Source organism: Algoriphagus marinus (assembly GCF_001936475.1).
GTDB classification, from domain to species: Bacteria; Bacteroidota; Bacteroidia; order Cytophagales; family Cyclobacteriaceae; genus Algoriphagus; species Algoriphagus marinus.
The window spans coordinates 57672-115342 of sequence record NZ_MSPQ01000014.1 but is presented as its reverse complement, the minus strand read 5'-3'; the positions used below and the strand labels follow the sequence as shown (position 1 = coordinate 115342).

Below are 57671 nucleotides of genomic sequence, written 5' to 3'. Positions count from 1 at the left end.
ATAGCCCATTTCAAAGAAGCAGGCTGGACAATTGGGTTAATTGCGCCCTATGGAGCCCAGGTTCGGTTGATTCGGAGTTTGATTTTTGAGTCTTTTGACTTTCCAAATTTGAAGACGCTACGGGATCAGATTACCATTGATACAGTGGATGGGTTTCAGGGGCAGGAGCGGGATTTGATGTTGATTTCGCTAACTCGCTCCAATGATAGGGGTGAAATAGGATTCCTATCCGAGGCTAGAAGAATGAATGTCGCCTTGACACGAGCCAAGCGAAAGCTAGTGTTAATCGGTGATAGCAGCACTTTGGCGGTGCATCCTTTCTTTGATTCTTTGCTTGGCTATGTGGAGGAAAAAGGAGGTTATCGAAGCGTATGGGAATTCCTGCACTAAGGATATTTATTTTCTAAAATCCCTTTTTAAAAACAAGACTTAAAAAACTTAAAACTTCTCCAAATGCTTCAGCAGATTTAAGCTGATCATCACTAACTTTTTTACCTAATAGGCGACACAGCAATAGTCCATACACGCCATTCAAGCAGATCTGGATTTCATTCCCAAGATCTTTTCCCTCGGCTTGTACGATTGCCTCGATGATAAGTGGCTTTGCTTTGGAGTACGTTTCAAAATAAGTCGCGTCTGTTTTCAGAAGTTTCCAGTGAAGTTGTGCCAGTTCATCGACATGCTTATTCAACTCACTCAAATGCCCTTTTTCCAGGATTCCTTCAGATTTCATTTGTGTAATCAATTCTCCAAACCAAACTGAAATATCTATTTTCTCTTCATCCGAAACCGGATACTTGGAAACGACAAACTGATCCATTTCCTTGATGTCACCCTGATAAGAGCGAATCAAATCTTCCATCTGATACATGTAAATGAGGTATTCAGCGATATTTTGGGATTTCTTACGTTCGGCTACGGATTTCATTTCTTCGATTTTGAGAGTCAAAGGTAAAAGGATCTTTGATTTTCAGGAATGATGTCAGAAACCTTATTTCTTGGCTTTTCCTGTTCGAAGTCTGAAGATTGAATTTTCTTCATGGTCTATTTCGCCGAAGGCGTATTTCAGCGTTGCTGTATTTCGCGAAGCGTATCTTGCCAAGCCTATCTTTCCAAATGCCTATTTCAGCGAAGCTTTATTTCGTAAAACCTATTTCCCTTGCCCCTTTCTAACCAAGGTTATCCCTTTTTTTACTATTTTTGCGCCCGAAATGAATATGAAAAACATCAGAAATTTCTGTATCATCGCCCACATTGATCATGGGAAGAGTACATTGGCGGATAGATTATTGCAGGAAACCGATACCGTAGCGGATCGGGATATGCAGAATCAGTTGTTGGATAATATGGATCTGGAGCGCGAGCGTGGCATAACGATCAAATCGCACGCGATTCAGATGAAGTACACGCACGAAGGGGAGGTTTATACGTTGAACCTCATTGATACCCCAGGTCACGTGGATTTTTCATATGAGGTTTCCCGCTCAATAGCCGCTTGCGAAGGCGCTTTATTGATTGTAGATGCATCTCAAGGCGTGGAAGCACAGACGATTTCAAATCTCTATTTAGCTTTAGGTCACGATCTGGAGATTATTCCTGTATTAAATAAAATTGACCTTCCGGGCGCTGATCCTGAGGCGGTTGCTGATGAGGTGATCGACTTGATCGGTTGCGATCGAGAGGATATAATTTTAGCTTCTGGTAAAGCAGGTATCGGTATCGACGATATTTTGAAAGCTGTGGTAACCCGAATCCCAGCCCCAAAAGGTGATCCAGATGCACCGCTACAGGCGATGATTTTTGATTCGGTTTACAATTCGTTCCGTGGGGTAGAAGTGATCTTCCGGATTTTCAACGGTACCTTCAGCAAAGGCGATAAAATCAAATTTGTCAATACCGGTAAAGAATATGAGGCGGACGAAATCGGGATCTTGGGACTCAATCAAATCCCGCAACAAACGATGTCTGCAGGAAATGTGGGTTACCTGATTTCCGGCGTAAAAGTGGCCAAAGAAATCAAAGTTGGGGATACGATTACTCACGTCAAGCGTCCATGCGATGCGGCGATTCAGGGTTTTGAAAACGTGAAACCAATGGTGTTTGCCGGAATCTACCCAGTAGAGACTACCGATTACGAGGAACTTCGATATTCCATGGAGAAGCTTCAGTTAAATGATGCTTCATTGGTATGGGAGCCGGAAACTTCCATGGCATTAGGTTTCGGATTTCGCTGCGGATTCTTGGGAATGTTGCACATGGAGATCATTCAGGAGCGATTGGAGCGAGAGTTTGACATGACCGTGATTACGACGGTGCCATCCGTACAGTTCAAAGCCATGATGACCAATGATACGGTGCAGCTGATCAATGCCCCATCGGATATGCCTGATCCTACGCGGATGAAGCATATCGAAGAGCCTTATGTGAAAGCATCCATCATCACCGCTGCAGAGTATGTCGGCGCAGTGATTACCCTTTGTATGGAAAAAAGAGGCCAGATCAAAAATCAGGTTTACCTGACTTCTGAACGTGTAGAATTGACCTTCGATATGCCTTTAGCAGAGATCGTATTCGATTTCTTCGATAAGTTGAAAACCATTTCCAGAGGTTATGCCTCCTTGGATTATGAATTGATTGGCTACCAAGTTTCGCATATGGTGCGTCTCGACGTGATGTTGAATGGAGAGCCAGTTGATGCACTTTCGGCAATAGTTCATCGGGATAAAGCGTATGATTGGGGCCGAAGACTTTGCGAAAAGTTGAAGGAATTGGTGCCTCGCCAGATGTTTGAAATTGCCATTCAGGCAGCAATCGGCCAGAAGATTATTGCCAGAGAAACTGTAAAGGCCATGCGTAAAAACATATTGGCAAAATGTTATGGTGGTGATATTTCCCGAAAGCGAAAACTTCTAGAAAAGCAGAAAAAAGGTAAAAAGCGAATGAGACAAGTCGGCAACGTCGAGGTGCCTCAGGAGGCGTTTATGGCGGTATTGAAGCTGGACTAAGCTGATTAAATACGATTTGAGAAATACGAAATACGAAGTACGAGACTGTCTTCAATCTCAGACTATAGATTGATCACCGATTTTTTGATTTTTCAGAAAAGCTTGAAAATCAAAGAAATAGTGAGGTTAAATTTTCAATAGTATTCTGGTTTATATGGTTATTCTATGAGTCAAGCATTAAAAGATCGAACTAAGAAGTTTGCAGTAGATGTTTGGTTCCTGTGTTAAAAACTTCCTCAAACAAGAGAGTTCAATAATTATGTAAATCAGCTACTTCGTTGTTCTAGTTCGGTAGCTGCCAATTATCGATCTGCTATGAGAGCAAAATCGAATGCAGATTTTATTTATAAGCTTAAAATTGTAGAAGAGGAGGCTGATGAGAGTCAGTTCTTTCTAGAAATTTTAGAAAAAATATCTCCGATTGAGGATTTAAAAAAAGAAATCGGAGTTTTAATTAAAGAATCAAATGAGCTAGTAGCTATAATTGTAGCAAGCCTGAAAACGGCTCGTTTAAACAAATAAAAATATACGCTTTCTTGAATCCCGTATTTCGTACTTCATATTTCGTATTCCTCAAGATCTCGTAATTCCCAAATCCTAATTCATAAATAAAAAGATCAAATGGCTATCCTAATCGACGGAAAACTCACCTCTTCACAAATCAAAACAGAAATCGCTGCTCGTGTGGCTGAAATCAAAGCTGAAGGAGGTAAAATCCCGCATCTAGCTGCTATTCTTGTAGGAAGCGACGGCGCAAGCCAGACTTATGTAAATGCAAAAGTGAAGGCTTGTGGTGAATGTGGTTTTGAGTCAACGCTGGTTAGACTGGAAGAGACCGTTTCTGAAGCGGAACTTTTGAAAGTGGTGGAAGAGATCAATGAGAATCCTGAAATAGATGGATTGATCGTTCAGCTCCCTTTGCCAAAGCATATCTCTGTGGAGAAAGTGACCAATAAGATCAAGCCGGAGAAGGATGTAGACGGTTTTACTCCAGCCAACGTAGGGAGAATGGCTTTGAACTGGCCGGCCTATGTGGCGGCGACTCCTTATGGAATCATCGAATTGCTAAAAAGATATGATATTGAGACCTCAGGAAAGCATTGCGTAGTGATCGGAAGAAGTCATATCGTGGGCAGCCCGATGAGTATTCTGATGGCTAGAAATGGCTATCCTGGAAATGCAACCGTGACTTTGACGCATAGCCGAACCAAAAACCTGGAGGAAATAGCGCGTACTGCAGATATTTTGATCGTAGCCTTAGGGAAGCCTGAGTTTGTTACCGCGGATATGGTGAAGCCTGGTGCAGTGGTAATTGATGTGGGAATTCACCGAATCGAAGATGCCTCCAAGAAATCAGGCTTTAGATTGATAGGCGATGTGAAGTTTGACGAGGTGGCTGCCAAAGCTTCTGCAATCACACCTGTTCCGGGTGGAGTAGGACCGATGACCATTGCTTCTTTGCTTTACAATACTTTGCTTTCTGCAGAAAAGAAAGTTTATTCTTAAAAAATCAAAGAAAGGTTTGATTCAGGTTTGCATCAGTTAAACTCGAATGATACTTTTGCAAACCAATTAACTGCGCACGTGGTGAAACTGGTAGACACGCCAGCTTGAGGGGCTGGTGCTTTAAGTAGTGTGGAAGTTCGAATCTTCTCGTGCGCACAGAAAGCTCTGAATTTATTCAGGGCTTTTTTTATTAGTGGCTATTTCTATCGAAAGATTTTTCCTACTTTTTCATCCTAATATATTCCTCTATGAAACTTACCAGAACACTAGGCCTTTTTCTTATTTTATTGTTTTCAGCCCATTTCAGCATTGCTCAAACAGCCCAATTCCCAATCGTGAAAGACTTCGGAGGAATCTATGAAATCAAAGATGCTGTGGAGCGGCCAGATCCTTCACTGGAATACAAGATTATCATCGATATGACTACTGGTGCAGATAATCCAGCAGAAATTAGCCGATGGGTGGATAATATTGCCAGACTTATGAATCTGCATGGTTTAGCTGGAGTACCACAGGATCGAATTCATGTGAAGGTGGTTATTCATGGTGGTGCAATTTTCACGCTGCTTACAGATAAAAATTATCAAGAGCGAAATAAAATAGATAATCCTAATTTGAAAGTTTATGAAGCTCTTAAGGCGGCTGGAGCAGAGTTTTATGTCTGTGGACAGTCTATGGTTGCTCGAAAACTTGATAAAAGTGACCTCTGGCCAGGAGTGAAAATTGCACATTCAGCACTGACTACGATATCTACTTACGTCCCTCAAGGTTATACTTTGCTCAAGTTCTAAACTTCTGGAATAATTATTGGGCGTAAATTACTTCACAGATGAAGAAGCTAACCCCAAAAGTCAATACCGCCAGTAAAGTCATTCTAGGATTTTTCTTTGCAGCTATCTTCTTAATCGGTATCGCAGGACTGACTTATTATACCCTCAATCGTATGCTTGAGACAATGGATGAATTGTCTCAGCCTAATCAGAAACTCAATGTCCTCAATGAGCTGCAAACTGAAATAATTCAAATCACGAGGGTCAGTCAAGGAGATTCAGCTGTTGATATTCGAGTCAAAGACTCTACAGTCCTCTCATTGAACTCCAAACTTGATCAGTTGGAAGCTTTGGCTCTTGATACCCTCGAGTCTGGCTATATTAAACGGATTAGAGCTAGTATTCCTTCACTTGTTAGTGGATATCTTGACCTTTACGAGGTAAAGAACAATCTAGCTAACCGTAATTTTACTCAGGAAGCCCTCCGGAAAGTGGAATTGGGAATCAGAAGAAGAGCCTCCTTGGTAGAGATTCAGCCATTGAAAAGAATTAATCCTCAGGAGTATTTGCTGGATGCGACCCGTAAGCCAATTTCAACCAATCAGGAACTGCAGATCACGGAGTCCTCTCAGGTTGAAAATAAATTGATCAAATACCTTCAGGATCTCCAAAATCAAAACTATAAGGAACTTGGTCAGAAAAAACCACAAGCATTGGATAGCGTCCTGTATGGAATCAGAAATGTAATCAAAAGAATATATTGGGAGGAATCTTCTCAGCGCCAAAAGTTGGCCAGCATGGAATCTGAGCTTTCGCTCAAACAAAGTGAAATTGTAGGGACCATCCAAAATCTGGTTGCGACACTCCAAAAACGAGCTTTGGAAGAGTCAAATCAAAAGAATGAGTCAGCTTATGGGTTGAGTTATGACGTCACCATGTTTTTGATAGTTATAGTATTCATTGCGATTTTTGGAATTTCTTTGATGATCTATTCTATTCTGAAGGAGATTAAGCTCACCAAGAAGTATCAGGAAAACTTATTTGAATCTCAGCAAAAGGCGGAGGATTTGGCTCGATCCAAACAGGAGTTTCTAGCCAATATGAGTCATGAAATCCGTAATCCGCTACATGTGATTCAGGGTTATCGCTCCGTTTTAGAAAAAAGCGAACTGGATCTCAACCAACAATCACAACTTCGTATGATTGGTTTTGCTTCAGACACACTTATGGAAATTGTGGATGAAGTCCTCGATTTTTCCAAGTTAGAAGCAGGTAAGCTGAAACTGGAGACAAAAGAATTTGATCCGGAAATACTTTTTGAATCCATTCAAAATTTCTTTGAATTGAAAGCTGTCGAAAAACAGCTTGAATTTAAATGGGAAATGGATCTCCCTGAAGGAAAATCACTAATTGGTGATCAGCTCAGACTCAAGCAAATCTTAAATAATCTCCTCAGCAACGCTTTCAAATTCACCAGTGAAGGTACTATTGAAGTCAAAATCAAGTGGGGAAATGATACGCTAACTGTAGAGATAAAGGACACAGGCATAGGAATGAGCAAAGAGGTTCTTAAAAGAGTGTTTTTAGAATTTGACCAAGCCGATACCTCGATTTCAAGAAAATATGGTGGGACCGGACTTGGCCTTGCTATAGTTCAGCGACTGATTACACTTATTGGCGGAACGATCACAGCCGAAAGTGCTGAGGATGTCGGTACAAAAATGACTTTGAGCTTGCCTTTGCTTGCCGGGGATGCGATTCAGGAGCGAACCGATTCGCAAGCACAATCTCTTGATCTCACGGGAATAAAAATCTTATTGGCAGATGATGATCCAGTGGGAATAAAATACCTTGAGACGATTTTAAATTATTTTGGAGCTTCCTGTATTTGCTATAATGGTGGAGTGTCATTCAGAGATGACTTTAAGCATGCGCATTTTGATCTTGCTATTCTAGATATTCAGATGCCTGAATATTCCGGATTCGATGTAGTGAAAAAACTTCGCTCATTTGATCAATATGAGCAATTACCCATATTGGCAATGACCGCGAACGTTTTTGTGGAAGAGCGGGAGAGTCTGTTAAATGCTGGTTTTGATGATCTTTTAATCAAACCTTTTCAAGAAAATGCCTTGATCGATACCATCGGTAAATATTTTCCTGATAGGGTCCTCAATAAAAATGATCAAAAAAATAGCATTTCTGAATTTGCGGAAAGCTATCAACTTACTGATCTGAGGAGGTTCTGTATGGACGACGAGCAGCTCCTAAATGATATAATCAGTGAGTTGGTTCTTCAAACCCGAAAGGAGTTACAAGAATTGAAAAAAGCCTGGCTGAACAACCGATTTGAAAATATCCTGGAAATCTCCCATCAGATGGCAAGTAGGCTAGGGCAAATAAAAAGTCCTGCCTCCAGAATCGCTAGAAAAATAGAGACAAATCTCAAAATGAGTAATAAAAATGGATTAGCTGAATTGCTAAGTCAATTAGATAAAGAGGTCGGTTCCTTGCTGGATGAACTTTCTAGAAGACCAAGCTTGGTGAAAGAGGAGTCAGATTAGAGCCCTTTTTCCGATGAAAGAGTTGGATCTTAATTCATTTTTTTGATTCTCAATCTCAAATATTAGCTCCATTGGAACATTCCAAACAATCGCATTCAATCGGGTAGTTGTAAAGATTTTTTTTACTCGTTCATGCCATATTTATCCATTTTACTATAAAGTGTTTTTCGGTCCATTTTTAGGATTCTGGCAGTTTTCGATTTATTGAATTTTGTATCCATCAACACTTTTTGAATCAGGTTTTTTTCTTGCTCTTCCCATTGACTCTTATAGTCGGTCGTTGAAGAAATAGAAATATTGCTGGCTTTGGCGGGATCAGCAGTGTCATTGAACAAGTTTGTTGATGTATTAATTTCTTGGATATCAATAGGTAAGGCTTCTTTTTCAACAAGGGGTCCTGTGGTCAATAAAACTGCTCTTTTGATGATATTTCGAAGTTCTCTAAGGTTTCCTGGCCAATCGTATCCCAAGAAAAATTCCCAAACATCATTTGAAAAACCTTTTACATTTTTTCCTAGACGACTATTACTTTCAATCAGAAATTCATTCGCAAATTCCTCCAAATCGTTCTTCCGGTCTCGTAGTGGAATAGCTTTAAGAGTAAATTCATTGAGGCGGTGGTAAAGATCTTCCCTGAAATTTCCTGTTCCCGTCTGCTGAAAAAGGTTTTCATTGGTTGCAGCAATGATTCTCAAGTCAACTTCAATTTCTTTATTCCCTCCGATCTTCCGGATTTTTCGTTCCTGAATCGCACGAAGGAGTTGAACTTGAACTTCATAGTTTAGATTTCCTACTTCATCCAGAAAAATCGTTCCGCCATTAGCACGTTCGAAGTGGCCTGTTTTATTATCCAATGCGCCAGTGAATGCTCCTTTGACATGTCCGAATAGTTCGCTTCCAGCAAGCTCTTTTGGAAGTGCACCACAGTCAATTGCAATGAATGGACCATTTTTTCTGGCTGAAAAATCATGAATTCGCTTAGAAATAAGCTCTTTACCTGTTCCTGTTTCTCCCAAAACCAATACGCTCAGATCGGTAGGGGCCACTAGTTGAATATGTTTTTCTAATTTCTCTGCTTCCATCGAAGTGCCTACCACATAATCGCTTTTGACATTAACTGGAGTTGTAGCTAGGCTTTTTTGAGTTTCACTTTTTTCAACACTTGAGGATGAAGTCAGCTTTTCAGAGAGTGACTCTTTAACCGTTGCAAGAAGTTCGTCAGGATTGATAGGTTTGGTAATGTATTCAAAAGCCCCAAGTTTCATCGCCTTGATCGCTATTCTTATATCAGAATAGTGCGTAATAAGTATGACGTGAGTCTGAGGGAAATTACTTTTAGACCATTGTAAAAGCTCCATTCCTGTTCCATCAGGCAATCTGAAATCAGCAATGATCAAATCAAACTTTGCATTTGACAAAAGCAGCTGCGCTTCTTTGACTTTCGTCGTAGAATCCACAGAAAATCCGTTTTTCTCTAAAAAGTTTTTAACAATTCGGGCGTATGTCAAATCATCCTCAACCAGTAAGATCCTTTTCATAAAATTTTGATTTGGGTAAACATAACAAAAAAAGCACCAGACAAAGTCTGGCGCCTTCTTATTTTAAGAAATGGTGATCTTACTCTACGATCTCATTTCCAGCCTCATCATACTTTTTGCTCAGTTTTTCTTCGGTACCGTTGTCAAAGGTTATCACAAAATGAGCTTTATCCTCTGGTAAAGAGATTTTCCAAGCTTCTGCTATTGGGAAAGAAGCAATAGTTTCATCTCCAGCGATGGAGGCTTTGACCGCATCCGGCAAAGTTTCAGGATCGATTTTTACTTTTTCTTGCTCTTGTTGAACCTCAATTCCAACAGGGGAGATTTGAGAAATTAATTCAATCGGATTTGCCATTGCCGCACCGGCAAATAGCATTGTGGCAATAATGAGTGTCTTTTTCATGACTCTAGTTGGTTTAAGTTAAATTTACTTCTTTAAATAGTTGGATCCGGATCCTATTGTCATTGGATTTGTTCCGCCGACATGTACTACCTATGCGATACCTGTGCCAAGTGCCCTGTTTTGGATTTAGAGGCTTTTTGTTCAAAAATCATGTGGTTAGGTTGTAGAATTTATCAGCATATCGTTCTTAATTTTATTTAAAACCGTGTAAAAAATTGATTTAAAAGACTCTTTTATGGGATTGATAAACCGGAAAGAATAGTAGAACTTTTTTTGACCAAATTTTCTTTTAAAATCAATTAACTTTGAATGACCAAACATAACTTTCTCCTGACTCCATGAGTGACGCCATCAAACACGAGTGCGGCATAGCAATGATAAGGCTGCGAAAACCCGTTCAATATTACATTGACAAATATGGGACAGCAGCTTTTGCCTCAAACAGGCTCTATGTGCTAATGCAAAAACAAATCAATCGTGGACAGGATGGGGCCGGTGTTGCCAATATCAAAATCGACACGAAACCGGGTACTCGATACATTAGTCGATATCGTTCTATAGAGCCTTCGGCTGTCAATTTTATCTTTGACAAAATCAATAAGAAGATCAAAAAGGCTAAAAAAATTGGAGGTCATGATGCCCTTACGGATGGTGAGTGGCTTAAAGAAAATATAGCATTTACCGGAGAAGTCTGGTTGGGGCACCTGAGATATGGCACACATGGGGAAAACTCTATTGAAACCTGTCATCCATTCCTAAAACAAAATAACTGGAGAAGTCGAAACCTGGTCATGGCGGGAAACTTCAACATGACCAATGTGGAGGAGCTATTTGGGAAGTTGGTGGAACTTGGGCAGCACCCTAAGGAAAAAACTGATACGGTTACGGTAATGGAGAAAATCGGACACTTTTTGGATGAAGAGAATCAACGAATCTTCGATAAATACAAGCATAAATTTTCGAACGAACAGGTCACTCAAGTTATTGAGGATGAGTTGGATGTGGCTCGAATTCTAAGAAGATCCTGTCGGGATTTTGACGGCGGGTATGCTATGGCGGGAGTGATTGGAAATGGTTCTGCATTCGTGGTGAGAGATCCTTCGGGGATTCGACCGGCTTATTATTATGCGGATGATGAGGTGATTGTTGTGGCTTCAGAGAAGCCCGCTATCAAATCTGCATTCAATATCAATTTCAAAGAAATCAAAGAAATCAAGCCAGGTCATGCGCTTGTGATCAATAAAGATGGGTCTTATTCCGAAGATGAAATCATGCCAGCTCGGGAAAAGAAATCTTGCAGTTTTGAGCGAATTTATTTTTCCAGAGGAACTGATCCGGACATTTATCAAGAGCGAAAAAATCTAGGCAAAGCATTAATTCCTCAGATTCTCAAAGCGATCGATTTTGATCTGAAAAACACCGTTTTCTCCTATATTCCAAATACTGCTGAGACAGCCTTCCTAGGCATGATCGAAGGATTGGAGGATTATCTGTCAGCAAAACGAAGAGAGATTTTTATTGATGGAAAACCGCATGTTGGTGATCTTGATGAGCTTTTGAATTTCCGACCTAGAGTAGAAAAATTGGTAAGTAAAGATGTGAAGCTTCGAACTTTCATCACTAACGATGATGATAGGGATACTATGGTCGCCAACGTCTACGATACTACTTACGAAGTCATCAAGCCCGGTGTAGATACAGTAGTTGTGATCGATGATAGTATCGTAAGAGGGACTACGTTAGAGAAAAGCATTCTGACGACTTTGGATAAATTAAATCCAAAGCGAATTATCATTGTTTCCTCTGCTCCTCAAATTCGATATCCGGACTGCTATGGTATTGATATGTCTAAAATGAAGGAATTCATAGCCTTCCGTGCTGCTTTAGCTTTGTTGAAAGAGAATAAAATGGAGCACATCTTAGAGGAGGTTTATGATTCCTGTATCAATTCCAATTTAGAAATGGAGAATTTTGTAAAAGGAGTTTACAGCAAATTCACCTATGAAGAAGTTTCTGATAAAGTCGCTCAAATTGTAACCTCTGAGGATATTAAAGCAGAAGTTCAAGTGATTTTTCAAACTGTTGAAAATCTTCATAAATGTATCCCAGATCATACAGGTGATTGGTATTTCACTGGTAACTACCCTACAGAAGGAGGAACCGTGGTGGTGAATAAATCCTTTGTTAACTTCATGGAAGGGAAGACAATTAGAGCCTACTGATACTAAATATATTTTCAGAGGAAATGAACTCAGCTATTCTAGCTTTAAAATTATGTCCTCAAAAATCTCTTTTAGGAGATTTCTAAAAATCATATATCTCATATTTTAAATCCAAAATCAACCATGTCTATCAACGTTTCGCTTCTTAAACAAATTTGTGAAATCGCCGGAGCACCCGGTTTTGAAAAACGTGTTCGGGATTTTGTGATTGAGCAAGTGACTCCACTTGCAGATGAGGTGAAAGTGGATAATCTAGGCAACGTAATCGCTATCAAAAAAGGAAAGCGAAATCCAGATGGCAAGCGTGTGATGGTTGCTGCTCACATGGATGAGATTGGCTTTATTGTGACGCATATTGATGACAAGGGATTTCTGAGATTTCATACACTTGGTGGTTTTGATCCTAAAACACTTACCGCGCAACGAGTAATCGTGCATGGCAAAACAGATTTGATAGGAGTGATGGGAAGTAAGCCGATCCACGTGATGACTACAGAGGAGCGCGCTGTTTTGCCGAAAACTACAGACTTTTTTATCGATTTGGGGATGCCCAAAGAAGAGGTGGAGAAATACATTACGATAGGAGATCCGGTCACTCGAGATCGTCAATTGATCGAAATGGGTGATTGTGTCAATTGTAAATCCATTGACAACCGAGTAGCAGTGTTTATTCTGATCGAGACGCTCAAGCAATTGGATAATCCAGCTTACGATGTCTATGCTACTTTTACCGTGCAAGAGGAAGTGGGACTTCGTGGAGCAAATGTGGCTGCACATGGAATAAACCCTGATTTTGGGATTGCCTTGGATACTACCATTGCTTTTGATGTACCAGGAGCGCAGCCACATGAGAAAGTGACCGAACTGGGAAAAGGAACTGCGATCAAGATCATGGATGCGATGACGATTTGTGATTACCGCATGGTTGATTTTATGAAACAAACTGCAACCAAATCTAAAATCAACTGGCAGCCTGAAATCTTAACTGCAGGAGGTACAGATACCGCCGGAGTGCAGCGAATGGGAAAACAAGGAGCTATCGCCGGAGCAATTTCAATTCCTACAAGACATCTTCACCAAGTGATTGAAATGGCACATAAGCAGGATATTGCTGATTCAATCGCCTTGCTGAAAGCTTGCTTAGAGCAAGTTGATGGCTACGATTGGAAGCATTGATTTCTTCTTTTTATTGTATTCTAACTTTATAAGCTTTTGATTTTTAATTTATTTCAAAATAACTAAAATTTAGTTATCTCATTTTCAATTACTTATAAAGTAAGTTAATCTTATCTCTTTATTGGTAACTATATTTTATTTTCTTTTAAATAGAATATGATACGAAGAATTGCCATACTGCTTTTTTGCCTAGTCGGTTGTGCTGAGTCTGTAAATGATGAAGTAGAACTCGGTAATATTAAAATCCAAGATAAACTATTGATTTCTGAGATCTCAGAAGGTGTTGAGTATTTGGTTTTAGACAAAGAGTCTGATGCTGTTATCTATGGAGTTGATAAATTGATCTATGAAAATGATCGTTTTTTCATTTTGGATAATTCCTACACCGAAACTTTAGCTGTTTTTACGGACACAGGCACCCATTTATTTTCTTTAGAGATTGGACTGGGTGGTCCCGATGAGTTTGTAGAAATATCCGATTTTGACTATGATCCGGCCTCCCGGGAGATTTTTGTCTTTTCTGGAGCTCAAAGAAAGATTTTTGTTTATGATGAAAATGGAAACCCATCGAGACAATATCGAATCCCCAGCTCTTTGATTGTCCATTCCATTGGATATTTAGGACAGAATAGATTTGCATTTTTCAGAGATATGGTGGAAGAGTCTAAACTAGATTTACCTAGCCAGCTCTTTACCTATGATTTTGAAACTGAGCAAGTAATAGATCAAGCCATTCCATTATCTAAAAATGAGCTGATTTTGTCTCAAGATTTTGCACTGGTTCGATCAGGAGGTGAGTTGTTTGCTTCAAAGGTTTATGATTCAAGTATCTTCGCTATCTCTGGGACAGGGCAAATCAAAGAAGTTTTGAAGTTTAGTGATGTTAGCAATCTTAGTAATCGGGAAGATATCATTGATGATGAGAGTTATAGGAAAGTAATAACTGAGGAAAATGGAATTCTTTATATGGGCTATTGGAGAGGGAATTTGGACAATCATCTATTTTTAATCAAAAATGATCAACGGCCGATATTTCGATGGAAAAGTAAAACTCAGGATGTGCTAACAAAAAGCATCCAAAATGATTTTGATGTACCTATTTTTTCGGGATACAACTATTTGAATAATGAGGTCTTAATAGCGGTATTGGATGAGGAGGCCATTGGTTTACTTCAAGGAATTCCAGAAGGAAGAGCATTCTTAAAAAAACACAAACCTGAAGGTGAATACTTAAGTCCGATAATTGCTAAAATTAAATTGAAATAGCAATGAACTATTTAATCTCAATCTTTTTCCTCCTGAATTTAACTCAATTAAATTCTGACAAAATGGTTTTGGTCAAGAATGCAGACTTGGGGTATAACTTTATGATCGACACCCATGAGGTGACAATGGACGAATTTGAAAAATTCGTTTTGGCTACAGCATATAAAACTACTTGTGAAGTCCGGGGGACTGGACCAAAACCAACAAGAGATAATCCCTCCGAGCTATTCGAAGGGTTGAATTGGCGGCATGACCAAGATGGCAACTTGATAGATAAAAAGTGGTACGCTAAACTTCCTGTCACCAGAGTGACGATTACTGATGTAAAGGCCTATGCCAAATGGGTTGGTAAAAGGCTTCCAACTGTAAGGGAGTGGAAAATCGCAGCTGCCGGAGGTGTTTGGCCACCGGTTTATAAATATTCAGGATCAAATAAAGCGAATAGCATAGGCTGGTACGACATTAATTCCAAAATGGAAATTCAGCCAATCGGCACACTAGAACCAAACCAATTGGGGATATATGATATGTCTGGAAACGTGGAGGAATTTGCGCTTTTGGAAAAAAATGGGACTGAGTACAATAGAATCGGCGGGCGATTTTTCAGTGATAAAGATATGATGGCAATAGAGGATAATTACAGTTTAGATTTGAGAAACACTGCTTATTCCAGCTCATTTTTAGGATTCAGGTTAGTGAAAGATCTGAATAGGTAGCGAAACAAAAGGCATACAGTTTCTAGCACCTTCGCTCAACTTTTTTCATCTTGTTGTTAAATCCTCAACACTATGAAAAAGATATTTAGTCCCGCAATTCTTTATTTAGCGTTATTCATTTTTACCGCTTCTTGCCAAAAGCCGACTACTCCTGAAAAACTGATTACCGAAGAATCAAATTGGCAAGTGCTCTTCAACGGGAAAGATCTAAGCGGCTGGATTCCAAAAATCCATCATCATGAAACCGGAGACAACTATGCAAATACCTTTCGGGTAGTCGATGGGATATTAGCAGTTGATTATTCAGATTACGACAGCTTCAATGATCGCTATGGACATTTATTTTATGAAAAGCCATTTTCTTCTTTCCATCTAAGCTGGGAATACCGATTCACGGATCAGTGGCTAGAGGATGCCCAAAGCTATACGTACCGAAACAGCGGGGTGATGTTCCACTCCCAAGCTCCTGAAAGTATCTTAGTGGAGCAGGATTGGCCTATATCTGTGGAGTACCAGATGCTGGCAGAGGAGGAAGAAGGAAAGCCTAGACCAACAGGAAATATGTGCTCGCCGGGAACGGATGTGGTTTTCGAAGGGAAAATTGACGAGAGGCATTGCATTTATTCCAGCTCACCTACTTTCAAATGGGACGAATGGGTCAAAGCTGAGCTGATCGTTTATGGAGACTCTATTGTGCATCATTTAGTAAATGGCGACACTGTTTTGACTTATTCCTTTCCTCAGATCGGTGGAGGAGTCGCCAATCGATTTGATCCTGCTATTAAAGTGGATGGTAAGCCCTTGACTTCCGGATATATCGGATTGCAAAGTGAAGGTCAGGGGGTACTTTTTAAGGAAATAAAAATCAGAGAAATGTGATTTCAAGAGTGATAATAGTCTTGGATTATTCCCTTTCTTCCTATTTTAATGCGCTCCAACAGAGGAATAGTATATAATATCGAGTTACTTATTAAGTTTATCAAAAAAACATTTTCTAATGAAGAAACTTATTCTTGCCACTCTGTTTTGCGTTAGTACATTTTCAGCTGCATTCGCTCAAGATGAAGCCGCTGAATTGGCAAAAAAATTGGCAAATCCGATCGCTTCATTGGTCTCAGTCCCCTTTCAAAATAATACAGATTACGGAATCGGGAAGTGGCAGGGTACCCGAAGCACCATGAATTTTCAGCCAGTGCTACCCATTAAAATCAACGATAAAATCAATATGATTACCCGGGTAGTATTACCTATTGTAACGCAATACAATATTACAGCTCCTGGAGAGAAGCAGTCTGGTTTGGGAGACGCGGTCATGTCAGCTTTTTTCTCGCCTAGTAATTCCGAGAAGTTAACTTGGGGAGTAGGTCCAGCTTTTTTAATCCCAACAGGTACCAATGATTTTCTTACGGCAAAGAAATTTGGAATGGGCCCTACTGCCGTTGCATTGAAGCAGACGAATGGGTGGACTATCGGTGGTTTGGTGAATCAAATTTGGTCTGTGGCTGGAGATGTTGATCGACAAGACCTGAGTCAAATGTTTGTGCAACCATTTGTAAACTATAACTGGAAATCTGGTGCAGGGATAGGTGCAAATATAGAGTGGACCCAAAACTGGAAAGCTTCCACTACTACGATTTGGTTAAATCCTACGATTAGCGCCGTGACGAGTCTTGGCAAGCAAAAGACTCAGTTTGCAATTGGGCCACGATTGAATCTCGCCGCTCCAAATGGAAGCAAAGCTGATTGGGGATGGAGAGCGGTGGTAGTGTTTCTTTTTCCTAAATAGCGAAGGTCAGCACGCGGTAAAAATCTTTTCTACTACTCAAAAAAATAGACCTGCTTCTGTAGAGGCAGGTCTATTTTTTTAGAGATTATTTATTCAAAATCTGATCAGGATGATTCAAAACTGTCAATTTGAGACTTCTAATTTAGCTTCCCAATTTGGCCAGACTTTCTTCCAAGGTCTTGATTTTTGCCTCTGCATCAGCTTGTTTTTTACGCTCCATTTCGATGACTTGTGCTGGAGCTCCTGCAACAAATCGCTCGTTGCTGAGCTTTTTCATCACTGCATTTAGGAAGCCTTTCGTGTATTCGAGTTCTTTGCTGATGTTCTCTCGCTCTTCTTCCACATTGATCGAATCGCCTGCAGGAATAAAGCACTCATCAGCTTTTACCACAAAACTCATGGAATTTTCCACGGCTGTTCCAAAGTTAAAGGAAGAAAGATTGGCTAGTTTGATCAATACCGATTCAAATCGAGTGTAAAGCGCCTCATTCTTGGCATTGATCGTCAAGTCCAAGCTTTCTTTTGGAGACATTCCTTTGGATGCACGAAGATTCCGTACTTGAGATACGACTTCGAAGACTTGAGCCGCTTCGGCAATGAGTTGCGCATCAAAAGCTTTTTCCGTTGGCCACGAAGCCAAAATCAATGATTCCTCTACAGATCTTTCTTTGATCAAATGCCAGATTTCTTCTGAGATAAATGGCATAAATGGATGAAGAATCCGCAAAATATCCTCAAATAATCCAATGGTGCGATCGTAGGTCGCCTGATCGATGGGATGCTGATATTCTGGCTTGATCATCTCCAAATACCAGGAACAGAAATCTCCCCAAACTAATTTGTAAGTAGTCATGAGTGCATCAGAAATTCGGAATTTCTCGAAGTGCTCGTTGATTTCTACCAAAGCTTGATTGAATCGACTTTCAAACCAAGCGATACTGGATTCATTCTGCAAACCGTCCAGTTTTGGATCGATTTCCCAGCCTTGTACCAGTCTGAATGCATTCCAGATTTTATTCGCAAAGTTCCGGCCTTGCTCGACTAGCTTATCATCATAAGGCAAATCATTTCCAGCAGGGGAGGAGAAAAGCATTCCTGTTCGGACTCCATCTGCTCCATATTGTGAGATAAGTTCTAGCGGATCGGGAGAATTGCCAAGTGATTTGGACATCTTTCTACCCAATTTATCTCGAACGATTCCCGTGAGGTAAACATTCTTGAAAGGCTTTTCACCCGTGTATTCATAGCCTGCTATGATCATACGAGCTACCCAGAAGAATAAGATCTCCGGAGCAGTAACCAAGTCATTGGTAGGATAGTAGTACTGCAATTCTTCATTTTGCTTTCCTGTGGAAAAAACCTCCGTATCAAATACCGAAATCGGCCATAGCCAAGAGCTAAACCAAGTATCCAATACATCCTCATCCTGAATCAAGTCTGATTCGGAATACCTCGTTCCAAACTTCTCATTGGCAAGCGATAATGCATCTTCCTTCGATTTGGCAACTACATATTCGCCATTTGGAAGGTAATAGGCCGGAATCTGATGTCCCCACCAGAGTTGGCGAGAGATGCACCAATCCCTTACATTTTCCATCCAAGCCCGATACATGTTCTTGAATTTTGGTGGATAGAGTTGAATCACATCTTCCATCACTGAAGTCAAAGCAGGTTTGGTGATGTCTTCCATTTTTAGGAACCACTGTAGGGAAAGCTTCGGCTCAATCACTGCATCGGTCCGCTCTGAGTGGCCTACATTGGATTTGTATTCCTCGATTTTTTCAAGTTGCTCAGCTTCTTTCAATCGCTTCGCAATCATTTTTCGAGCTACAAATCGATCTTCACCAACAAGGATTTGCGCTTTTTCATTTAGTGTACCGTCATCATTCAGGATGTCGATTACTTCTAATTTATGCTTGATTCCAAGTTCGTAGTCATTGATGTCATGAGCTGGAGTTACTTTCAAACAGCCCGTTCCAAACTCCATATCCACGTAGTCATCTTCGATGATCGGAACAGATCGATTGATTAAAGGAATAATTGCTCGCTTTCCTTTCAGATGCGTAAATCTTGGATCGTTCGGATTGATACAAATGGCCGAATCGGCCATAATCGTCTCCGGTCGCGTTGTAGCAATCGTGAGAAACTGATCTTCCGAACCTTCAATTTTATAATTGATGTAATAAAGCTTCGAGGCGATCTCTTTGGTGATTACCTCATCGTCCGAGAGTGCAGTTTTTCCCTGTGGATCCCAGTTAACCATTCGAATCCCACGGTAGATTTTACCTTTCTGATGCAGGTCCACAAAAACGTCAATCACGGCCTTGCTCAGTCCTGGATCCATGGTGAATGCTGTCCGATCCCAATCACAGGAAGCTCCGAGTTTTTTCAATTGCTCTAGGATGATTCCCCCGTATTTCTCCTTCCATTCCCAGGCATAAGCGAGGAATTCTTCACGGCTCAGGGATTTCTTGTCGATTCCCTGATCCTTCAGCATATTCACGACTTTTGTCTCCGTAGCAATGGAAGCGTGATCCGTTCCCGGTACCCAGCAGGCATTTTTTCCTTGCATCCGAGCGCGTCGGATCAGTACATCCTGAATGGTATTGTTCAGCATGTGGCCCATATGCAGGACTCCGGTGACATTTGGTGGAGGAATTACGATGGTGTAAGGTTCCTTGCTGTGATCTACTTTGGAGGAGAAAAGCTTATGCTCCATCCAGTAGTCGTACCATTTGGCTTCGGTTGCAATTGGATCGTATTTGCTGGCAATAGACATTCGGGAGTAATTTTATTGAAGGGGCAAAAATAGGGGAAAATACTGATTTTGGACTCTTTTGAAGCTCCAAAATGAGGGGTGAATTCATAAAAAAAGAGACCCATCGGATCTCTTTTAAATTCGGATTCACTTGATTACTTTATCATTGGAAGTAAGATTCTAATCAGATGTTTGCCTACTTGATGAATTGAATTCGTAGCAATTTTACTCCTACTGTTTTATCAGATTTATTCCCGATAGTATTTTCATTCGGGTTTTAGTTTGGTGAAAATTATTTCTATTTCAGTTTATCAAAAAAAGCTACCTGAAATCTCAGGTAGCTTTTAGTTTGTGAATTAAGAGTTTTGATTAATTATTTCCTACATAATCATCCCAGCTAAGTTCTGCTTGTGGATGAGGGAACTGAGTGAAAATTGCACCTCCATCATAGCTTGTAGGGATTTCATTCAGTTTTCCATAACGACGAGCATCGATCCATCGGTGACCCCAAGGCTCTGCCCATAGTGAATATCTTCTTTGGTACAAGATCTCGTCTATTAGTGCTGCGGTGGTCGTAGCGCCAGTGTACGGACCTATTCCTGCTGCAGTTCTAATTATATTAATTGCCGCTACAGCTTCCGAAGCTTGGCTCAGATTGGCATGTGCTTCAGCTTTAAGCAAGATCAATTCCTCATTTCGGATAAAAGGAATAGGCGTCGTATTAGTTGCCCATCTGGCATCTTGGTGTGTTCCTACCAATGCTCCTGCATCTGTTGTCACAGTGACAGGGTTTGTCCTTTGAAGGAATTTATTCTGTACACGAAGGTCACCAGCAGTTGCATCATCCAATACAGAAGGATGTACTACTATGATCGTGTTTACAGCCGCATTTGGCACATAATATAATGGATTGAAAATATCAGGAGCCGCACCATAAGGATGTGCTGGACCTCTTGTAAGGTCTCCATTCAAATTCATAAATGAAGCATCCAATGCCGTCAGTACTCCTTGCCAATCCTGCCGGTAAGCATTTAGCCTTGCAGTAATTGCTCGATTGACTTGCTGTAGGCCGGCAATGGTATTGAAATCACTAAAACCACTCGTCAATCTAAATGGGAAATTCCCTGAGCCAGCACTTCCTAAAGCTTGAAAGCCTTCGTCCAGAATAGTCTTGATTTGATCTAAAGCTTGATCATATTGGACAAATGGTCCTGGATTCAATGGGTCGGAAACATCCATTCTGATTCCATTTTGATAGACAAAATTTGCCGGAATCATAAATTGAAATCCTTGGATAGTCTTGGCAAAACCTATCACTGCGCTCTTTTGTGCAACTGAAATATTAGAAGTGTTTTCTGCTGCCAATTGAAGTACATCTGCTTGCTTGATTGCTTGATAAGGTGCAGCCCATGAGCCTCCACCTGTATTACCAAATCCAAAATAAGATCGGTCAGGAACTCTCCCGTTTTGCCCAAGCCAGTCAGTCTGGAATCTAGGGTCAGAGGCATTGAGATACCATATCTCTCTCCCAAAGGTGTTCCATGCTTGGGAGATATTGGTAACATATCCTCGGTGTCTTGATTCAAGACCTGTAATCAAAAATTGGATTTGTTGAGACGTTGCATTGTTTGCAATACTTCCTACAGAAGGGTTATTCGGATCCTGAATATCATCTAATTGAAGCGGATTACAACCGAAAGTCAAACCGGCGGTAATCAGCATAAATCCTAAGTTTTTAGCTATATTTTTCATAATTATGCCGATTAAAAGTCAATAGTTAAGTGAAAGAAAATCCTTCTCGGAGTCGGGTAAGGTGCAATATCCACGTTGTTTGCAACTGCTTGAGCACCGAAAGTGGAAGTCTCTGGATCGTAGCCTTGATAGTTTGTAAACAAGAAGGCATTGTTGACAGAAGAGCCAACCCTCATATTTTGAACAGTATTTCCAAACCAATTTGAAATAGTTGTTCTAGGGAAGGTGTAGTATAAACCTATTTCACGGATTTTGACAAAGGTTGCATCCTGAACCCATCTGCCAGCATTGTTATAAGGCTCTGGCTCACGTTGGCGGCCATTTGGAATACCATCTTCATTGTCATCGTCAAACCAACCATTCGTAGTACCTCCGCCATCGGTAAGGAAGGAAGTCAAATTGATGTTGTCACCTCCCTGTCTCCAATCTACTAGGAATGAAAACTCAAGTCCTTTATAAATATTGAAGGTGTTATAAAATGATAGATTAAAGTCTGGTTGCGCATTTCCCCAGATTGTGAATCCGCCTGGAATAGTTGGGTCAGCAGGTGAGCCTACAATAGTTGTAGGGGAATAACCTTCAGCATATAGAAAAGTACCTAGTCCCGATCCAAAACCCCCAGCGATATAGGTTGGGATACCTAACCTAGTCATTTCGATATCGTTCTGCCAGTATAAGATTCTAGAGAACCATCGGAAATTTGATTTCTCCACTACAGTTCCTGATAAGCCCAATTCCAAACCCTTATTCTGAAGTTCCGCTTCATTACTTGGAGTGGTGTTTACCCCAGTAGATGGCGCTAGATTCAAGTTTTGGAGGTTGTTCTGAGTATTTTTAATGTAATATGTAGCCTCAAGACTTACTCGGTTATTAAAGAATCCTGCATCTACTCCAAACTCTAACTCAGTAGCAGTCTCTGGCTGTATCTGTGTATTTCCGATTGAAGTTGAAACTGTAGACCCGAGAAGTCCTCCAATATTTGTTCCTCCAAGTGGAGTAAATGTTGCTCCAAAAGCAACCGGGCCAGCAGTTTCACCATAGGCAATCCTAGGTTTCAATTGACTTATTACACTACTGTTCCAAAATTCAAAGTTAGTAAGGTTTACGGCCATACTAGCTCGCGGGAAAGCATAATATTGATTAGGATCTCCGTTGAGTGTAGACTTATCCCATCTGATACCCAGTGTTCCAATGATTTTGTCTTCCCAGTTGGCTTCCTGCTGCAAGAAGATACCGGCTTCCTGGATTTTACTGGTGAACTGTTCATTGATTTGCTGAATGTTTGCTTGAAGTAGGTTTGTTTGTCCCGGTACCAAGCCTCTACCTCTGTTAAAGAGAGAGCTATTTTCAAAATCCAATCTTACCAATCCTGCCTGAGAGTTCATATTCACACTTCCCAGATTCCAGTTGTAAACTAATGCAGCTTGAAAGTTGGTGTTAAAGCTTTCTTGCTTTCCTATTAAGATATCGCCTGGATTTGCTTGAGCACTTTGGAACTGTAAAAACTCAGGAAGATATACTTCTGTGGAATTTTGAAGGAAGTCCAAGCCTCCTGATACTGTTGCTTTCAAGAAACTGTTTTGGGTCTTGAGAATATCAAAATCCAAAGTAAATGCTTGAATAAATCTATTTACCAAAGAATTGTTTACACCGTTGTCAGTAACGGAAACAGGGTTTTCAGAGAAATATGGATTGATTGGATAAGTGCCGTCTGGATTTCTTCTAAGGTCATAATAGTTGGGTACATAAGCGATGCTGTATCCAATACTAGCTCCTGAGTTATTCTGGTTACCAGTAAATCCACGATCAGTATTTGATCTGATGTAATTTGATGAGACTCCCAATTTGATTTTATTGGTAATCTTATGGTCGATATTTGCACGAATAGAATATCGCTCAAAGCCGGTATTTCTTACCGTCCCATCTTCTGCGGTGATATTTCCAGATATAAAGAATTTCGTTTTTTCATCCCCGCCTGAAACGTTGATTCTTGTATTTAGAAGCAGTGCATTATTGTTGTAGAAATAGTCTTCGTAATCTACAAAATTACCGCTCGCTTGTGCTGATCGGAATCTTTCCAATTCAATTGGCCTTCTGGATTCAGGGAAAAAGAAATTGATTTTTTCCTCACTCCAATCATCTACTCCCAATAGCCTTAGGGGTTTTGCAAAACCTACATCTTGGGAAAGAGAAACAGTGGTTCTACCCTCAGCTCCTCGCTTAGTGGTAATAATAATTACACCTGCATTTGCTCGAGTTCCATAGATTGCTGCAGCAGAAGGACCTTTTAATATTTCAATATTTTCAATATCAGCTGGATTGATGTCAGCAAGTCGGTTTGCACCATCATCCTGATTGGATCCACCTGCTCCTGATACTGCAGCTCGACCGGTTCGTTGAGACGCATTATTAATGTAAACCCCATCAATAATAATCAACGGTTGAGAGGCCCCCTGTAAACTCGAAATACCTCTTAATTGGATTGAAATACCTCCTCCTGGCGCGCCACCATTTGATCGAATAGTTGCCCCTGCTACTTTTCCGTATAGCGCACCATCCGTGGTTTGAATTGTAGTGGTTCCAGTTAGATCTCTTGCCGAAACAGAAGAGACTGCATTAGCTAGATTACTTCGTTTAACTGATGAAGCAAGTCCTGTTACCACTACTTCTTCTAGGTTTGTGGCGTCTTGTTTCATTTTAATGCTCAATGGCGACATTCCTGATCGTACAGCTATCGTTTGTGAGAGATAGCCGATAGAGGACACGATCACCTCTGTTTCATTTGTGGTGGAAAGGCTAAGCGTAAAATTACCTTCCAGGTCGGTAATTGTTCCACTTGTAGTTCCTTTCAAAATTATACTTGCTCCAATAAGGGGATCACCTGTCCGCTCATCGGTCACATTTCCTGTCACTGTGTATTGTGCCCAGGCCCAACCCACAGACAGCCACATAAAGGCTGCTGTAGTCAGAAATTTGTAGATTTTTGACATAGAAATTATTGGTTTGTTTCAATTATAATTTGTCATTTATTTTTTTATAGAAAAAGGAAAAATAGTTAAGACTAAAAATAATTTACATGAAAGGATGAATTGCCTGATATGTTGATACTTGATCTGAATAATATCATCCTTGAAATAAAAAAATATTATTTAAAGCATAAAAAAAGGTGATATTCCATCACCTTTTTAATTTTTTAAGATTTATTGGTTAGCTACTTAATCATCGGAAGTACAATTCTACTGAGATGTTTGCCTCCGTGATGAATTGAATTCGTGGCAATTACTCCTTCGGTTTCATCGTAGGTATTACCTCCGGTATTCATATTTCGATCAAATCTTGGGAAGTTCGAACTGCTGACTTCGATTCTGATTTGGTGTCCTTTCGCAAAGTAATTTGAAGTGCTCATAGGTGTCATTTTTACTTCGTAAACCATTCCGTCTTCCATCCAAACTTCTTTATCATAACCTTCTCGGTAGCGAACTCGCTGGATTGTTTCGTCTAGATTATAAGCTTTGCCATCTGGATGCACATCGATCAGTTTGATGGTTACGTCAGTATCTTTCGCATCTGATGAGAGATACAAGTAAGACTCAATAAAGCCCGAAATTTCCACTCCCTCTTCCAGAACATCCGAGGTATAGACAAGGATATCATTCCTCATTTCCATTTCACTTTGGTCAAATGATCCTCCTGTTACAGCATTTCCTGTACAGCAGACATTTCCTCCATAAGATTCCACTGGAGTCATTGGGTCATATTTAAAAGTGTCAGGATTATCTTTTTTAGGCTTTTTAGAAGTGAGTTTTCCTGTTCCAAGCCTGGTATTAGCATTTCCATCCGAGTCCAAATACATGGTGGTCATCACTGCCTCAGCCGGTGGCCAGACATCGGAGCTTTGCCACTCATTTGAGCCCATAGTATAATACTGGACTTTTGGCATTTCAGAAACTAATTCAGGAGATTCGCCTTTAAGCCACTTGTCAAACCAGGCTGTGATCATTTCATCGTAGTTTAATCTGGCATCTCCCACACTCAAATCACCAACCTTGGTGTCTTCTGTAGCACGTGTATAAGAACAATGAAGCACTGGAGCTATTACTAAATACTGATTGTTTCTAGCCATTTCGGAAACGGCATTTTCTCTCACATGATTGTATAATGCAATATTTGGACCTGCCGAAACATCAAACCATGACACAAACCAGAAGCTTGGCTTATCAAAGGGTTGCTCGTCATGGTATAATCCTCCATTAAACCATTTTGGATCATTTGGCTTTCTGGTAATCATTTCTTCATAGATTCCTTTCGGTCCGTTTGCGGCTTTGATGATGTCCTGAATAGGTAAATGACTTAATGCGGCTTTAGAGTCTATTCTTGGATACTCCGGTGACATATCATAGAACCGCTGAAGTCTTAGTAAATCTTCCTGTCCGATTCCCTTTGCAAGTTTAGGAGCCATCGGATCATGCTGTACGCTGTATAGCCAGTTGGTGAAAAGCATTTGACCTGCACCACCTCGGTACCAGTTTCCCTGCTCCCAGAAATCACCAATTTTACCAACACCAGCTCCATACCCTTGCGGTACTAATGCTGCCAAAGCAGGATGATCCAAAGAAGCTACTGCCATTTGCCATTCTGCAGTGGAGGAGCAACCTAAGGTCCCAACTTTTCCATTGGACCAGGCCTGCTTTGCCATCCAATCAATTGCGTCGTAGCCATCTGTCAATGGAACCCCCAGAATATCCCATTCGCCTTCGGAAAAGTATCTTCCTCTTTCATTTTGAACTACATAAGCGTAGCCTTTTTCCACCCAAGATAGTGCAGTCTGCATGGTTCGGGTGTTCATCTCGCCATTTCCCCAAGTATTGAAATTGTAGGGAGTTCGACTAAATACGATCGGGTATTTCCCGTCTCCTTTTGGCCGATAAATATCTGTGGCCAATCGGACTCCATCTCGCATCGGCATCATGACTTTCTGGTCAATGATTGCTACCTCATCGAGTTTTTCAAGAATAGATTTTTCCTGAGCCCAAGCGGAAAAGCAAAATAAACTCAGGAGTAAAAAGACTGAGATTTTCAAATTATTTTTCATAGAAGAGAAATTGGATTTTAGTTTAAGTTAATCATCAAGGTTTACTTTATCTACTTTTTTTTAGGAACGGAAAAAGAAGACGTTAAATGGCTTTGGGTAATATGTGCTAGTGTTTTCCTGATCCCATGGAAAAATATTAAGCTTATTTTGGAATTGAATTCAAGCTCTTTTCAGTTAATCCTTTTGTTTTCCTTTTGAAGTCCTAAATTTGCGACTTCAAAGATTAGCTACACATGAGCGATAGTCCCACCAACACCCTTAGCACTTGGGTGGAAGTTCCCAAGAATTCAGATTTCACCATCTACAACCTTCCGTTTGGAGTTTTTAAAAATAAAAAACTTAGTCCAAGAGTGGGGATTGCGATAGGTGACAAGATTGTTGATTTAAGCGTTTTAGATCAAGAAGGCTTTTTTGGGAATCTATTTTTGACAGAAGGAATTTTTTTAAATGAATTCCTCAATGATTTGATTGCATTGGGTAAAGTTCAAACCAGAAAAATCCGGGAACGGGTACAGCAATTGCTTTTGGCGGATAATGAAGAACTTCGTGATCATTCGATTCGTGGAAAAGTGATGGTCAATAGAAGAGAGGCTGAGATGCTTTTACCTGTCAAAATTGGAGATTATACTGACTTTTACAGCAGCATTGAGCATGCCACTAATGTGGGGAAAATGTTTCGGGATCCGGAGAATGCCTTGTTGCCAAACTGGAAGCATCTGCCGGTAGGATACCATGGAAGAGCTTCTTCAATCATCCCATCCGGAGTGCCCATCACTAGACCAAAAGGACAGTTTAAAGATCCTGATATGGAAGTTCCTGCATTTGGCCCGAGCAGAAGATTGGATTTTGAGTTAGAGTTGGCATTTATTACCGGCAAGCAAACCAAACTTGGAGATTCGATCTCAACCGACGAAGCAGAGGAATACATTTTTGGATTCGTATTATTCAATGACTGGTCGGCTCGCGATATTCAAGCTTGGGAATACGTGCCTTTAGGTCCTTTTTTGGGCAAAAGTTTTGCCTCCTCCATTTCCCCATGGGTAGTGACTATTGAAGCTTTAGAGCAGTTCCGAACCCAAGGGCCAGTTCAAGAACCCGAAGTATTAGACTATCTGAAATGTGAAAAACCAGGAAATTTTGATTTAAAGCTCGAAGTATATATTCAGCCGGAAGGTCAAAAAGCATCTAAAGTGGCTACTTCAAATTTCAAATACATGTATTGGAATGTTGCTCAACAATTGGCACACCATACTGTGAATGGCTGTAATATCAATGTTGGCGATATGATGGCTTCTGGGACCATTTCCGGAAAAGATGAGAATTCCTATGGATCTATGCTGGAACTTTCCTGGAAAGGCACCAAGCCCGTGAAATTAGATTCAGGAGAGGAGCGAAAGTTTATTGAAGATGGAGATACGGTAATTATGAAAGGCTTTGGTGAAAAGGATGGAATCCGAGTTGGCTTTGGCGAAGTAAGTGCTAAAGTTTTACCTGCTAAATAAATCGAATACAATAAAAAAATAGCCTTGGGATTCTTTCTTAAGGCTATTTTTTTATCCCCATTTTTATAACACTTGTTGGAAATATCCTAAAAAAAGTGACGTAAAATCTAAAGTTGTTCTGCATCAGTCATACTTGCCTTCACTCAATTGGATTCCTGGAACAGCAAATAAAATCAGTTCATCACGTAGTAGTCTGTTATCATAAATACCTTTAAATCGAACTTAATTTTCCAAAAATTCCCACTTTTCTTAAAAAAGTAACCGGAAAAGTGATTTTTTAACTGTGAATCATTATATTTAAGTAATTGATTTTCAAACATATATACTTAGTTAAACTAAGTAGTTTCGGTTCCCTCTCACGGGATTAGGTTTCTGTCTCCATTTTTTCAGGAGATTTCTGTTTATAGTTTTCTTTTTATTTCAACCCAATAAATCATGGCTAAGCTTAAAAATTTAACCATCACAACACCACTTCTTTTCGCATTTCCGCTTAAAAGTGAGTGGGCTGTCAATCCGATAAATCTTAATACTCCGATAAATAGCGGAGATTGGGAAAACGCTGGATCATTGAAGTTTTCACGAGGTTTTGTTCTTGCAAAGAATGATGCCAGATTTTTGTACTTGGCTCTGGACGTCGTGGACGATACTGGAAATGACCCAAGTACCAACGATTATTTTTGGCTAAGTTTCGATACCAATAGGGATCGGGCTATCACCGCTAATCAGGATATCAATTATGGTTTGTATCCTGGGAAACCCAATGAGCTTGGGATTCAAAAATATCTGGGTCCAGGTAAATGGACTGGTTTATTGTCCGACCCTTCCGATTCAGAGGTCGTTCAGGAGTTTGGCCCCAGCCCAAATTCCAGTACCTCACACCGAATCTGGAAGTTTCGGATTGATTTGAAAGAAATTAATGTAGCGCTCTCCTGGCCTTTGAGTACTCCATATACTTATTTTGGATTTCGCGTTAGATCCAGCAGACCGGCGTTTACCACTGATTTCCCTGGTAATTTTTATAGAGATTTTACTAAGCTTAGACAGCTTATTCTTTCTAGAAAACCGGTGATTTCACCTTCCTTAATGGGTCCATTGATTGGAAGTGTAGGATTTATTCCTACGACTAAAATAGATGCAACAGGAAGAGCCACTACAGATCCAGGATATTTTCTCAAGGTGGACAATGCCGCATTTGGAGGGACCTTAAATCTTATTGGAAATAGAAATAAACTACAAAACCTTTATAGTGCTAACGTCAGGAAATATCGGGTAGAGATAGCTGGTCCAGGCGCCTCGTTTTCAAGGCTGATTTCCAATTGGTCCAACTATAGGTGGAATGGTTCCACTTATCTGCTAGAATCTTTTTCTGCATCTTCCTTGGGATTTTATGAGCTACCAAATCCAGCTTCGGATTATTCGATAGATGACCTTTTGATTCAGTTTCCAACCACTGCCTTACTGCCCGGTTTGTATCAGATCAAGGTTACTTTCTACAAACGAATTGGGTTTATAGATCAACCACAGGATTCGCAGACAATTCGTCTCTTGATCGATAATCATCTTCCTTCAACGATAATAGAAAGTATTCGACATGGATCCAATGAAGTATCAGCCTGTGCAATCGAGAATATTGGAGCAGCGCCTGACGGATTGAATTTCCGATTAACTGCAAATGATGCTGAGGGGAATTTGAGGGCGGTTTCATTTTATGCGACCTATGGGGATAACCAAAGTGCAACGATCTTCAATGAGACTTATACCCCTTCAATGGGTAATTGGCAGGGATTTGTCAACCGATCTATTCCTCCTAGGGGCAATTGGAGACCTCCTCAATCCTGTGCTTATAGTTTTGTCTTAATTGCTTGGGCTCGTACGACTAATGGCTATAACTGGGTCGGTAAAAATCCGACGCATCGAAATTTGACTCTTTTGCTTTAGAGAATGATTTCTAAAACTTTTGAAAACCACTTCTGATAATTTGGAAGTGGTTTTTTTATTTTTCACCTGATAAGTGATTATTTACCCTTGCCTTTCCCAAAGATCTTGTAAAGCAAATAGCCGATTCCAATCAAAAAGTGAAGGATTAGAACTGCCAGGATTATCACGATGGAGCTGTTACTCATAGCAGGCAATTTCGGTTTCTACAAAATCAATTACTAGGACTTTTGTCTCAAAGGAAATAAAAAAGCCAACCGTAGAGCGATTGGCTTTCTTGTCACAAGTAGATCTGGTTTAATTAAAACCTATTTCTTCTAATCCTTTATGGCTGGTTTTGACCGCTTCCATTGGGTCAAGACCAAAAGTCTGATCTTGCTCTACCAAGTAATATTCCATTCCGGACTTTACTTTCTCAGCCAAAATTCTTTTGAAATCAATCGAGCCAGTTCCAACCGGAGCAAAATTTCCTTCCGCATTCATGTCTTTTACATGCCATGCTTTGAATCTTCCCGGATATTTCTCGAAGTATGTCAAGGGATCAACTCCTGCTTTGGTCACCCAAAATAGATCCATCTGAAAGTTTACGTTGTCTGAATTGCAATTTTCTAACAGATAATCAATCATTGCGCTTCCATCAGCCATTGGCTTGAATTCGAAATCATGGTTGTGATACAATAACTTCAATCCAGCTGCAGAACATTTTTCACCAAGGGTGTTCAAGATAGTTGCCAATTCAGCAGCTGTACCTTTCATGCCCATTCCATCAGGACCAAAGGTGAACATGCCCATTGGAGGAACCGGAATGACGAAATAGCTAATTCCTGCAGCTTTTGCATCTGCAATTAATTGATCCGCATTTTCTAGATTGACCATGCCCATATGAGCGCTCTTTGCAGTTAGTCCAATGGATTCTAGGTAAGCTTTGAAATCGGCAGGTGCCATTCCATAAAATTTACCGTCTTCGTAATTGGCTGTTTCCACGTAAGCATATCCAGCATCCGCTACGGCCTGGAGTGTGGCTTTTGGGTTACTTGCCATAGAATCACGAAGGGTGTAAAGGGCCAGGCCTCCGAAAGAAGTCGTCTGTGTTTCGACTACTTCGGTACTTTCTTCCGTCCCGGTTTTAGAGTTGCATGCTGTAAATCCTACAGCTGCTATCAAAGCCAGTGATAGTGTTAAATTGAAATAATTTTTCATAAGGTTTATAATTTGATTTTTATAGGTCATATGGAATCTCGCATTTAGGTTAATCATCCAAGTGTGTGACTTTTGAGTCATGCTCGATTTCATAAGGTTTGTTTTAAGAGGCCACAAGATAGCCAAATCACAGAAGAATTAGGGGCTTAAAAAAGAATAGTGTGATTAAGGGATTTGAATAAATCAACGTTTACTTAAACAATTATGCTGTAGTACGTTTGATATAATAGAACCAACTTTAAAAATAGCATGCCGAATACTTTAAAAATACTCGATATACAGACCTTGACTCATGACGTAAAACAATATAAAGTTGAGAAGCCAGATGGTTATTCATTCGTTCCTGGTCAAGCAACAGAACTGGCAATCAATAAAGAAGAATGGAAATCTGAATTACGACCATTCACATTTACCTCTTTACCTGAAGACGATCATCTGGAATTTGTGATCAAATCCTATGCAGATCATGATGGGGTTACCAATCAGCTGGATCGGTTAGTAGTAGGGGATGAGCTTATCGTGAATGACTCATGGGGTGCAATTCAATACAATGGAAAGGGCGTTTTTATCGCCGGTGGAGCTGGTGTCACACCTTTTATTGCCATATTAAAATCATTGAAAGAAAAAGGAGAACTATCCGGAAACAGACTGTTTTTTGCAAATAAGACGAAGGATGATGTGATCCTGGAAGGATATTTCAAAGAGATCCTTGGAGGAGATTTTATCTCTATTTTAGAAAAGGAGAAGGTTTCAGGCCATGAAAATGGAAGAATAGACAAGGACTTTCTAGAAAAGCATGTGCAAGATTTTTCACAGCATTTTTACGTTTGTGGGCCTGATCCGATGGTAAAGGCTATCAGTGAAATCCTAGAGAAGTTGGGAGCAAATCCAGAGGCGATTACTTTTGAAAAGTAGTGCTTGCCTTTAGTTTGTGACTAATTCTTTTCTTTTGTTGTGGATTTTATACTGTCTGATTCAGGCAATCTTCTAGAAGCACTTCCTACCTTATTTCTCTACAAATACAAAATCCAGTTGTTGGACTTTTGGATCTTTTTCGGGGGTAAGTGTGAAGAAAATTGCGACATCTCCATTTTCTCCTTTCAATCTAAAACCTCCTCTTAATTGATTCTGAGGCACTAAATCAGTCACTGAAGTTATCCGACCTGCTTTGGATAATGCTTTTGAAATCCCTTGAATTCTATGATCTCTGCTTTCATCTAAGAAGAAGTTTTCGGCAAATATTTCGGCCATTAAGGCATTTTCTCCTTGTTGGAAAGTTTCGGCAATCTGATTTTTCCTTTTTTCTAAAATGGATGAAATGGGCAGTTCTCTTGGTTGTAAATCTAGTTGATCAAAGATCAATTTTTCGATTTCCTTCAGTTGCCAAGGAGTAGTGTAGGTAAGGTTACAAAATGCCATGATTCCTATGCCATACTCTGGATAAAACACGTAATTACTACCAAAACCGGGCAGTGCTCCTCCATGTGAAACCCATTTTAATCCATCGCAGTTTTGATAGATTCCTAAGCCATATCCATATCCAGCGACAACAGGACATGGATTTTCAAGGAAATTGGTTGAATTAGTATTAAGCCTAGGGAATTGGGGAGTATGCATTTCTCTTAGGGAACTCCTCTTTAAAGGTCCGGCTTCCTCATTATTCCTTGGAGGCCAAGCAGAAAGGTGAAAGCTAACATACTTACTAAAATCCTCTATGGAGGTGATTAAACCTCCCATTGATCCAAAGGAGCCATCATGAAGCATGGGTTCTAATTTCCATTCCTCATCTTCCCATCGGTAACCAATTGCTAATTGTTCGGAAGGTACTTCATCCACTTCCCAATAGGTATGAGTCATGCCCAAAGGATTGAGAATTTCTTCCTTGATATATTCCTGATATGGTTTTCCCGAAACTTGAGATACTATATATCCCAGCATCGCATAGCCTGTGTTGCTGTATTCATAGGTATATGAAGGGACATTGGAAGAAGTTAAGCCTTCGCTGATCAAGTCCAATAGCATTTGATTCGTCTCATCAAGTTGGCGGTCACCCCATGGATTATCTTCCGGGAAACCAGCGGTCATGGTCAGCAAATTCTCAATGTCAATTATTGGGGAATCTTTGGTCAAATACCTGTGGTTTTCCATTTCCGGAATGTACTTGGATACAGGATCATTGAGGGAAAGCTTGCCTTCATCTCTAAGCTTGAGAATTGCCATAGCCGTAAAGCTTTTGGTCATGGAGGCAATTCGGAATTCTGAAGAGGTTGTAACTGGGCTTTCTTTTTCAATATCCAAAACTCCTACAGCAGATGAGATCACCAATTCACCATCTACAACAATACCATAAGCTATTCCCGGGATATTATTTGCTTTCGAATAAGACGACATCAATTCCTGAAGGTCACTTGAAATCGTTTTTATTTTTTCTGCGCGCTGATCATTTTTGAAAGCTGGAGCTTTATAATCCAATGAAAAAACTTGAACGGGAGTAAGCTCTAGTTTAGTTTCTTTTTCAGAAGTAGAACAAGAAAAAAGAAATAAGCTTAGATAAATAGTTCGAACTAGTATGTGATTTGTTTTCATATGATTTTAATTTCTTCTTAATGGCCATATGGAATCTCGCAGCATTTAATCATCCCAGTGTGTGACTTTTTAGTCATGCTAGATTTCATATGTTTATAATTTGATTTTTAATTACCACACGGAATGCCCTAGGTAATCATTCCCCTGTGTGAGAACTTTCCTCATGGGCATTTCATATGATTTTAATTTCTCCTTAACGGCCATATGGAATCTCCCAGCATTTAATCATCCCAGTGTGACGTTCTAGGTCAGGTCTGTTTGCCTCAGGCAAGCTTGATTTCACGTGCATTTATTATGGTTTGAATTTTAAGATAAGCACATATTATTAATTGTTAGAAAATAATTGGTTTGATCAAATCAGTTATTTTTCTTCATAGGTGGTTAAGACTTTTTTCACCAAAGAACCAATGGTCAATCCCTGTGCGATAATGGAGAAAACGACGATCACATAGGTGACTGTAAGGAAAAGTTCGCGCTCCATTTGGGGTTCGAGTGAAAGTGCTAATGCAATAGAAATTCGCATGGATCTTGAACCAAGATATGATTTAGGTTTTTTGAAATTAAGGTTAGTTTTTAGAATTAAAGCCTTTATCATCAGCCGGTTGTTAGTATAACTAACAATAATTTTTTTTCTAAAAATATTTGCTTCTTTCTTTCTTTCTTTCTTTCTTTAGTTAAACTTTGGAAGTATAGTAACTAACAGGGTGATTTTAATCTATTTTCAATCTTTAACTAGTAAACATTATGAATGGAAAAAGTAAAATCGGTTTTGCAGCGAAAGTGATGCTAGCTGCTGGATTTGGAGTTCTTCTAGGAGTTTCTCCTTTGACATCGTTCGGCGATGGAGTTCCTGAAACAGGAATGATGGATGTGAATTATTGCCACCATAATGTGGGTGGAAGCGGAGAGGGACTTTCAACTTTCTGTCAAATTGATAGATGTGCAATAGTTTCTGGAACTGGTAGTTCTGTTGGACCTTGTGGTTCATCTCCTGGAATGGGAGGATAAGTTTGATTTATGTCGGCTACCAAGGTGGTAGCCGGCTAACTTTAACAATTATTATTATGACTATTTCTACGAATACAATCCGTTTTTTAGTTTTATTTTTTTGCAATCTGATCATCTACCAATCGAATGCTCAAACCTTGGTCCAAGTAAAAAAGAGTGATTTTCCGGTAAAGATCACTCTTCAAAGTGAAAAAATATTAACAGAGGATTACAATCATCACCATAGGATTTTTGTTATTGACACACTTTTATTGACCATGGTAAACAGTGGTACGAATCATTACCATGTTTATCATAAAAATACACTCAACTACTTGGGGCCGATTGGGGTTCGGGGGGAAGGACCCGATCAATGGGAAATTCCTCAAACTACCGTGGGTCAATTTGAAAAAGCAAATGATGGCATCAAGCTTTGGTATTTTGATTTTTTAAGGGGTAATTATTCATTGATGAATTTGACTAAGACACTTAATTCCAAATCCCCCTATCCAATTGTGGAAAGAAAGTTGAGAGTCAACATGAAGATATTTCCTTATTTCCAATTGTTTATGGGAAATAATAATCGGATTTATGCCAATAGTTGGATCTATGAGCAAAATCGGGGTAGGATAAAGTCTTTCGATTTAGAAAGCAATAAAATTTATAAATCAGGATTATTTCCGGTCATCAAAAATAGTGAAAGGCTACCTGCTGAAACGATTAATAGTTTATACGGAGCTTCTTTTTACAAGCATCCTAAGCAAGATAAGTTTGTACAAGCTATGTATATGTTTAACAGGATCGACATTTTTGATGAAAATCTAAATGTGATTAAAACTATTGTAGATGGAGAAAACTGGAAAGATAATTATTATGATGCTATAGATATTGATCCAACTAAGGAGTTTTTTGAAGGAAGAACAGATGGATTTAATTCACTGGCTCTAAGCGAAAATTTTATTTATGCTTTGGAGGCTGACAGAAATGTGAATTCAGAAATAAATAAAGAAAATGAATGCTTTATCCGGGTATATGATTGGGATGGAAGGCCAAAGGCTTATTTGACTGTTAAGCATGATCTTAGTTCCATAGCTATTGATGAAAGTAACGGAAAGTTATATGCAACCGATTATAGTCATGAATTGGTGTTGCGATTCGATATTTCTCAATTGATTAAAAGTTGGCTAAAATGAAAAAATCGATTATTCTAATTTTCATCGTCGTTTTTTCAACCATCATTTCCATTATTATAAAGCGAGCTTTGGAGGAAAATTATGTGCCTGAAATTTCGTTCGAGATCAAGAAGTACGACTTCGACACATTAACAACTCAGGAAGAAGCAGATGTCTATTTTGTATATGGGAACTTAGGCAAGAAAGATTTGAAAGTTTATGACATAAAAACATCTTGTGGGTGTACAATTCCGGCTTGGAACGATGGATTTTTGAAGCCTTATGAGAAGGATAGCTTTAAAGTCACTTACAATATTGAGAATAAGGGATATTTCATAAAAGAAATCATGGTTTACTCAAATAGTAAGACAAGTCCTGATCGCTTGGAGGTGATGGGATATGTTCCTTTTGAATAAATCTGGATTCGTGAATAAATCAAGCTGGATCTAATTTGCCTTTTCTTTGCTCAGCACCCGTTTTACCAAAGATCCAATGGTCAATCCCTGTGCGATAATAGAGAATACCACAATCACATAAGTGACGGTAAGGAAAAGTTCGCGCTCCATTTGAGGGCCAAGGCAATGGAAATTCGTTTGGATTTCGTTCAAGTTATGTATAGGGTATTTGTTAAATTAAAATTAGTCAATACTCTATAAATATCTCATAGCCAGAATCTTGTTAGTATAACTAACAATAATTTTTTTTCTAAAAATATTTGCTTCTTTCTTTCTTTCTTTCTTTCTTTCTTTCTTTAGTTAAACTTTGGAAGTACAGTAACTAACGGAGTGATTTTAATCTATTTTCAACCTTTAACTAGTAAACATTATGAATGGAAAAAGTAAAATCGGATTTGCAGCGAAAGTGATGCTAGCTGCTGGATTTGGAGTTCTTCTAGGAGTTTCTCCTTTGACATCGTTCGGCGATGGAGTTCCTGAAACAGGAATGATGGATGTGAATTATTGCCACCATAATGTTGGGGGTAATGAAGGTCTTACTAATTTTTGTCAGGTTGACAGATGTGCAATTTTGACTGGTCAGGGGAATTCTGTTGGACCTTGTGGTACCTCTCCTGGAATGGGAGGATAAGTTTGATTTATGCCGGCTACTACAACAGTAAGCCGGCTTACTATAATATATGATTTTTATGAATTCAAATAAATATAATATCTGTTTTGTCTTGGTATTCTTTTTCAATTTCAATCTTATCGAATCTAATGCTCAAATCTTGGTAAAGGTGAGTAAGAGTGATTTTCCGAAAAAGGTGACCATAGAGGGTCAAGAAATACTTACCCAAGATTACAACCATCATCATAAAATTTTTGTGGTTGATACTCTTTTAGTGACGATGGTAAACAGTGGAAAAAATCATTACCATGTTTATCATAAAAATACACTCAACTACTTGGGGCCGATTGGGGTTCGGGGGGAAGGACCCGATCAATGGGAAATTCCTCAAACTACCGTGGGTCAATTTGAAAAAGCGAATGATGGCATCAAGCTCTGGTATTTTGATTTTTTAAGGGGTAATTATTCATTGATGAATCTGACCAAGACACTTAATTCCAAATCCCCCTATCCAATTGTTGAAAGAAAGTTGAGAATAGACATGAAAATTTTTCCTTATTATCAGCTATTCATGGGAGCCAATAATAAAATCTATGCAAATGGCTGGATCTATGAGCAAAATCGTGTAAGGATAAAATCATTTGACTTGGAAAGGAAAGTGATTTCCAAATCAGGTTTATTCCCCGTCATTAAGAACAATTCCCGTTTACCTGCGGAAACTATGAATAGCCTTTACGGAGGATCTTTCGACAAACACCCGACTCAAGATAAATTTGTACAATCCATGTATATGTTTAATCGGATCGATATTTTTGATGAAAACTTGAAAGTGGTTAAAACTATAGTAGATGGGGAGAATTGGAAAGATAATTTTTATGATGGTCTGGAAATAGATCCCACAAAAGATTTTTTTGATGGAAGGCTAGATGGATATGATGGTTTGGCGTTAAGTGAGCATTTTATATTTGTTTTGGAAGCTGACAGAAATGTGAACTCAGAAATAAATAAAGAAAATGAATGCTTTATCCGGGTGTATGATTGGGAGGGAAACCCTAAAGCTTATCTGACTGTGAAGCATGATCTTAGTTCAATTGATATTGATGAGAATCAGGGGAGATTATACGCCACAGACTATACTCATGAATTGGTGTTGCGATTCGATATTTCTCAATTGATTAAAAGTTGGCTAAAATGAAAAAATCGATTATTCTAATTTTCATCGTCGTTTTTTCAACCATCATTTCCATTATTATAAAGCGAGCTTTGGAGGAAAATTATGTGCCTGAAATTTCGTTCGAGATCAAGAAGTACGACTTCGACACATTAACAACTCAGGAAGAAGCAGATGTCTATTTTGTATTTGGGAACTTAGGCAAGAAAGATTTGAAAGTTTATGACATAAAAACATCTTGTGGGTGTACAATTCCGGCTTGGAACGATGGATTTTTGAAGCCTTATGAGAAGGATAGCTTTAAAGTCACTTACAATATTGAGAATAAGGGATATTTCATAAAAGAAATCATGGTTTACTCAAATAGTAAGACAAGTCCTGATCGCTTGGAGGTGATGGGATATGTTCCTTTTGAATAAATCTGGATTCGTGAAAAAATCAAGCTGGATCTAACTTGCCTTTTCTTTGCTCAGCACCCGTTTTACCAAAGATCCAATGGTCAATCCCTGTGCGATGATGGAGAATACGACGATCACATAAGTGACTGTAAGGAAAAGTTCGCGCTCCATTTGAGGCTCAAGCGATAAGGCCAAGGCAATGGAAATTCCTCCCCGGATTCCTCCCCAAGTCATGATTAAATTTGTCTTTGGAATAAAATCCAGCTTTTTCTCAAAGAGTTTGACTGGTCCGGCAAGGGCAATGTAGCGGGCAAGAAGCGCTATTGGAATCGCAATCAGACCAAAGATGAGGTAATCTCCATTTAGGGAAATGACCAATAATTCGAGCCCGATCAAGACAAAAAGAATCGCATTCAGCAGCACATCCAAAAGTTCCCAAAACTTGTCTACATACACATGTGTGGTCTCTGACCAAGCGATCTTTGGGGCTTTATTTCCCAGGAAAATCCCTGCCACAACCACCGCAAGCGGTCCGGATACATGGAGGTAATGTGCCAAAGCAGAAATCCCCATGACCAAAGCCAAGGTGATGATGACTTCGGTTTCGTAGTTATCGATCACTTTCATCAATCGGAAAGCACCCCATCCGGCGATGAGCCCAAGGGCAATTCCTCCAAACACTTCCTCGATAAAAAGTAAACCCACATCGCCGAAACTCATGGAGTCCAGGCCTTGCTGAGCGATTTTAAACAGGACGATAAAAACCACGACGCCTACGCCATCATTGAAAAGCGATTCCCCCACGATTTTGGTTTCCAATTTTTTAGGAGCATTGGCATCTTTCAAAATACCCAAAACGGCGATTGGATCAGTTGGGGAGATCAGTGCTCCGAAAAGCAAGCAATAGATGTAATCGATCGGATAGTTAAAAGCCAAGAAAAGGTAATACATCATGGAGCCGATCAAGAAAGTCGATAGCACCACGCCAATGGTCGCAAATAAAGCAATGGGACCTTTTTGCTTTTTCAGAGCATCTAGCTTGGTATGGAGTGCTCCTGCAAAGAGTAAAAAGCTTAGCATGACATCCAAAAGTGCAGTTTCGAAGTCTACAGATTGAATTAATAATTTGGCTTCATCTAAAATATAATGATTGAAGCTTCCCAGAATGGTAATTCCTACCGTGAAAACGATCGCAATAATCATCAAACCAATGGTGAAAGGAAGTTTCAGAAACCGAGTATTGATAAAAGCAAAACCCGCAGAAAGGATGATCAGGATCGTAATAATGTTAAAAATGCTCATAATTCGGATTTGAGGTTGCTAGCAAAATACAACCCTTTGCTGAATGATCCATAAGGTCCGGGTATCATTTAAGTTTAAAATAATACCTAGGGAAATTATTTATATCTATATCCGCTTTCATGGCAATTACCAAATTTTATTGATGGTCACCTCGACTACGCTCGGTGACCCTAAGGTTTAAAATTATGATCGGTGGAGGAAAATGCGGCACCGCCGCATTTTCCTCCACCCCCATCTAATTAGGCTCGAATCCGATGGACGAGCTTAGTCGAGGCCATTTTGATCTATTAGCATGATTGCGTTTGATCAGAAATAGTTATGCCTTTATTGGAACCCAAACATTATTGGGAAAACGAAAACGACAATCAGTGCCCAGATAAAGTAAATGGGTACGTAAGCGACAATTGATTTTCCTACTTCACCAAGTTCTGATTTCTTGAAAATAGATTGATAAAGCTTGAATCCAACAATAAATAGGTGAACCAAGATTAGCACATTGCTCACCAAAACGGCAAGCCTATTAGGAGTAATGCCCATTTCAGAAATTCGGAATGCGATCGCTGAAAGGGCAATTCCATTTACGATGATTGTCACGATGGAAAGCAAAAACAGAATCCAGATATCAAAAGTGATTTTGCCTTTGTTGCTGCTTTCCGCAATGGAGAAAAATATCAAAGCCATCACTCCAACTAACAATAAATTGAATGTCATTAAAAACTCACGGTCGTTGTAGGGATCTTTTCCAGAGTAAATAATAGCTGACAAATAAACCACAAGCATCACCAATACTGCTGGACTGAAGAGTTTGGCTATGATTGGAGATACTTTATTGACCAGCTGAGGGTTGGTCTGAGTAAGGAAAGCGGCAAGAATAGGAATGGCAGGAAGCCCAAAAACGATGATATATTTTTCAAAAAACGGTTCGATTTCAATTCCAATTAAGGAGAACAAGCCGAAGGTGATCCCTGTCAATAATGCTCCAGCGATACCCAAAACAGCAATCATCACTGCGGTATCACCATTGAATCGTAGGAAGTCGAGCGGAATGGAAAGATTAAACGTATTTTTTCCGGAAAATGCAGATCCAAGAATAACCCAAAGTAATAAGGGTAAATGGATACATGCCAAAATCAAGGTATCGCTCTCCAAACTTTCCGGAAGCATATTAATGTAAATGATACAGATGCTGACGATCCCGGCAAAGAGTCCAATCACTTTTTTGGAGAGTTTATTTTTCCAAGCAAAATAGGTGATGAGCACAGGAAAGACGATGAAACCGATATTTCTTGGAAAGAAGAAGTCTTTTGAAACAGAGAAAAAATCAGGAATCTTCGCAACTAATCCTGCGATGAGGCACCCTATGACCACATAAATGAATTCGTTTTTTATCCCCCATGAGATGGAATTGGACTCATAGCTTAATCGCTCATTCCAAAATTGTAGGATTGGATTCTCCTTGTTTTCGAAATAAATACTGGAAAAAGAGGCCTTGAATTTAGCCTTGTCTGATCGGTAAAGCTTTTCTAAAGAGCCGGGATCTTGGAGGTGATTTAAGATTTCTTGTTTCATAGGGTTTATGATTTTAGTTTTTTAAAGCACTTTGAATTTCAAAGTGGAAGAATAAATTTTTTTACTATCTATTTTCTTTAATCAAGTTTTCCAGGAATTCCAGATGATTTTGAAAAGCCTTTCTACCATTTTCAGTGGCTGAGTAATTCGTCATTGGCTTTCTCCCTACAAAAGATTTGTTCACTGAGATATATTCCTGCTTCTCCAGATTTTTCAAATGAGAAGCCAGATTTCCGTCAGTCACCTCGAGGACCTCTTTGAAGGAATTAAAATCATATTCCTCATTTACCATCAAGATGGACATGACCCTCAACCGGACCACATTTTCAAATGCTTTATCGTAAGTCCCTTTCACTTTACCGATCGTATTTAAAATACATCAACGAGCCGTAGATCACATGCAGAACTCCAAAACCCAGTGCCCAGCAGATTAGCCCAAATTCTGGAAAGAAAGCTGCAATAATTCCTAAGATGAGCTGTCCGATTCCAAGGTTTTTGATTTCGCCTAGTGTAAAATGAGATGCATTGATCAATCCCAATCCGTAGAAAATCAAGGTTGCCGGGGCAATCATTTGATAGGCGCTTTGGTGGATCAGGGCGAAGGAAAACAGCCCGCCTGCAATAACAGGGATGAATAAAGCCAGAAGAAATCGCTTGCTTGCAGGAGATCTAAATTGCTGGGATTTTCGCTGACTTTTATTCTGACTCAGAAAATAAGCAGAGCCTACTGCAAGACCTAAAACAACTAATGCTACAACCAGCAAATTGATACGAAGGTCAGCTGTAGAAATCGATTCGGTTCCCGATGCATATTCTGAGGAGGGAAAATAAATCCAATACCAAGCTAAGCTTGCTCCAGCTAAAGCATAAATCCCAGCCAGGATCCCCGCCAGTCCGCTCAGCGAAAGGAAGCGGGTACTTCGCTCCATCATGGACCTGATCTCTGCTAATTCTTGTTCCGGTTTTTTCATCTGTTTATAATTCGATTTTTATAGGTCATATGGAATCTCGCAAAGCTGATAATCATACCAGTGTGTGACTTTTTAGTCATGCTCGATTACATCCTTTTGTGAAATTTTAATCATGCTCGATTTCATGTCTAAAAGTACTTTGAGTTACAAAGTAAAATGAAAAATTCTAATTCCCATCAAACTTGAATTAAAAATTCAGAAATTTTAAGATTATGATTTATTCAAATTGTTGCAACCGCTTCAGCACCTCTTCTTTATAGGATCTGCTGATGGTCAAAGCATTGCCTGCAATCTCCAGGAATTCATGAGTGTAGGAATCAATTGCGGACATATTTCCAATAAAGGAACGGTGGAAGCGAATGAATTGGCTTACCGGTAACTTGTTTTCAAAATTGGAGATGCTTTCACGGACGACCAAAACACGATCTTTTAGATGGATCTTGATGTAATCTGCATAGCTTTCGACGAATAGAATATCTGAAAATTCTATCTTTTCCATTTTCCGATCTTGTCGAACGAATAGGAATTCAGGCTTTTCAGCAGATGTGGAATTTCTGCCTTTGTTTAGTGATTCCTGGACTTTTGCGACAGATTTAAGGAATCGATCAAAAGGAATAGGTTTCAATAAATAATCGGTTGCCTCCAGATTAAAGCCTTCAATCGCATATTCACGATAGGCTGTGGTGAAGATAACATGAATCTCTTTAGGGATGATTTTGGCGAATGCCATGCCATCTATCCCAGGCATATTGATATCCAAGAATACCAAATCGATTTCATTTTGTTGAACCACATTAAAAGCCTCATTTGCATTGCTGCAACAATCCACCAGATGAAGATAATCCACCTTGGAGATGAATTCCTTGAGAATATTCTGTGCTATGGGTTCGTCGTCAACAATTAGGCAATTCATGATACCTGTGGCTTTGGTAGGGTGGTTAACAGTTTAAGCTCAACTACAAAATAACCATCTGATTTCTTGATGTTAAATGAATGGGAATCCGGGTACAAGAGTTTAAGTCTCTTTTGGATATTTTGAAGACCTATTCCTGAAGAAGTCAAGGTTCTTTTTGTTTCTGAATCATCGAAAGAGTTCTTTAGATAGAAATCCACTTGATCTTTTTGAGCCTCAATTCTTATTTCGACGAAGGCCTCTTTTTCTTGAGATTTCCCGTGTTTGAAGCTGTTTTCCAATAAAGGAAGAAACAGCATCGGGGCAACCATAAGATTCGTTGTTTCCTCAGGAAAACTGGAAATAATCCGGAGTTTATCTCCATGTCTCAATTTTTCCAAGGCTAGATAGTCTTTCAAATGATTTATTTCATCCTGCAAGGGGACGAGTGTTTTTTGAGTTTGGTATAAAATGTAATCCAATAAATTGGAAAGCTTAAGAATCAACTCGGGTGTTTCAGGACTCTTTGCGATAGCCGATCCATAAATTGTATTGAGTGTGTTGAATAAAAAATGGGGTTGAATCTGCATCTTCAAGTAGGAGAGTTCCTCTTGTTTAAGTAAGAGTTCTCCGTTGAGAATCGTGTACTGGAGTTCTTGGTTTTTCAGGTGTAGCTTGTAGCTTTCCCGATAGGCAGCGAATAAAGAAGTGACCAAAACCACGATATAAACAGCCACAATGATGAGGTAGAGATTTTTTGTCAAAGTAAATTCGGTGCCGAGCGATTCCACCGAATTGATAAAAAGGAATCCGTAAAAAGAGGATAAAGCGATCAGAAATATAGAGATGACAATGGAATAAAAAGTATAGAGTGCAAACCAAAAGTATTGCTGCCGGAATAGAAATTTCGGAATAAGATAAAAGCTAAATACATTGACCATTCCCATGGTAGCAGGAAGTAAAAAAGCTCCGAAAGTAAAAGCCGGGCCAAGATCAGAAATCGTGATTCCAAAGTAAAAAGCAAAGAATACCAGCGCACCAAAACAGATGGATACCTGCTCCAGCATTTTCTTTAGCAATTGCTTTATTACTCGATTCTTATCCATTTTTGAGTAGGACAAGGTCTTTTAAAAAATTGTATTTCCAAAGAATTTGCGACGATTGACGGGTTTCTGGGGATGAGTAACTTCAGGGAATAAACTTTTTCCAGAATCCAGTTGAATCCTGTCAAATCCCAAGCCTTGCCAGTCGTTTGTCGCAAAAACTACTACCAGCCTGCAAAGTATGGTAAACTTGTGAACTCATTTAAATAAATAATCAATGGACACACTCACAACAATTTTAGGCCAAAACATGGTGTTTTTAAATGTTATAACCGATCGTTTTCAGGAAAGTGGTTTTCTTGGAATGACACTGGTTTTCCTATGCTTATTATTGGCAATTTTTTTCACAGTCAAAGCTTTTTCTAAGCTCAATGCTGATACCCCAACTTTCTTGAAATACAAAAAACTGGTAAATCAAATCGTTTTGCTTGGCCTGGTAATCTCTTTTCTAAATTCCCTTTTGGGATTGATTCAGGCATTTGATGCGCTGGAAGCGACTGGTGGGGCTGATCCGGCTATTGTTGCTGGGGGATTAAAAGTAACCCTGCTTTCACCTCTTTTTGGCTTACTCGTTTTCGTTCTGGGTTATACTGCCACTTTTATACTTAGCTGGATGCGAAAAGCTGAAGCTTCAAAAGTAGCTAAATAAATCAATTGTCAAGTTCTAATAAAACCCACCTGATGTCGTTTTTCCTCAATCAAAAAACACTTCTTTGCCTCGCTATTTTGTTTAGCATAATTAGCGAGGCTAAAGCCCAATTCCTGTCTCAAATAGGTATAAAAGACTCTGTTTATTCAGAAGTTCTGGAAGAATCCAGGGTGTTCTATGTACAGTTTCCCGAAGGATTTGATCCTGAAAGTGACAGAAAATATCCTATCGCTTTTATTCTGGATGGGGAAAATTTGCTGCCTGCACTAAGCGTTACTCAAAGGTTTTATATGGGCGGGTTTTTGCCGGATATGATCCTAATCGGAGTTTCTAATCAAGAAAATAGAACCAGAGATTTGACTCCTTCAGTTGTCGAGCCAAGCTATGGTCCAAATGGAGAAGCAGATCAATTTTTGAGATTCGTAGGTGAGGAACTGATTCCCTATGTGGAAGAAAACTATCCGGCCAGCGATTATAGAACCCTCATCGGCCATTCTTATGGCGGACTCTTTTCGATCTATACTTTGATCCATCAGCCCGAACTTTTTGAGAATTATTTGGCAATTGACCCGAGTTTGGATTGGGATGATCAATTGATGCTTAAGCAGGCGAAAGAAGTTTTCTCGAAGAAAAGCTTAGAAGGAAAATCACTATATGTTTCGCTCAGTGGGCAGTTGCACATGCAAAAGCCTGAAATGACTATAGAGAATGTCATGCAGGACGATTCTGAATTCACACTTTTTGCCCGAAGTAATATTGCGTTTTCGGAGTTCATCAGAGCAAATTCGGGAGAGGGCTTAGACTTTGATTGGGATTTCTTCCCAATTGATCTTCATGGCACTGTTCCCCTTCCTTCCCTTCGGAATGGATTGATTTCACTATTCGACTGGTTTCAGATGGAAAGGGTTGAATTATTCAACATTCCAGAAACTCCCAAAGAAGACTTGCTTGAATTAATGAATTATAGAGCTGAGAAGTTAGAAGCTCATTTTGGATACCCAGAGCCCCCTTTTCCTGAAGATTTGATGACTATGTCCGGCTACATGAGTATGGATCGTGGTCAAATGGAAAAAGCGAAAATGTTCTTTGAGCAGGGAATCCATTATTTTCCAAAGAGTGCCAATCTTTATGATTCTATGGCGGATTATTATGAGGCAAATGATGATCCGAAATCCGCTTTAGAGTTTGTCAAAAAAGCTTATGAGATCAGCGGAAGTGATTATCATAAAAACAGGATCGAAGAACTAGCTCTGAAGATTAAATAATTTTCACAGACATTCTAAAGTCTGCTATCTGTTCTGGAGTATCCCAACCCAACCTGCAAGAATTCTCATAAGGTGAAATCGCGGGTTGGGATTTTTCATGAATATCAATCAGGTCATTATTCAGATTCAACCATTGGTAATTTCATTATATTGAAAATTGATTCTTCACCCTTTCATTTCAATCGTATGAATAAAAGACATGTTCTGGCAGTCATTCTACTATGTATAGGAAGTTTTCAAGCTTTCTCTCAAAATCTGCTGATCAAAGGTGGGTGGGTGTTTGATACTGAAAGCAAAAGTTTCCAGAAGAATTCAGGGATTTATATAGAGGATGGAATTTTCGGAGAAGGGGAAGGAGCAAGCGATTGGGAAGTGCTCAACCTAAGTGATGCAGATTATGTGCTCCCAGGCTTAATTGATTTGCATGCCCATTATCGGGTGAGTTATGACAACAAAGCTTACGATGATACTGTGGCAATGCCCAAGATTTTCTTGGCCAATGGAATCACCAGCACTTTTCCGGCAGGAGAAATAGAACCTGAGAAAATGTGGGGTCTTCAAGAGGCGATTGATGCCAATGAACGGCCTGGGCCAAGAATCCTACACTCTGGACCTTATTACGGAACTGCTGCACCAGATTGGAATTCTGATTTTACTGAGCAGCAAATTCGTGATCGAGTGGATTATTGGGCAAAGAGGGGAGCACTTGGTTTCAAAGCTAAAGGGATTACAAAAGAGCATCTTGCAATTCTAATAGACCAAGCTCATAAACATAATCTTACTGTAACCGGTCATTTGGATTCTGGATTTAGAAACTCGGTCAATCCTCAGGATGCAATCAAAATGGGGATTGATCGAATAGAGCATTTTTTGGGAGGAGACTTGTTGGTAGCTACTACCAGTGCCTATAATAGTTTAAAAGACCTAGATCCTGCAGATCCAAGGCTGGAAGAAATCATTCAATTGTATATCAAAAACGGAGTTTATTTCGATGCAACATTGGGAACTTATGGTGCTATCGGTTTGGTAGATTCTCCGATTTTTGAGGATTGGGCATTTGAAAATCAATACTTTACACCTTTCGCAGGAAATGTAATTAAGAATGTAAAGCCCTCAAGTTTCAATGAACTTTGTGCTTTGATATATCCTGTGAAACAAGGAGTTCTAAAGCGGTATTATGATGCAGGGGGATTGATTACAGTGGGGACCGACCGACCACTTTTACTGGATAATTACTTGGGTGGAGGAATCGGTGGTTTCTTTATTCATAGGGAAATGGCAGCCATGGTTGAAATTGGAATTCCAGCTGCCGATGTACTTTACTTTGCGACCCAACAGAATGCTGAAGCCTTCAAAATTTCAGATCGTACAGGAAGTATTTCGCCCGGAAAATGGGGAGATGTGATGATCATCAAAGGAAATCCATTGGAAGATATCAATCGGACTCGATCTGTTCATACGGTTGTCAAAGCCGGTAAAGTATTTGATTCCAAAACTTTGCTGGAAGCAGCTAAAGTAAAGCTGGGGCCGGAGAATTAATATTTACTTTTTCTAAATATCTATTCTTCCTCAGGAATAGCCATTGTATGATTTCCTATTAAGAGACATTTTCCATCAATCTCAACATAGGTCCGCATAAAATGGTAGTTGGCTGGATTTTCGGTTCTATCAACATAGGTAAATCCAGTTACGATCGCAGTATTTCCTGTAATCACCACTTCCACGTCTCTTTGAACTCGAGACGTATTATTGTTACCACCATTTGCTTTTTGTCTTTTGGCTTTCTCAACCGCAGATTCTTTACTGTCAACCGAAGAGTAATGATTATGCACCCAAATAAATCCTTCGGCTAAAGTAGATTCCATAAAATCAGGGTCTGGATTTAGATTAGCCTCTTCCCATTTGGCATCTAGTGCCTTGATATTTTCCTCCGTCATGCAGGACTGCTGGGCTGTAGCTGAAAAAGACGTGATGATGAAAATTGAGATCAGAAAGGGGAGTAGTTTCATTTGTTGCTAGGTTTTGATTTTGTGAATTTAAGTTAGGGAATTTTCTGGCTATCGATTTTCTATAAAGCTTGATGTGCCACCAAAAAGAGTCTAATTTTCGAGGTATATGATATTGCTATTTTCCTAAAAAGTTTCAACATGAAATGGACAAAACAGGGAATCAAAAAAAGCGCAATCCAAAACGGACTGCGCTTTATGCAATAAATAGGTTAATAGGTAATTCTTTTATTATTTGAATAGTAATGGAGTAAACTGAGTCAGGTAAACTCTCCAGTTTCTCCAGATATGGCCACCTTCACTTTCCACATATTCATAAGGCATTTCCATGCCATCTAGTTTGCTTCGAAACTCCTTGTTTGCTTCATAGAGGAAATCAGTTTTGCCAATAGCGATCCAGTAGAGCTTGTACCCGTTTTCTTTTTGGGCAGTTAAAGTTTTGTCAAAATCACTGTAAACCTTCCCTGTTGCATCTTCCCGAGCCATAATTGCTGCTGAAAACAAGCCTACATAATCAAAAGTGTTCGGATAATATCTGGAAATGTGCAGGGAATGGTATCCACCCATAGAAAGTCCGGCAATTGCCCGATTGGCTTTATCTGCTTTTACTTGATAATTGCTTTCCACGAAGTTGATGATGTCTTTGAAAGCTCCTTCATAAGTTCCATCCATAGTCTTTGGAATCATGAATTGGGGTTTATAAAAACCTAGACTTCCTTCCCCGGGAGCTCCATCTTGAATCACATTGCCATTTGGCATCACTACAATCATTGGCTTTACTTTGCCTTCAGCGATTAGATTGTCCATGATTTGGGCTGTACGGCCTAAGGCTATCCAAGCCTCTTCATCACCGCCAGCTCCATGTAAAAGATAAAGCACTGGATATTTTTCAGTTGATTCTTCATATCCAGGTGGAGTATAAATGGTGATTCTTCTATCCATCCCCAGTGTCGGAGAATCATACCAACGACGGGTAACTGTTCCATGCGGGACATCCTGAGTTCGGTAAAGATCAGCCTGACCATCGCCTACAATAAAGATATTGGTCACCGAAGCCACATCTCGAATGAGAAAAGGATTACTGGGATCGGTGGTGGTAAAGCCATCAATGATAAAGGAATAGCTGTACAACTCTGGGGTTAATGCTGTGGATGTATATTCCCAGACTCCATTAGCATCCTTCACTAAATCATTTTTTCCTGGCCCATCCATAGGACCTCTCGGTGTTTCAATTTTCATTGATGGTAAAAAATCTCCAGTTACCTGAACTGAATTTGCATTCGGAGCAAAGAGTCTGAACGTAACAGTTCCGTCTTCACGAATTTCTGGAGAAACAATGTTTTGGGCCCGAAATATGGCCTCCTGTGCATGGGAAGTAAATACTAATGCAATTAGGAATAATAGGTTTGTGAGCAGGTGTTTTTTCATGGGGAAGGGTCTATTGTGTCAAAGTGGAAAAATAGAGAAAAGCTAATGGAAATCCTAGCATTTATCTATTAAGCCTCGAATGCATTACAAACAAAAGGTTCGAGCCTAATGACTCGAACCTTTTAAAATTCTGTTTCCAGACTATTTCAATTTTTACAAATCGAAAGTCTTTTTATCAAATCTTTTTTAATGCATTAGTCAATTTTCAACTGCTTGTCTTTTTTTAGTCCTTTGTTGATTTTGGGTAGAGTATTTTTAAGGACTTGATCTCTTTCAACTTTGAGTTTGTCTTTCATCGATAGGTAATAGTTGTACTGTTCCTTTTGATCATGTGACCAAGGACCAATGTAATCACCTATTTCTGAATAAAGAGTTCTGATTCGGCTGAATAGCTCATTGTACTTCTCACTTATTTCTTTTAAAGGAGCTGCTGCACTCTTATCATAAGAAACCTTGTCTTTTTCCAATTGATCCAATTGTTTAATCAACTTTTCGATACTTGCCCGATCTGAAGTAACTTCTGAAGACAATGCAAGAACATTCATTTGTGATGCCGTCCACTCTTTCCGCACATCGATAGAGACATCAAGACGTGGGTCATCACTTACCTTGAATTTTTGATCATAGATTTCTCCATTCACTTGCAACTTAGCAGTATAAAGTCCCGGTAAAACATAAGGCCCATTCATTCTAGACCTGCCAGTTCCGGCTTGCTTGTTTTGGTAGCGGAGTTCCCACATTACACGGTGAAGTCCAGACTTGTTTTCTGTCTTAACCTCATCAACGAGTATTCCTTGTGCATCATAAATCTTTAAACTGATCGCATCATTGGCAACTGAGTCTTTCAGATAATAGTCGATTGCCGCACCGAATGCAGGATTTTCACCCCGATAGTACATGTCGCCTGTGTGTGCTCCATCATCCAAATAATTGATGATTTCGGCATCTGAGATGGAGAATAAAGCGGCTTTTTGCTTTAGAATTGCAGGGCTTATTTCTTGTAGCGCATTGACATGATCTAAAATCCAAACCCCACGGCCATGTGTGCCTAAGACCAAATCATTATCTCTTGGATGAATGACCAAGTCGTTAAAGGGAAGAGTAGGCATATTACTTTTTAATTCTACCCAATGCTCCCCTCTATCAATGCTGATAAAAAGGCCTAATTCTGTACCCAAGTAGAGTAAGTTGGGGTTTTTGGGATCTTCTCTTAAGGTTCTTGCAACACGGTTGGCAGGTAAATCACCTTCAACGGATTCCCAGGTCTTTCCATAATCTTCTGTACGATAGATGTAATTATTGAAATCATTATTTCTATAATTATTGATGGCAACATATGCTGTTCCTGCAGTATGGGAGGATGGTTCAAAGGTATTAATCCAAGTTTCCTTTGGAAGTCCAACCAAAGAGCTACTCACATCATTCCAGGTTTGTCCATCATCCCAAGACACTTGCAGCAAGCCATCATCTGTTCCAGCATAAAGCATTCCCGGTCTGTGTAGGTCTTCAGCAACTGCTGTCAAAGTAGGATAGTAGGGAATCCCATCGTCCAATGAGGCGGTATTTTCGTCTGGCCTTTGTCCCATGATTAGAAGCTCTCTTCTATTTACTTTGGTAGTAAGATCACCTAGTGAGACCCAAGTAGAACCATTATCTGTGCTTTTCCATAGCACGTTGGTGCCTGCGTAGATGGTATTATCATCATGATGCGATAAAAAGAACGGACCATCCCAGTTTCCTGGCGCCATCGCATTTCCCAGTTCTGGTTCCGGAATTCCCGGTCCCCAGGCATCCCAATTTCTTCTAGCACTTATTCTGCCTCTTGGATCGCCTGGACGAATATCCTGACGCTGTCCAGTTTTCATATTGTATCTGGAAAGTCCCAAATATTGAGATTCGGTATAGACTACATCTGGATCATTTCGATCCACTAGATTTAGAAAACCATCACCCCCTCCAAGCCTTCTCCAATCTTCATTCAAAATACCATCAGTGCGGTAGGTTTCGCTTGGTCCTACCCAACTTCCATTGTCTTGCAAGCCACCATAGACTTTGTAAGGTTTTGCATTGTCAACTGAAACACGATAAAACTGACTTACCGGAAGATTGCTAACAAAGAGCCATTTGATCCCTCTGTCATAGGAAATCCCTATTCCTCCATCATCACCTTTAATGACATGTCGGGAGTCCTTAGGATTGACCCAAAGAATTCGATCATCCCCATGAAGCGATTGACGAGGAGCAATGAAAGTTCTTCCACTATCGCTAGAGTAACTGTACTGATTCATCATATAAATTCTTGACTCATCACTTGGATCCACCAAGGGCTGTGAAGCATACATGGGTCTTGGATTCCAATCACTCATCAATTCCCAACTTTCTCCTTTGTCTTTGCTGCGGTATAAACCAGCTCTTCTCTCATTATAAGCAGTGGAAGCATTGTATTGATAGCCCTGTTCCAAAGAAATAAATACAACTTCAGGATTGTTGCGATAAATGGAGATACCAATTCGGCCATAATCCCCTTCAGGAAGTCCATTTTTTAATTCTTCCCAAGTCTTTCCTCCATCTGTGGATTTATGTATTCCACTACCAGGGCCTCCGCCATGAAATCCATAAGGCTTTCGTCTTCTTTGGTAAGTGGCAGCATATAGGATATTGGGATCGGAAGGATCCATCGCGACATCGGATACGCCTGTATTTTCATCCACATAGATTAATCTGTCCCAGGTTTTACCGCCATCTTTTGTGTGATATAAGCCTCTTTCTTCATTGGGGCCCCATAGATGACCCATTGCGGCAACATAGGCGACAAGGGTATCTGTAGGATGAAGCACAATTCTTCCGATATGATGAGAGTCTTTTAACCCTACATTATTCCAGTTCTTGCCGCCGTCATGGGATATATAAACACCATCTCCCCAAGAATTACTTTGCCGATTGGCTCGCTCGCCAGTTCCTACCCATAGGATATTGGGGTGGTTTTGATTTACAGCGATCGCTCCTACCGAGTGCGTTTTTTCATTTTCAAAAACAGGTTCAAAAGAAACTCCATTATTGGTCGTTTTCCAGATACCCCCAGTGGCTGTAGCTGCATAAAAAGTGTATGGGTCTGATTCAACTACCGCAAGATCAACGATCCTTCCACTCATATTGGCAGGACCAATATTTCTTAGCGGGAGTCCGTTTAATAATTCACTGGTCAATTCCTGACCATGGACAAAAATGGAAAGACTCAAGCCGAGCAAGAGTAAAAGTGATTTGATTTTCATATGATTATAATTGTTTTTTTAAATTTTTCATACCCGACCAACTGACGCCATTCGGGCGGGAAATCAAGCCTAGTTAGCAATTATTCCTCCACGTGTCGCTGCCAACATGCGCGATTTCATAAGAGGGTATTTCAGGACAAAGTGGAATTTAAGCAGATGAACGGAGTCTTCAAATACTTTTTGAGGAATGGTTGGTAATCGGAGAAAGAAAAAAAATAATAATTGGTATTGTTTTCAGACTTATCGGGATAGGTTAATTAAAATTATAAATGCGAAGCTTTCCACTTTTGCCCCCATTTTGGTCAACCCTATTTATTAGAAAGCATTTTATCAATTTAGATTTCTATACTCCATTGGTGTTTGACCGGTCTTTTGTTTGAAAAGTTTGTTAAAGTATTGAGGATATTCAAATCCTAAATTATAAGCTATTTCATTAACCGTTTTATCTGTATTGATTAGACCGTTTTTTGCTTCCTCTATAAGGTAAAAATGAATGTGTTCTTGGGTATTTTTGCCAGTCTCTTTCTTTAGAAGGTCGCTCAAATAACTTGGGGATAAGTTGACTTGCTCCGCTAAAAATTTGACGGTGGGCAACCCTTTTTCTTTAATTATATCAACTGAAAAATACCGCTTTAAAATCGCTTCGATTTGGGAGATTATTTTCTTATTGGATTAGCTTCTTGTAATCAATTGTCTGCCATAAAACCGTGAACAGTAATTCAACAATAACTCGATGGTAGAAACAATAATAAACTGGCTGTGGACATCAATATTCTCTTTGAGTTCGGCTTCGATTTTTTGCACGCATTCATACAGGATATTTTTTTCCTTATCCGAAAGGTGAAGTGCTTCAGATATCTCGTATGAAAAAAAGCTGTAGTCTTTTATTTTGTCATTCAGGGAGGTTGCCCGAATCAAATCCGGATGGAAAAACAGACCCCAACCCAGCATGTTTTCTCTTGATTCCACTTCATTATCGATCTCTATGGCTTGGTTGGGAGCGATGCAGATCAAATTGCCATCCTGAAAATCAATAGTTTTGCGACCGTATTTGAAATTGTTTTTGCAGTAATTTTTAAACATGATGGAATAGAGATCAGTAGAAATCATGGAATTTTGTTCTACTTGTTCGCTGACCTTACTAAAATCCAATACCGCTACTAAAGGGTGCTGACTAGGACCTAAATCAAACAATTTGTATAAGTCTGAAATGGTATGGATGTGTATGATTGGTTTCATAGTTTGTCTACTAGTTCTTGCAAATGATTCAGGTAGAAATGCGCTCTTTTCTCAGCAAAGAAATCTAAGGAAAGCAAGACGGCACATTGAATAAATAGGCCCAATCCAACTCCCTTCCAAAATCCATATCCTGATAAGGAATACATGAGAACGATTCCTACCAAGATAAGTGCGATCTCAAAATATCGGTAATAAACGAAATTTTGGACGACGATCTCCATTCTAGGGATTTCTTCAGTTTGGATTTTTTCAGACTCCAGTTTGATCAGATTTTCTACCCGGAAGTTGTCCTTAGGGCTTCTTATATAAATAGTAGTGCCGATGACTAGCTGCACAAGCGAAAAAACGATGAGGGGAATGGCGAGACCTTTCCAGAAACTGTCCTTCAAGAAAAACAATAAGTAAATCGAGAGGAGGATGGCAAAAATGCCGAAACTTATAAATAATAGGCTTTCGGCTTTTTCCGCATTGAAATATTTAACTATTGGATTCATATCGCTGGCTTAAAGTCCGAATTGTGATTTGATTCCACCAATGAATGTGGCGTCATCAAATTGTTGACGGTTTGCCATAAGTATTTTAGCATCTTCTCCAGCGGTGTAGCGTAGTTGGTCTTTACCATCGGTTGCGGCTTCAAAAATCACCTCGGCTACGACACTTGCCGGAGAAGCATTTTCTGCCATTTTGGGCATTGCACCCATTAAAGCGCCGACGATTTTTTGGTATTCAGCCATGGTTTCGTCATTGCTAAAATCAAAAGACCTGCCACCAAAATCGGTTGCTATCATGCCTGGCTCAACAATTTTTACTTGCCCGCCAAATTGTTCGACTTCATAGTTCAACGATTCTGAAATACCTTCAACAGCAAACTTTGTCCCATGATACAAAGCACCTAAAGGGAAGGTTATTTTGCTACCTATGGAAGAGATATTAATGATGATGCCAGTTTTATTTTGGCGGAAATGAGGAAGAATAGCCTTCGTTACATCCAAAAGTCCTATCACATTGGTATTGAACTGACGTACTATTTTTTCTCTTGAAAATGACTCCAAAGTGCCATAGGCTCCGTAACCTGCATTATTTAATAAAACGTCAATCTGACCAAATTTTTGAATGCCTTCACTGACAGCATTTTGAATAGATTCCAAATCCAAAACATCAAGCTTTGTAACCAAGACGTTTTCTAAAGCCTTTAACTCTGCTTCGATTTGTGGATTTCGCATGGTAGCGATTACGTTCCAACCCTTAGACTGAAATAGTTTTGCAGTTTCTCTTCCTATCCCACTGCTTGCACCGGTAATTAAAATTGTCTTTTTCATTTTTATAGCGTTTAAGTTGTGCTACAAAGTTGAGTCTAAACGTAAGTTTGAGGATAAGACGAATTCGGGTTGTTTGTATTCTTTTTACGGATTATTGGGGTTTGCTTACTGCAATCTTGTTTATTTAGTACGGTTTGTTGTGGTGTTCTGACTTACTCTGAAAGGTCTTTATACGTAAACAATCAATTGTTTTTCTTCAAATCTGCTCAATTAATTCTTCGATATTTTTCCCTTTAAAATCCAAAGTTTTGGGATTACTTGATCAAGAAGTATCTTTGCCCCTCAATCAAAAACGAATCAATCGTGGCTAATAAAACCGTCAAAGTAGGCTTGGTACAGCTCAGTTGCTCTGGGGATGTGACCGAAAATATGAATAAAACCATCGCAGGCGTCCGTGAGGCAGCTGCCAAAGGCGCTCAAGTGGTGGTACTTCAGGAACTTTTTCGTTCGCTATACTTCTGCGATGTGGAGGATTATGACAACTTTCTTTTAGCAGAAGCTATCCCAGGTCCTTCGACCGATTCTTTAGGAGGTTTGGCTAAAGAGTTGGGTGTAGTGATTGTCGCTTCACTTTTTGAGAAAAGAGCGGAAGGGCTTTACCATAATACGACCGCAGTTTTAGATGCGGATGGAAGCTACCTCGGTAAATACCGAAAAATGCATATTCCAGATGATCCGGGCTATTATGAGAAGTTTTACTTCACGCCAGGAGACTTAGGCTACAAAGTATTCCCTACCAAATTCGGTAAGATCGGAGTCTTGATTTGCTGGGATCAGTGGTATCCGGAAGCTGCAAGAATTACCGCTCTTAAAGGTGCTGACTTTTTGGTTTATCCTACAGCCATCGGCTGGGCTTTACATCAAGATGAGCAAACTAATGATGATCAATACAATGCTTGGCAGACCATTCAGCGTTCGCACTCGGTTGCTAATGGAATTCCAGTAGTATCGGTCAACCGAACAGGAGTGGAGGGACCGATGCAGTTCTGGGGAGGAAGTTTTGTCTCCAATGCCTTTGGTCGAGTGACTTACAAAGCGCCTCATTTGGAAGAAGAAGTGCATGTAGAAGAATTAGATCTGACAGGTTCGGATCGTTACCGCACGCATTGGCCTTTCCTTCGCGACCGAAGAATTGATTCTTATGCACCGATTACCAAGCGCTACCTCGACGAAGAATAAACTCATGTCCACTATTTTTGAACTCGCAAAAACCGGAGCAGCCACTCCGGCGGAATTAGGCTATTATTTCCCGGCAGAATTTGCTCCGCAAGAATCCATGTGGCTCAGTTGGCCACATAAGGAAGAATCTTGGCCAGGAAAAATCGATACGATTTATGCGCCATATTCGCTTTTTATCAAGGAGGTTGCCAAAGGCCAAAAAGTAAATATCAATGTCGCCAATGAGGCGATGAAGAATTTTGCTTTGGTTCATTTGGAAAAGGCGGGAGTAAACTTGGCTCAGATTCGTTTTCACTTTTTCCCTACCAATGATGCCTGGTGCAGAGATCATGGACCGGCCTTTATCATCAATCCAAAAGCAGAAGAAAAGAAAGCTTTGGTAAAATGGGAATACAATGCTTGGGGAGAGAAATATCCTCCTCATGATCTGGATAATCAGATTCCGATTAAAATTGCGGCTGAACTTGGAATTCCTTGCTTCCGACCGGGAATCGTTATGGAAGGCGGTTCGGTTGAATTTAACGGAAAAGGAACGCTTTTGACTTCTGAAGCTTGCCTCTTGAATGAAAACAGAAACCCAGATCTAAATCAGGAACAGATTGAAAAATACCTCTGTGATTATTACGGAGTAAATCATATTCTCTGGGTAGGAGATGGGATCGTGGGAGATGATACCGATGGGCATATCGATGATATTACGCGATTTGTGAATTCGGATACCGTGGTGACGGTAGTGGAGGAAAATAAATCAGATGAAAACCATCACCTGCTTCAGGAGAATCTTGATCGCTTAAAGAAGATGAGATTAGAAGATGGTAAGCAATTGAATATTGTAGAACTTCCAATGCCAAGTCCGGTGATCTATGAAGATCAGCGACTTCCAGCTTCTTATGCGAATTTTTACATT

At 39.7% G+C, this 57671-nt stretch carries 49 protein-coding genes, 1 tRNA gene and 1 pseudogene (2 of these 51 cut by a window edge); 27 read left to right on the top strand and 24 right to left on the bottom strand.

The genetic code is table 11. The features are described 5' to 3' along the window. A protein-coding gene (locus tag BVC88_RS18625) for an AAA domain-containing protein (RefSeq protein WP_075352235.1) crosses the window boundary here: on the top strand, positions 1 to 390 show its end. 1536 nt of this gene lie to the left of the window's left edge; 390 of the gene's 1926 nt are visible here — the last part of the coding sequence; its start codon lies beyond the left edge, outside the window; its stop codon occupies positions 388 to 390. A gap of 13 nt (positions 391 to 403) precedes the next feature. Here the strand turns inward: BVC88_RS18625 and BVC88_RS18620 are convergent, their stop codons facing one another. Next, positions 404 to 928 carry a DUF4924 family protein gene (locus BVC88_RS18620; RefSeq protein WP_075352234.1) on the bottom strand — a complete coding sequence of 175 codons (525 nt, stop codon included), beginning with the start codon at positions 926 to 928 and terminating at the stop codon, positions 404 to 406. A gap of 283 nt (positions 929 to 1211) precedes the next feature. Here BVC88_RS18620 and lepA point away from each other — a divergent pair, with 283 nt between their 5' ends. The 6 genes and pseudogenes from lepA (at position 1212) to BVC88_RS18590 (ending at position 7845) form a co-directional block, all read left to right on the top strand. Then, positions 1212 to 3005: a translation elongation factor 4 gene (lepA, locus tag BVC88_RS18615; RefSeq protein ID WP_075352275.1), complete on the top strand. Its 1794-nt coding sequence runs from the start codon at positions 1212 to 1214 to the stop codon at positions 3003 to 3005. A 243-nt stretch (positions 3006 to 3248) separates the two neighbouring features. Continuing rightward, positions 3249 to 3527 (top strand): annotated as a pseudogene (locus BVC88_RS18610) (four helix bundle protein); the annotation flags it as partial. A gap of 99 nt (positions 3528 to 3626) precedes the next feature. Continuing rightward, on the top strand, positions 3627 to 4511 hold the full coding sequence (locus BVC88_RS18605) for a bifunctional 5,10-methylenetetrahydrofolate dehydrogenase/5,10-methenyltetrahydrofolate cyclohydrolase (protein WP_075352233.1): 885 nt from the start codon (positions 3627 to 3629) through the stop codon (positions 4509 to 4511). A gap of 72 nt (positions 4512 to 4583) precedes the next feature. Then, positions 4584 to 4667 (top strand) — tRNA-Leu (locus BVC88_RS18600). A 92-nt stretch (positions 4668 to 4759) separates the two neighbouring features. Further along, on the top strand, positions 4760 to 5302 hold the full coding sequence (locus tag BVC88_RS18595) for a DsrE family protein (RefSeq protein WP_075352232.1): 543 nt from the start codon (positions 4760 to 4762) through the stop codon (positions 5300 to 5302). A 38-nt stretch (positions 5303 to 5340) separates the two neighbouring features. Beyond that, entirely contained in the window at positions 5341 to 7845 is a 2505-nt protein-coding gene (locus BVC88_RS18590) for a hybrid sensor histidine kinase/response regulator (RefSeq protein ID WP_075352231.1), read from the top strand. Between the two features lie 122 nt (positions 7846 to 7967). Here BVC88_RS18590 and BVC88_RS18585 read toward each other — a convergent pair whose 3' ends face one another. Together BVC88_RS18585 and BVC88_RS18580 are read right to left on the bottom strand one after the other, a co-directional pair. Beyond that, on the bottom strand, positions 7968 to 9383 hold the full coding sequence (locus BVC88_RS18585; protein WP_075352230.1) for a sigma-54-dependent transcriptional regulator: 1416 nt from the start codon (positions 9381 to 9383) through the stop codon (positions 7968 to 7970). A 79-nt stretch (positions 9384 to 9462) separates the two neighbouring features. Next, positions 9463 to 9786, bottom strand: a complete 324-nt coding sequence (locus tag BVC88_RS18580) for a hypothetical protein (protein ID WP_075352229.1) — start codon at positions 9784 to 9786, stop codon at positions 9463 to 9465. 338 nt (positions 9787 to 10124) lie between these two features. Here BVC88_RS18580 and BVC88_RS18575 point away from each other — a divergent pair, with 338 nt between their 5' ends. The 6 genes from BVC88_RS18575 to BVC88_RS18550 all read left to right on the top strand — a co-directional run bounded on the left by BVC88_RS18575 (position 10125) and on the right by BVC88_RS18550 (position 16952). Further along, positions 10125 to 12008: an amidophosphoribosyltransferase gene (locus BVC88_RS18575; protein ID WP_075352228.1), complete on the top strand. Its 1884-nt coding sequence runs from the start codon at positions 10125 to 10127 to the stop codon at positions 12006 to 12008. A gap of 123 nt (positions 12009 to 12131) precedes the next feature. Beyond that, positions 12132 to 13184, top strand: a complete 1053-nt coding sequence (locus tag BVC88_RS18570) for a M42 family metallopeptidase (protein WP_075352227.1) — start codon at positions 12132 to 12134, stop codon at positions 13182 to 13184. A gap of 156 nt (positions 13185 to 13340) precedes the next feature. After that, positions 13341 to 14450: a 6-bladed beta-propeller gene (locus tag BVC88_RS18565; RefSeq protein ID WP_075352226.1), complete on the top strand. Its 1110-nt coding sequence runs from the start codon at positions 13341 to 13343 to the stop codon at positions 14448 to 14450. 2 nt (positions 14451 to 14452) lie between these two features. Further along, positions 14453 to 15166, top strand: coding sequence for an SUMF1/EgtB/PvdO family nonheme iron enzyme (locus BVC88_RS18560; RefSeq protein ID WP_075352225.1), 714 nt, complete (start codon positions 14453 to 14455; stop codon positions 15164 to 15166). A 72-nt stretch (positions 15167 to 15238) separates the two neighbouring features. Continuing rightward, entirely contained in the window at positions 15239 to 16045 is an 807-nt protein-coding gene (locus BVC88_RS18555) for a 3-keto-disaccharide hydrolase (RefSeq protein ID WP_075352224.1), read from the top strand. 118 nt (positions 16046 to 16163) lie between these two features. Beyond that, positions 16164 to 16952 (top strand): hypothetical protein, encoded by a 789-nt coding sequence (locus BVC88_RS18550; protein ID WP_075352223.1) that lies wholly within the window; start codon positions 16164 to 16166, stop codon positions 16950 to 16952. A 142-nt stretch (positions 16953 to 17094) separates the two neighbouring features. Here BVC88_RS18550 and BVC88_RS18545 read toward each other — a convergent pair whose 3' ends face one another. The 4 genes from BVC88_RS18545 to BVC88_RS18530 all read right to left on the bottom strand — a co-directional run bounded on the left by BVC88_RS18545 (position 17095) and on the right by BVC88_RS18530 (position 26554). Next, the gene (locus tag BVC88_RS18545) at positions 17095 to 19731 is read right to left on the bottom strand and encodes a valine--tRNA ligase (protein WP_075352222.1); all 2637 of its coding nucleotides are present in this window, start codon (positions 19729 to 19731) and stop codon (positions 17095 to 17097) included. Between the two features lie 348 nt (positions 19732 to 20079). Beyond that, entirely contained in the window at positions 20080 to 21462 is a 1383-nt protein-coding gene (locus BVC88_RS18540) for a RagB/SusD family nutrient uptake outer membrane protein (protein ID WP_075352221.1), read from the bottom strand. A gap of 11 nt (positions 21463 to 21473) precedes the next feature. Further along, positions 21474 to 24452 (bottom strand): SusC/RagA family TonB-linked outer membrane protein, encoded by a 2979-nt coding sequence (locus tag BVC88_RS18535; protein ID WP_075352220.1) that lies wholly within the window; start codon positions 24450 to 24452, stop codon positions 21474 to 21476. Positions 24453 to 24673: 221 nt separating this feature from the next. Beyond that, positions 24674 to 26554, bottom strand: coding sequence for a CocE/NonD family hydrolase (locus BVC88_RS18530; RefSeq protein WP_075352219.1), 1881 nt, complete (start codon positions 26552 to 26554; stop codon positions 24674 to 24676). Between the two features lie 233 nt (positions 26555 to 26787). Here BVC88_RS18530 and fahA point away from each other — a divergent pair, with 233 nt between their 5' ends. Both fahA and BVC88_RS18520 read left to right on the top strand, forming a co-directional pair. After that, positions 26788 to 28056 (top strand): fumarylacetoacetase, encoded by a 1269-nt coding sequence (gene fahA, locus BVC88_RS18525; RefSeq protein ID WP_075352218.1) that lies wholly within the window; start codon positions 26788 to 26790, stop codon positions 28054 to 28056. Positions 28057 to 28491: 435 nt separating this feature from the next. Next, positions 28492 to 29994: a hypothetical protein gene (locus tag BVC88_RS18520; RefSeq protein WP_075352217.1), complete on the top strand. Its 1503-nt coding sequence runs from the start codon at positions 28492 to 28494 to the stop codon at positions 29992 to 29994. Between the two features lie 294 nt (positions 29995 to 30288). On the opposite strand, the gene BVC88_RS18515 is transcribed toward BVC88_RS18520, so the two are convergent. Continuing rightward, entirely contained in the window at positions 30289 to 31191 is a 903-nt protein-coding gene (locus BVC88_RS18515; protein ID WP_075352274.1) for a sugar phosphate isomerase/epimerase family protein, read from the bottom strand. Between the two features lie 249 nt (positions 31192 to 31440). Here BVC88_RS18515 and BVC88_RS18510 point away from each other — a divergent pair, with 249 nt between their 5' ends. Beyond that, positions 31441 to 32106 carry an FAD-binding oxidoreductase gene (locus BVC88_RS18510; RefSeq protein ID WP_075352216.1) on the top strand — a complete coding sequence of 222 codons (666 nt, stop codon included), beginning with the start codon at positions 31441 to 31443 and terminating at the stop codon, positions 32104 to 32106. Between the two features lie 90 nt (positions 32107 to 32196). On the opposite strand, the gene BVC88_RS18505 is transcribed toward BVC88_RS18510, so the two are convergent. Beyond that, on the bottom strand, positions 32197 to 33777 hold the full coding sequence (locus tag BVC88_RS18505) for a serine hydrolase domain-containing protein (protein ID WP_075352215.1): 1581 nt from the start codon (positions 33775 to 33777) through the stop codon (positions 32197 to 32199). A 361-nt stretch (positions 33778 to 34138) separates the two neighbouring features. Further along, on the bottom strand, positions 34139 to 34372 hold the full coding sequence (locus BVC88_RS21220; RefSeq protein WP_217694774.1) for a hypothetical protein: 234 nt from the start codon (positions 34370 to 34372) through the stop codon (positions 34139 to 34141). 149 nt (positions 34373 to 34521) lie between these two features. Here BVC88_RS21220 and BVC88_RS18500 point away from each other — a divergent pair, with 149 nt between their 5' ends. Genes BVC88_RS18500 through BVC88_RS18490 form a run of 3 tightly spaced genes read left to right on the top strand, consistent with a single transcriptional unit; the run spans position 34522 to position 36352 of the window. Then, complete coding sequence (locus BVC88_RS18500; protein WP_075352214.1) at positions 34522 to 34785, top strand: hypothetical protein; 264 nt, start codon at positions 34522 to 34524, stop codon at positions 34783 to 34785. 56 nt (positions 34786 to 34841) lie between these two features. Then, positions 34842 to 35957 carry a BF3164 family lipoprotein gene (locus BVC88_RS18495; protein WP_075352213.1) on the top strand — a complete coding sequence of 372 codons (1116 nt, stop codon included), beginning with the start codon at positions 34842 to 34844 and terminating at the stop codon, positions 35955 to 35957. Next, on the top strand, positions 35954 to 36352 hold the full coding sequence (locus BVC88_RS18490) for a DUF1573 domain-containing protein (RefSeq protein WP_075352212.1): 399 nt from the start codon (positions 35954 to 35956) through the stop codon (positions 36350 to 36352). The genes BVC88_RS18495 and BVC88_RS18490 overlap by 4 nt, the downstream gene beginning before the upstream one ends. A gap of 30 nt (positions 36353 to 36382) precedes the next feature. Here the strand turns inward: BVC88_RS18490 and BVC88_RS21215 are convergent, their stop codons facing one another. Next, positions 36383 to 36544: a hypothetical protein gene (locus BVC88_RS21215; protein ID WP_175574449.1), complete on the bottom strand. Its 162-nt coding sequence runs from the start codon at positions 36542 to 36544 to the stop codon at positions 36383 to 36385. Positions 36545 to 36761: 217 nt separating this feature from the next. On the opposite strand from BVC88_RS21215, the gene BVC88_RS18485 reads away from it, so the two are divergent. The 3 genes from BVC88_RS18485 to BVC88_RS18475 are packed head-to-tail and all read left to right on the top strand — an operon-like array spanning position 36762 to position 38591. Then, the gene (locus BVC88_RS18485; protein WP_075352211.1) at positions 36762 to 37022 is read left to right on the top strand and encodes a hypothetical protein; all 261 of its coding nucleotides are present in this window, start codon (positions 36762 to 36764) and stop codon (positions 37020 to 37022) included. A 58-nt stretch (positions 37023 to 37080) separates the two neighbouring features. Continuing rightward, positions 37081 to 38196, top strand: a complete 1116-nt coding sequence (locus tag BVC88_RS18480) for a BF3164 family lipoprotein (protein WP_075352210.1) — start codon at positions 37081 to 37083, stop codon at positions 38194 to 38196. After that, the gene (locus BVC88_RS18475; protein ID WP_075352209.1) at positions 38193 to 38591 is read left to right on the top strand and encodes a DUF1573 domain-containing protein; all 399 of its coding nucleotides are present in this window, start codon (positions 38193 to 38195) and stop codon (positions 38589 to 38591) included. The genes BVC88_RS18480 and BVC88_RS18475 overlap by 4 nt, the downstream gene beginning before the upstream one ends. Positions 38592 to 38621: 30 nt before the next feature. On the opposite strand, the gene BVC88_RS18470 is transcribed toward BVC88_RS18475, so the two are convergent. From BVC88_RS18470 to BVC88_RS18445, 6 genes are all read right to left on the bottom strand, one after another. Beyond that, positions 38622 to 39872 carry a cation:proton antiporter gene (locus BVC88_RS18470; RefSeq protein WP_075352208.1) on the bottom strand — a complete coding sequence of 417 codons (1251 nt, stop codon included), beginning with the start codon at positions 39870 to 39872 and terminating at the stop codon, positions 38622 to 38624. Positions 39873 to 40196: 324 nt separating this feature from the next. Further along, positions 40197 to 41441, bottom strand: a complete 1245-nt coding sequence (locus BVC88_RS18465) for a DUF4153 domain-containing protein (protein ID WP_075352207.1) — start codon at positions 41439 to 41441, stop codon at positions 40197 to 40199. A gap of 64 nt (positions 41442 to 41505) precedes the next feature. After that, entirely contained in the window at positions 41506 to 41796 is a 291-nt protein-coding gene (locus tag BVC88_RS18460; RefSeq protein ID WP_245803684.1) for a winged helix-turn-helix domain-containing protein, read from the bottom strand. 1 nt (position 41797) lies between these two features. Next, on the bottom strand, positions 41798 to 42412 hold the full coding sequence (locus tag BVC88_RS18455; RefSeq protein ID WP_075352206.1) for a hypothetical protein: 615 nt from the start codon (positions 42410 to 42412) through the stop codon (positions 41798 to 41800). 217 nt (positions 42413 to 42629) lie between these two features. Further along, positions 42630 to 43325, bottom strand: a complete 696-nt coding sequence (locus BVC88_RS18450; protein ID WP_075352205.1) for a LytR/AlgR family response regulator transcription factor — start codon at positions 43323 to 43325, stop codon at positions 42630 to 42632. After that, positions 43322 to 44410: a sensor histidine kinase gene (locus BVC88_RS18445; protein WP_075352204.1), complete on the bottom strand. Its 1089-nt coding sequence runs from the start codon at positions 44408 to 44410 to the stop codon at positions 43322 to 43324. Before BVC88_RS18445 ends, BVC88_RS18450 begins: the two co-directional genes overlap by 4 nt. A gap of 214 nt (positions 44411 to 44624) precedes the next feature. Between BVC88_RS18445 and BVC88_RS18440 the strand changes: the two genes are divergently transcribed. The 3 genes from BVC88_RS18440 to BVC88_RS18430 all read left to right on the top strand — a co-directional run bounded on the left by BVC88_RS18440 (position 44625) and on the right by BVC88_RS18430 (position 47860). Next, positions 44625 to 45056 (top strand): MotA/TolQ/ExbB proton channel family protein, encoded by a 432-nt coding sequence (locus tag BVC88_RS18440; RefSeq protein WP_075352203.1) that lies wholly within the window; start codon positions 44625 to 44627, stop codon positions 45054 to 45056. A 32-nt stretch (positions 45057 to 45088) separates the two neighbouring features. After that, positions 45089 to 46321 carry an alpha/beta hydrolase-fold protein gene (locus tag BVC88_RS18435; protein ID WP_075352202.1) on the top strand — a complete coding sequence of 411 codons (1233 nt, stop codon included), beginning with the start codon at positions 45089 to 45091 and terminating at the stop codon, positions 46319 to 46321. A gap of 186 nt (positions 46322 to 46507) precedes the next feature. Further along, positions 46508 to 47860 (top strand): amidohydrolase family protein, encoded by a 1353-nt coding sequence (locus BVC88_RS18430; RefSeq protein ID WP_139316608.1) that lies wholly within the window; start codon positions 46508 to 46510, stop codon positions 47858 to 47860. A 20-nt stretch (positions 47861 to 47880) separates the two neighbouring features. Here the strand turns inward: BVC88_RS18430 and BVC88_RS18425 are convergent, their stop codons facing one another. The 7 genes from BVC88_RS18425 to BVC88_RS18400 form a co-directional block, all read right to left on the bottom strand. Then, positions 47881 to 48330 (bottom strand): nuclear transport factor 2 family protein, encoded by a 450-nt coding sequence (locus BVC88_RS18425; RefSeq protein ID WP_083639155.1) that lies wholly within the window; start codon positions 48328 to 48330, stop codon positions 47881 to 47883. Between the two features lie 228 nt (positions 48331 to 48558). Next, entirely contained in the window at positions 48559 to 49755 is a 1197-nt protein-coding gene (locus BVC88_RS18420; protein WP_075352199.1) for an esterase, read from the bottom strand. A 194-nt stretch (positions 49756 to 49949) separates the two neighbouring features. Continuing rightward, entirely contained in the window at positions 49950 to 53027 is a 3078-nt protein-coding gene (locus tag BVC88_RS18415; RefSeq protein WP_075352198.1) for a sialidase family protein, read from the bottom strand. A gap of 330 nt (positions 53028 to 53357) precedes the next feature. Continuing rightward, positions 53358 to 53621: a helix-turn-helix domain-containing protein gene (locus tag BVC88_RS21605; protein ID WP_262481243.1), complete on the bottom strand. Its 264-nt coding sequence runs from the start codon at positions 53619 to 53621 to the stop codon at positions 53358 to 53360. A gap of 78 nt (positions 53622 to 53699) precedes the next feature. Continuing rightward, positions 53700 to 54266, bottom strand: coding sequence for a hypothetical protein (locus tag BVC88_RS21600; protein ID WP_245803682.1), 567 nt, complete (start codon positions 54264 to 54266; stop codon positions 53700 to 53702). Continuing rightward, positions 54263 to 54760, bottom strand: a complete 498-nt coding sequence (locus BVC88_RS18405; RefSeq protein WP_075352197.1) for a hypothetical protein — start codon at positions 54758 to 54760, stop codon at positions 54263 to 54265. The genes BVC88_RS21600 and BVC88_RS18405 overlap by 4 nt, the downstream gene beginning before the upstream one ends. 9 nt (positions 54761 to 54769) lie before the next feature. Beyond that, positions 54770 to 55585 (bottom strand): SDR family oxidoreductase, encoded by an 816-nt coding sequence (locus BVC88_RS18400; protein WP_075352196.1) that lies wholly within the window; start codon positions 55583 to 55585, stop codon positions 54770 to 54772. A gap of 303 nt (positions 55586 to 55888) precedes the next feature. Between BVC88_RS18400 and BVC88_RS18395 the strand changes: the two genes are divergently transcribed. Both BVC88_RS18395 and BVC88_RS18390 read left to right on the top strand, forming a co-directional pair. Further along, positions 55889 to 56764 carry a carbon-nitrogen hydrolase gene (locus BVC88_RS18395; RefSeq protein WP_083639158.1) on the top strand — a complete coding sequence of 292 codons (876 nt, stop codon included), beginning with the start codon at positions 55889 to 55891 and terminating at the stop codon, positions 56762 to 56764. A 4-nt stretch (positions 56765 to 56768) separates the two neighbouring features. Next, positions 56769 to 57671 carry the 5' portion of an agmatine deiminase family protein gene (locus BVC88_RS18390; protein ID WP_075352195.1) on the top strand. Its footprint extends 171 nt past the window's final position, so only the first 903 of its 1074 coding nucleotides appear in the window; the start codon lies at positions 56769 to 56771; its stop codon lies beyond the right edge, outside the window.

Coding starts and splice junctions, on each gene's coding strand:
- BVC88_RS18620 (WP_075352234.1), bottom strand. CDS start 928: ATGAAATCCGTAGCCGAACGTAAGAAATCCCAAAATATCGCTGAATAC.
- lepA (WP_075352275.1), top strand. CDS start 1,212: ATGAATATGAAAAACATCAGAAATTTCTGTATCATCGCCCACATTGAT.
- BVC88_RS18605 (WP_075352233.1), top strand. CDS start 3,627: ATGGCTATCCTAATCGACGGAAAACTCACCTCTTCACAAATCAAAACA.
- BVC88_RS18595 (WP_075352232.1), top strand. CDS start 4,760: ATGAAACTTACCAGAACACTAGGCCTTTTTCTTATTTTATTGTTTTCA.
- BVC88_RS18590 (WP_075352231.1), top strand. CDS start 5,341: ATGAAGAAGCTAACCCCAAAAGTCAATACCGCCAGTAAAGTCATTCTA.
- BVC88_RS18585 (WP_075352230.1), bottom strand. CDS start 9,383: ATGAAAAGGATCTTACTGGTTGAGGATGATTTGACATACGCCCGAATT.
- BVC88_RS18580 (WP_075352229.1), bottom strand. CDS start 9,786: ATGAAAAAGACACTCATTATTGCCACAATGCTATTTGCCGGTGCGGCA.
- BVC88_RS18575 (WP_075352228.1), top strand. CDS start 10,125: ATGAGTGACGCCATCAAACACGAGTGCGGCATAGCAATGATAAGGCTG.
- BVC88_RS18570 (WP_075352227.1), top strand. CDS start 12,132: ATGTCTATCAACGTTTCGCTTCTTAAACAAATTTGTGAAATCGCCGGA.
- BVC88_RS18565 (WP_075352226.1), top strand. CDS start 13,341: ATGATACGAAGAATTGCCATACTGCTTTTTTGCCTAGTCGGTTGTGCT.
- BVC88_RS18560 (WP_075352225.1), top strand. CDS start 14,453: ATGAACTATTTAATCTCAATCTTTTTCCTCCTGAATTTAACTCAATTA.
- BVC88_RS18555 (WP_075352224.1), top strand. CDS start 15,239: ATGAAAAAGATATTTAGTCCCGCAATTCTTTATTTAGCGTTATTCATT.
- BVC88_RS18550 (WP_075352223.1), top strand. CDS start 16,164: ATGAAGAAACTTATTCTTGCCACTCTGTTTTGCGTTAGTACATTTTCA.
- BVC88_RS18545 (WP_075352222.1), bottom strand. CDS start 19,731: ATGTCTATTGCCAGCAAATACGATCCAATTGCAACCGAAGCCAAATGG.
- BVC88_RS18540 (WP_075352221.1), bottom strand. CDS start 21,462: ATGAAAAATATAGCTAAAAACTTAGGATTTATGCTGATTACCGCCGGT.
- BVC88_RS18535 (WP_075352220.1), bottom strand. CDS start 24,452: ATGTCAAAAATCTACAAATTTCTGACTACAGCAGCCTTTATGTGGCTG.
- BVC88_RS18530 (WP_075352219.1), bottom strand. CDS start 26,554: ATGAAAAATAATTTGAAAATCTCAGTCTTTTTACTCCTGAGTTTATTT.
- fahA (WP_075352218.1), top strand. CDS start 26,788: ATGAGCGATAGTCCCACCAACACCCTTAGCACTTGGGTGGAAGTTCCC.
- BVC88_RS18520 (WP_075352217.1), top strand. CDS start 28,492: ATGGCTAAGCTTAAAAATTTAACCATCACAACACCACTTCTTTTCGCA.
- BVC88_RS18515 (WP_075352274.1), bottom strand. CDS start 31,191: ATGAAAAATTATTTCAATTTAACACTATCACTGGCTTTGATAGCAGCT.
- BVC88_RS18510 (WP_075352216.1), top strand. CDS start 31,441: ATGCCGAATACTTTAAAAATACTCGATATACAGACCTTGACTCATGAC.
- BVC88_RS18505 (WP_075352215.1), bottom strand. CDS start 33,777: ATGAAAACAAATCACATACTAGTTCGAACTATTTATCTAAGCTTATTT.
- BVC88_RS21220 (WP_217694774.1), bottom strand. CDS start 34,372: ATGATAAAGGCTTTAATTCTAAAAACTAACCTTAATTTCAAAAAACCT.
- BVC88_RS18500 (WP_075352214.1), top strand. CDS start 34,522: ATGAATGGAAAAAGTAAAATCGGTTTTGCAGCGAAAGTGATGCTAGCT.
- BVC88_RS18495 (WP_075352213.1), top strand. CDS start 34,842: ATGACTATTTCTACGAATACAATCCGTTTTTTAGTTTTATTTTTTTGC.
- BVC88_RS18490 (WP_075352212.1), top strand. CDS start 35,954: ATGAAAAAATCGATTATTCTAATTTTCATCGTCGTTTTTTCAACCATC.
- BVC88_RS18485 (WP_075352211.1), top strand. CDS start 36,762: ATGAATGGAAAAAGTAAAATCGGATTTGCAGCGAAAGTGATGCTAGCT.
- BVC88_RS18480 (WP_075352210.1), top strand. CDS start 37,081: ATGAATTCAAATAAATATAATATCTGTTTTGTCTTGGTATTCTTTTTC.
- BVC88_RS18475 (WP_075352209.1), top strand. CDS start 38,193: ATGAAAAAATCGATTATTCTAATTTTCATCGTCGTTTTTTCAACCATC.
- BVC88_RS18470 (WP_075352208.1), bottom strand. CDS start 39,872: ATGAGCATTTTTAACATTATTACGATCCTGATCATCCTTTCTGCGGGT.
- BVC88_RS18465 (WP_075352207.1), bottom strand. CDS start 41,441: ATGAAACAAGAAATCTTAAATCACCTCCAAGATCCCGGCTCTTTAGAA.
- BVC88_RS18455 (WP_075352206.1), bottom strand. CDS start 42,412: ATGAAAAAACCGGAACAAGAATTAGCAGAGATCAGGTCCATGATGGAG.
- BVC88_RS18450 (WP_075352205.1), bottom strand. CDS start 43,325: ATGAATTGCCTAATTGTTGACGACGAACCCATAGCACAGAATATTCTC.
- BVC88_RS18445 (WP_075352204.1), bottom strand. CDS start 44,410: ATGGATAAGAATCGAGTAATAAAGCAATTGCTAAAGAAAATGCTGGAG.
- BVC88_RS18440 (WP_075352203.1), top strand. CDS start 44,625: ATGGACACACTCACAACAATTTTAGGCCAAAACATGGTGTTTTTAAAT.
- BVC88_RS18435 (WP_075352202.1), top strand. CDS start 45,089: ATGTCGTTTTTCCTCAATCAAAAAACACTTCTTTGCCTCGCTATTTTG.
- BVC88_RS18430 (WP_139316608.1), top strand. CDS start 46,508: ATGAATAAAAGACATGTTCTGGCAGTCATTCTACTATGTATAGGAAGT.
- BVC88_RS18425 (WP_083639155.1), bottom strand. CDS start 48,330: ATGAAACTACTCCCCTTTCTGATCTCAATTTTCATCATCACGTCTTTT.
- BVC88_RS18420 (WP_075352199.1), bottom strand. CDS start 49,755: ATGAAAAAACACCTGCTCACAAACCTATTATTCCTAATTGCATTAGTA.
- BVC88_RS18415 (WP_075352198.1), bottom strand. CDS start 53,027: ATGAAAATCAAATCACTTTTACTCTTGCTCGGCTTGAGTCTTTCCATT.
- BVC88_RS21600 (WP_245803682.1), bottom strand. CDS start 54,266: ATGAAACCAATCATACACATCCATACCATTTCAGACTTATACAAATTG.
- BVC88_RS18405 (WP_075352197.1), bottom strand. CDS start 54,760: ATGAATCCAATAGTTAAATATTTCAATGCGGAAAAAGCCGAAAGCCTA.
- BVC88_RS18400 (WP_075352196.1), bottom strand. CDS start 55,585: ATGAAAAAGACAATTTTAATTACCGGTGCAAGCAGTGGGATAGGAAGA.